The sequence below is a fragment of the Candidatus Thiodiazotropha sp. AKAK3 genome, from assembly GCF_058244645.1.
Window position 1 is genome coordinate 1 of record NZ_JBSYOQ010000067.1, and the last position, 57,671, is coordinate 57,671.

Annotated in this window: 51 protein-coding genes, 1 other RNA gene and 1 riboswitch (1 of these 53 running past the window's edge); of the genes, 11 read left to right on the forward strand and 41 right to left on the reverse strand. The window is 50.7% G+C overall.

The genetic code is table 11. The annotated features are described in order from the left end of the window. Positions 1–429: 429 nt before the first annotated feature. The 8 genes from AC4IE7_RS17235 to folB form a co-directional block, all read right to left on the reverse strand. Entirely contained in the window at positions 430–699 is a 270-nt protein-coding gene (locus tag AC4IE7_RS17235) for a hypothetical protein (protein ID WP_490778100.1), read from the reverse strand. Between the two features lie 253 nt (positions 700–952). Beyond that, complete coding sequence (locus AC4IE7_RS17240) at positions 953–1,972, reverse strand: RodZ domain-containing protein (RefSeq protein ID WP_490778101.1); 1,020 nt, start codon at positions 1,970–1,972, stop codon at positions 953–955. Beyond that, the gene (gene pilW, locus AC4IE7_RS17245; RefSeq protein WP_490778102.1) at positions 1,969–2,757 is read right to left on the reverse strand and encodes a type IV pilus biogenesis/stability protein PilW; all 789 of its coding nucleotides are present in this window, start codon (positions 2,755–2,757) and stop codon (positions 1,969–1,971) included. Before pilW ends, AC4IE7_RS17240 begins: the two co-directional genes overlap by 4 nt. Further along, positions 2,754–3,851, reverse strand: coding sequence for a dual-specificity RNA methyltransferase RlmN (gene rlmN / locus AC4IE7_RS17250; RefSeq protein WP_490778103.1), 1,098 nt, complete (start codon positions 3,849–3,851; stop codon positions 2,754–2,756). Before rlmN ends, pilW begins: the two co-directional genes overlap by 4 nt. A 129-nt stretch (positions 3,852–3,980) precedes the next feature. Further along, positions 3,981–6,188 carry a RelA/SpoT family protein gene (locus tag AC4IE7_RS17255; protein WP_490778104.1) on the reverse strand — a complete coding sequence of 736 codons (2,208 nt, stop codon included), beginning with the start codon at positions 6,186–6,188 and terminating at the stop codon, positions 3,981–3,983. Positions 6,189–6,457: 269 nt separating this feature from the next. Continuing rightward, a complete protein-coding gene (locus tag AC4IE7_RS17260; protein ID WP_490778105.1) occupies positions 6,458–7,699 on the reverse strand; it encodes a DUF1015 domain-containing protein in 1,242 nt (413 codons plus the stop codon). Between the two features lie 379 nt (positions 7,700–8,078). Then, positions 8,079–8,597 carry a 2-amino-4-hydroxy-6-hydroxymethyldihydropteridine diphosphokinase gene (gene folK, locus AC4IE7_RS17265; RefSeq protein WP_490778106.1) on the reverse strand — a complete coding sequence of 173 codons (519 nt, stop codon included), beginning with the start codon at positions 8,595–8,597 and terminating at the stop codon, positions 8,079–8,081. Next, positions 8,594–8,947: a dihydroneopterin aldolase gene (gene folB / locus AC4IE7_RS17270; protein ID WP_490778107.1), complete on the reverse strand. Its 354-nt coding sequence runs from the start codon at positions 8,945–8,947 to the stop codon at positions 8,594–8,596. Before folB ends, folK begins: the two co-directional genes overlap by 4 nt. Before the next feature lie 187 nt (positions 8,948–9,134). On the opposite strand from folB, the gene plsY reads away from it, so the two are divergent. Both plsY and AC4IE7_RS17280 read left to right on the forward strand, forming a co-directional pair. Further along, a complete protein-coding gene (gene plsY / locus AC4IE7_RS17275; RefSeq protein WP_490778108.1) occupies positions 9,135–9,719 on the forward strand; it encodes a glycerol-3-phosphate 1-O-acyltransferase PlsY in 585 nt (194 codons plus the stop codon). 10 nt (positions 9,720–9,729) lie between these two features. Continuing rightward, on the forward strand, positions 9,730–10,698 hold the full coding sequence (locus AC4IE7_RS17280; protein ID WP_490778109.1) for an MBL fold metallo-hydrolase: 969 nt from the start codon (positions 9,730–9,732) through the stop codon (positions 10,696–10,698). Positions 10,699–10,760: 62 nt separating this feature from the next. Here AC4IE7_RS17280 and AC4IE7_RS17285 read toward each other — a convergent pair whose 3' ends face one another. After that, positions 10,761–11,180, reverse strand: coding sequence for an antitoxin Xre/MbcA/ParS toxin-binding domain-containing protein (locus AC4IE7_RS17285; RefSeq protein WP_490778110.1), 420 nt, complete (start codon positions 11,178–11,180; stop codon positions 10,761–10,763). A gap of 123 nt (positions 11,181–11,303) precedes the next feature. Further along, a complete protein-coding gene (locus tag AC4IE7_RS17290; RefSeq protein ID WP_490778111.1) occupies positions 11,304–11,744 on the reverse strand; it encodes a hypothetical protein in 441 nt (146 codons plus the stop codon). Positions 11,745–11,900: 156 nt separating this feature from the next. Here AC4IE7_RS17290 and AC4IE7_RS17295 point away from each other — a divergent pair, with 156 nt between their 5' ends. Beyond that, entirely contained in the window at positions 11,901–12,794 is an 894-nt protein-coding gene (locus AC4IE7_RS17295; RefSeq protein WP_490778112.1) for a phosphoribosylaminoimidazolesuccinocarboxamide synthase, read from the forward strand. Positions 12,795–13,288: 494 nt separating this feature from the next. Further along, on the forward strand, positions 13,289–13,552 hold the full coding sequence (locus AC4IE7_RS17300) for a glutaredoxin family protein (protein ID WP_490778113.1): 264 nt from the start codon (positions 13,289–13,291) through the stop codon (positions 13,550–13,552). 96 nt (positions 13,553–13,648) lie between these two features. Here the strand turns inward: AC4IE7_RS17300 and fba are convergent, their stop codons facing one another. The 6 genes from fba to AC4IE7_RS17330 all read right to left on the reverse strand — a co-directional run bounded on the left by fba (position 13,649) and on the right by AC4IE7_RS17330 (position 21,561). Beyond that, positions 13,649–14,713, reverse strand: a complete 1,065-nt coding sequence (gene fba, locus AC4IE7_RS17305; RefSeq protein WP_490778114.1) for a class II fructose-bisphosphate aldolase — start codon at positions 14,711–14,713, stop codon at positions 13,649–13,651. A gap of 51 nt (positions 14,714–14,764) precedes the next feature. Beyond that, positions 14,765–16,231, reverse strand: a complete 1,467-nt coding sequence (pyk, locus tag AC4IE7_RS17310; protein WP_490778115.1) for a pyruvate kinase — start codon at positions 16,229–16,231, stop codon at positions 14,765–14,767. A 77-nt stretch (positions 16,232–16,308) separates the two neighbouring features. Beyond that, positions 16,309–17,490: a phosphoglycerate kinase gene (locus AC4IE7_RS17315; protein WP_490778116.1), complete on the reverse strand. Its 1,182-nt coding sequence runs from the start codon at positions 17,488–17,490 to the stop codon at positions 16,309–16,311. 152 nt (positions 17,491–17,642) lie between these two features. Beyond that, positions 17,643–18,644: a type I glyceraldehyde-3-phosphate dehydrogenase gene (gap, locus tag AC4IE7_RS17320; protein WP_490778117.1), complete on the reverse strand. Its 1,002-nt coding sequence runs from the start codon at positions 18,642–18,644 to the stop codon at positions 17,643–17,645. An 81-nt stretch (positions 18,645–18,725) separates the two neighbouring features. Then, positions 18,726–20,714 carry a transketolase gene (gene tkt / locus AC4IE7_RS17325; protein WP_490778118.1) on the reverse strand — a complete coding sequence of 663 codons (1,989 nt, stop codon included), beginning with the start codon at positions 20,712–20,714 and terminating at the stop codon, positions 18,726–18,728. A gap of 295 nt (positions 20,715–21,009) precedes the next feature. After that, positions 21,010–21,561, reverse strand: a complete 552-nt coding sequence (locus tag AC4IE7_RS17330; protein ID WP_490778119.1) for a thioredoxin family protein — start codon at positions 21,559–21,561, stop codon at positions 21,010–21,012. Positions 21,562–21,719: 158 nt separating this feature from the next. On the opposite strand from AC4IE7_RS17330, the gene metK reads away from it, so the two are divergent. The 3 genes from metK (at position 21,720) to metF (ending at position 25,377) form a co-directional block, all read left to right on the forward strand. Beyond that, entirely contained in the window at positions 21,720–22,904 is a 1,185-nt protein-coding gene (gene metK, locus AC4IE7_RS17335) for a methionine adenosyltransferase (protein ID WP_490778120.1), read from the forward strand. 21 nt (positions 22,905–22,925) lie between these two features. Then, positions 22,926–23,008, forward strand: a riboswitch (S-adenosyl-L-homocysteine riboswitch). 20 nt (positions 23,009–23,028) lie between these two features. Further along, entirely contained in the window at positions 23,029–24,435 is a 1,407-nt protein-coding gene (ahcY, locus tag AC4IE7_RS17340) for an adenosylhomocysteinase (RefSeq protein WP_490778121.1), read from the forward strand. Between the two features lie 93 nt (positions 24,436–24,528). Further along, positions 24,529–25,377: a methylenetetrahydrofolate reductase [NAD(P)H] gene (gene metF / locus AC4IE7_RS17345; RefSeq protein WP_490778122.1), complete on the forward strand. Its 849-nt coding sequence runs from the start codon at positions 24,529–24,531 to the stop codon at positions 25,375–25,377. A 101-nt stretch (positions 25,378–25,478) separates the two neighbouring features. On the opposite strand, the gene AC4IE7_RS17350 is transcribed toward metF, so the two are convergent. Then, positions 25,479–27,593 carry a response regulator gene (locus tag AC4IE7_RS17350; protein WP_490778123.1) on the reverse strand — a complete coding sequence of 705 codons (2,115 nt, stop codon included), beginning with the start codon at positions 27,591–27,593 and terminating at the stop codon, positions 25,479–25,481. Between the two features lie 512 nt (positions 27,594–28,105). Here AC4IE7_RS17350 and AC4IE7_RS17355 point away from each other — a divergent pair. After that, the gene (locus AC4IE7_RS17355) at positions 28,106–28,498 is read left to right on the forward strand and encodes a PilZ domain-containing protein (RefSeq protein ID WP_490778124.1); all 393 of its coding nucleotides are present in this window, start codon (positions 28,106–28,108) and stop codon (positions 28,496–28,498) included. On the opposite strand, the gene AC4IE7_RS17360 is transcribed toward AC4IE7_RS17355, so the two are convergent. The 4 genes from AC4IE7_RS17360 to AC4IE7_RS17375 form a co-directional block, all read right to left on the reverse strand. After that, positions 28,480–29,430, reverse strand: a complete 951-nt coding sequence (locus AC4IE7_RS17360; RefSeq protein WP_490778125.1) for a Nudix family hydrolase — start codon at positions 29,428–29,430, stop codon at positions 28,480–28,482. The two genes, AC4IE7_RS17355 and AC4IE7_RS17360, sit on opposite strands and share 19 nt — an antisense overlap. A 608-nt stretch (positions 29,431–30,038) precedes the next feature. After that, on the reverse strand, positions 30,039–31,241 hold the full coding sequence (argJ, locus tag AC4IE7_RS17365; protein ID WP_490778126.1) for a bifunctional glutamate N-acetyltransferase/amino-acid acetyltransferase ArgJ: 1,203 nt from the start codon (positions 31,239–31,241) through the stop codon (positions 30,039–30,041). Between the two features lies 1 nt (position 31,242). Beyond that, entirely contained in the window at positions 31,243–34,056 is a 2,814-nt protein-coding gene (gene secA, locus AC4IE7_RS17370) for a preprotein translocase subunit SecA (protein ID WP_490778127.1), read from the reverse strand. 220 nt (positions 34,057–34,276) lie between these two features. Beyond that, positions 34,277–35,209, reverse strand: a complete 933-nt coding sequence (locus AC4IE7_RS17375; protein WP_490778128.1) for a M23 family metallopeptidase — start codon at positions 35,207–35,209, stop codon at positions 34,277–34,279. A 122-nt stretch (positions 35,210–35,331) separates the two neighbouring features. Here AC4IE7_RS17375 and AC4IE7_RS17380 point away from each other — a divergent pair, with 122 nt between their 5' ends. Further along, positions 35,332–35,757, forward strand: coding sequence for a DciA family protein (locus tag AC4IE7_RS17380; RefSeq protein ID WP_490778129.1), 426 nt, complete (start codon positions 35,332–35,334; stop codon positions 35,755–35,757). Positions 35,758–35,825: 68 nt separating this feature from the next. Here AC4IE7_RS17380 and lpxC read toward each other — a convergent pair whose 3' ends face one another. The 20 genes from lpxC to AC4IE7_RS17480 form a co-directional block, all read right to left on the reverse strand. Further along, complete coding sequence (lpxC, locus tag AC4IE7_RS17385) at positions 35,826–36,743, reverse strand: UDP-3-O-acyl-N-acetylglucosamine deacetylase (protein ID WP_490778130.1); 918 nt, start codon at positions 36,741–36,743, stop codon at positions 35,826–35,828. A 156-nt stretch (positions 36,744–36,899) separates the two neighbouring features. Next, positions 36,900–38,084, reverse strand: coding sequence for a cell division protein FtsZ (ftsZ, locus tag AC4IE7_RS17390; RefSeq protein WP_490778131.1), 1,185 nt, complete (start codon positions 38,082–38,084; stop codon positions 36,900–36,902). A 47-nt stretch (positions 38,085–38,131) separates the two neighbouring features. Beyond that, entirely contained in the window at positions 38,132–39,367 is a 1,236-nt protein-coding gene (gene ftsA, locus AC4IE7_RS17395; protein WP_490778132.1) for a cell division protein FtsA, read from the reverse strand. 5 nt (positions 39,368–39,372) lie between these two features. After that, positions 39,373–40,221, reverse strand: coding sequence for a cell division protein FtsQ/DivIB (locus AC4IE7_RS17400; RefSeq protein WP_490778133.1), 849 nt, complete (start codon positions 40,219–40,221; stop codon positions 39,373–39,375). A 2-nt stretch (positions 40,222–40,223) separates the two neighbouring features. Then, on the reverse strand, positions 40,224–41,150 hold the full coding sequence (locus AC4IE7_RS17405; RefSeq protein WP_490778134.1) for a D-alanine--D-alanine ligase: 927 nt from the start codon (positions 41,148–41,150) through the stop codon (positions 40,224–40,226). Next, entirely contained in the window at positions 41,151–42,047 is an 897-nt protein-coding gene (gene murB, locus AC4IE7_RS17410) for a UDP-N-acetylmuramate dehydrogenase (RefSeq protein WP_490778156.1), read from the reverse strand. Next, entirely contained in the window at positions 42,047–42,232 is a 186-nt protein-coding gene (locus AC4IE7_RS17415; RefSeq protein WP_490778135.1) for a hypothetical protein, read from the reverse strand. Before AC4IE7_RS17415 ends, murB begins: the two co-directional genes overlap by 1 nt. Beyond that, complete coding sequence (gene murC, locus AC4IE7_RS17420) at positions 42,232–43,668, reverse strand: UDP-N-acetylmuramate--L-alanine ligase (protein ID WP_490778136.1); 1,437 nt, start codon at positions 43,666–43,668, stop codon at positions 42,232–42,234. The genes AC4IE7_RS17415 and murC overlap by 1 nt, the downstream gene beginning before the upstream one ends. Further along, positions 43,665–44,744 carry an undecaprenyldiphospho-muramoylpentapeptide beta-N-acetylglucosaminyltransferase gene (gene murG, locus AC4IE7_RS17425; RefSeq protein ID WP_490778137.1) on the reverse strand — a complete coding sequence of 360 codons (1,080 nt, stop codon included), beginning with the start codon at positions 44,742–44,744 and terminating at the stop codon, positions 43,665–43,667. The genes murC and murG overlap by 4 nt, the downstream gene beginning before the upstream one ends. Further along, positions 44,729–45,922, reverse strand: coding sequence for a putative lipid II flippase FtsW (ftsW, locus tag AC4IE7_RS17430; protein ID WP_490778138.1), 1,194 nt, complete (start codon positions 45,920–45,922; stop codon positions 44,729–44,731). The genes murG and ftsW overlap by 16 nt, the downstream gene beginning before the upstream one ends. Next, complete coding sequence (gene murD / locus AC4IE7_RS17435; RefSeq protein ID WP_490778139.1) at positions 45,919–47,274, reverse strand: UDP-N-acetylmuramoyl-L-alanine--D-glutamate ligase; 1,356 nt, start codon at positions 47,272–47,274, stop codon at positions 45,919–45,921. Before murD ends, ftsW begins: the two co-directional genes overlap by 4 nt. Continuing rightward, positions 47,274–48,356, reverse strand: coding sequence for a phospho-N-acetylmuramoyl-pentapeptide-transferase (gene mraY / locus AC4IE7_RS17440; protein ID WP_490778140.1), 1,083 nt, complete (start codon positions 48,354–48,356; stop codon positions 47,274–47,276). Before mraY ends, murD begins: the two co-directional genes overlap by 1 nt. A 2-nt stretch (positions 48,357–48,358) precedes the next feature. Beyond that, positions 48,359–49,726: a UDP-N-acetylmuramoyl-tripeptide--D-alanyl-D-alanine ligase gene (locus tag AC4IE7_RS17445; RefSeq protein WP_490778141.1), complete on the reverse strand. Its 1,368-nt coding sequence runs from the start codon at positions 49,724–49,726 to the stop codon at positions 48,359–48,361. After that, a complete protein-coding gene (locus AC4IE7_RS17450) occupies positions 49,719–51,263 on the reverse strand; it encodes a UDP-N-acetylmuramoyl-L-alanyl-D-glutamate--2,6-diaminopimelate ligase (RefSeq protein WP_490778142.1) in 1,545 nt (514 codons plus the stop codon). Before AC4IE7_RS17450 ends, AC4IE7_RS17445 begins: the two co-directional genes overlap by 8 nt. Then, positions 51,260–52,999 carry a peptidoglycan D,D-transpeptidase FtsI family protein gene (locus AC4IE7_RS17455; RefSeq protein ID WP_490778143.1) on the reverse strand — a complete coding sequence of 580 codons (1,740 nt, stop codon included), beginning with the start codon at positions 52,997–52,999 and terminating at the stop codon, positions 51,260–51,262. Before AC4IE7_RS17455 ends, AC4IE7_RS17450 begins: the two co-directional genes overlap by 4 nt. Positions 53,000–53,001: 2 nt before the next feature. Next, positions 53,002–53,274, reverse strand: a complete 273-nt coding sequence (gene ftsL / locus AC4IE7_RS17460; protein ID WP_490778144.1) for a cell division protein FtsL — start codon at positions 53,272–53,274, stop codon at positions 53,002–53,004. Then, complete coding sequence (gene rsmH, locus AC4IE7_RS17465) at positions 53,271–54,200, reverse strand: 16S rRNA (cytosine(1402)-N(4))-methyltransferase RsmH (protein ID WP_490778145.1); 930 nt, start codon at positions 54,198–54,200, stop codon at positions 53,271–53,273. The genes ftsL and rsmH overlap by 4 nt, the downstream gene beginning before the upstream one ends. Further along, positions 54,200–54,655 carry a division/cell wall cluster transcriptional repressor MraZ gene (mraZ, locus tag AC4IE7_RS17470; protein ID WP_490778146.1) on the reverse strand — a complete coding sequence of 152 codons (456 nt, stop codon included), beginning with the start codon at positions 54,653–54,655 and terminating at the stop codon, positions 54,200–54,202. Before mraZ ends, rsmH begins: the two co-directional genes overlap by 1 nt. A 253-nt stretch (positions 54,656–54,908) precedes the next feature. After that, an RNA gene (rnpB, locus tag AC4IE7_RS17475) (RNase P RNA component class A) lies at positions 54,909–55,282 on the reverse strand. A 698-nt stretch (positions 55,283–55,980) separates the two neighbouring features. After that, positions 55,981–56,565: a TetR/AcrR family transcriptional regulator gene (locus AC4IE7_RS17480; protein WP_490778147.1), complete on the reverse strand. Its 585-nt coding sequence runs from the start codon at positions 56,563–56,565 to the stop codon at positions 55,981–55,983. A 172-nt stretch (positions 56,566–56,737) separates the two neighbouring features. On the opposite strand from AC4IE7_RS17480, the gene AC4IE7_RS17485 reads away from it, so the two are divergent. After that, the gene (locus AC4IE7_RS17485) at positions 56,738–57,154 is read left to right on the forward strand and encodes a hypothetical protein (RefSeq protein ID WP_490778148.1); all 417 of its coding nucleotides are present in this window, start codon (positions 56,738–56,740) and stop codon (positions 57,152–57,154) included. Positions 57,155–57,200: 46 nt separating this feature from the next. Beyond that, positions 57,201–57,671 carry the 5' portion of a carboxymuconolactone decarboxylase family protein gene (locus AC4IE7_RS17490; protein ID WP_490778149.1) on the forward strand. The gene runs 102 nt beyond the window's last position, so the window shows 471 of its 573 coding nt (coding positions 1–471); it begins with the start codon at positions 57,201–57,203; its stop codon lies off the right edge, out of view.

Here is a 57,671-nt window from a genome sequence, read left to right on the forward strand (position 1 = left end):
GACACAGAATTTCGAAAGTCGCTTCAAGGGACTGGTGGGTATGAGTTACTCACTCAAAGCCGTTTGCCGAAAACTGGGTTATCGGCGAACGCCGAATCTTGGGGCAGTGCAGTCGCTGCTTACCTAAGAAAAGACGTTCATAAGTCATGAAGCATAGGATCAGCAAATGCTGAGAGTCCTATGTGTCAAATGATGAGAATTTAACGTAGTTCTGCCTCCATTCTGTCCATAATTCAATCATATCTCCTTTGAAATTCTCCCATTTGTGCAACAGGTGGTGATGCTTTCACCTTGAATCTGGAGGTTAATGAGAAAGCTTCTTTGGAGGTCGCCGTAGAGCCCCGTCGCACCAATCCTATTGATCAGTACGACAGGCCCCCGGCACAGATCCGTACGTGCGCTACTAACGCATACGGCTCCTACATCGAGTCAAACGCCGAAGCGCTCTGACGGATATGGGTGGCGTACGCGGGTGCTGGGTATGAATCGTTTGATCAGCTTTTTGGCTTTCTCCCAACTCATCACCTCACCCTTTTGACTACGCCGACGTAGTGCCTTCATCCAAGCCCGACAGACTTCTCGTCGAAAGGCACTCAACCTCTTGTGATTGTCCGGCACCGCAAAGTAGTTATAGTAGCCCTGTACGACTCGTTTTAACCACGCTCCGACTTTGTAAGGATGCCGATGTCGAGTTCGCATCAGCGTCTCTTTGATTTGTCGGAGTTTGCTTCTCTGGCGTTTGGCATTGCTCTGCCTTAGCAGTTTATAACCGCCGTCGCTGCGACGCTTTGAACACAGGTGTGTGAAACCGAATAATTCATGGACACCCAATATACAGACTTAACTCAAGTCATCGATTTACTTCCTCTCTGTATCACACAGCCTTATGACGCGACAGAGCCGCGCCCTACTCGCTGAAGGGGGTGGGTGTTACGTTTAACCCTGCTGTGCGTTATAGCTTTTCAGGATCTAGGGTAAATCTAGCTACCTTGCCTCGGGTAAAAGGTTTTAAATCGAAGGGTTCACCATCAATACTCAGGCTTACGGATGAGGCATTACCCAAAACCACAGTGAAAGGCCCATATTGACTGCTCAATCGTCTTTGAGCGCCACTTTTCATCTCACCAATAATTCTCGCTTTGCCATTCTGATCTCTGACTTCTGTCCAGCAGGAGCCACTGAATGCGAAAAGCAGGCTCTTTGTGTCAGTTTGAGTAGCTGGTTCGGCTGAGGCCACCGGGAGACTCTCCACCTGTGGTGCTGCGATCTCTTGCTGCAACTCCGTCTCAACTTGAGTCTCTACCTCTTCAACTAGCTGAGTATCTGATTGCGTACTCTCATCTGTGTTGTTGGTTTGATCTATTAGTGCCGACTCTTCGAAGTTTGAAGTGGCTGGAATCTCTTCAACAGGTTCTATCTCTATCGTCGTCGGTGCGATCTCCTGCGCTTCGAAGACTGGACTGCTATCAGATGGAGGGATCTGGAACTCTGCCTGACTCTCTTGCTGCATCATTTCAGTTGTCGGAAATGGCTCTGGCTCTTCCAGTTCCACCCGGTTCAACCACCAGAAAAAGAGCAGCGCTGACAACAACAGCACAATACTCCAAGTCATCAGCTTCATTACACCGTGACTGCTATGCATGGGTTTTGTCTGTTTCTCGTCCTGTCTTGGGAGTGTTGTTTGCTCCTCAGTTTTCGGCAGCAGACGTTGATAGGAGGCGACGATGGCATCCTCACTCAACCCCAGAAGTCGGGCGTAGTTTCGCAGGTATCCCTGAATAAAGACGGGGCTGGGCAGCTTTTCGTAGTCGTCCGCTTCCAGTGATTCAACTATCGAGGCTTGCAGGTGCAGCTGGGCAGCAACAGCTGATGCATCCAGCCCCTGACGCTCGCGTGCGCTTCTTAGTTGTAAACCCGGGCCCAGTGAGGCAGACGCCCGGTTTTCCTCATCAGCATTTGTTGGTACTTTCATTGCGCTTTTTCGACTTCGTAGAGCATCTGTATTTCGGGTGCATCCGGGAACTCTTTAAACAATCTGCTTCTATACTCGTCCGCTTTTGCCAAATCCTTGAGCTTCTTCTCGATCTTGATGCCAAGTAGTAGCGATGCAGCTGATGGACGGGACTGAGCGTGATAGCGTTCCAGATAGGCGCGCGCTGAAAAATCCTTTTTCTGATCAAGTGAGACTTTTGCCATCTGGTAGAGGGCAGTAGCGTATTTCGGGTTTGCTGTTAAAGCGCGTCGGTAGTAGGTTTCAGCGGTGGATATTTCATCTGCACGCTCACGACACATGCCAGCATTGGTCAGTGCCACCCAGGGAGTGGGATAGAGCGGATTGGCCAAGGCTTTTTGAAAATCAACTTGGGCTTCATCCAGCCTCTCTTGCTTGCAGTAGTAACTGCCCCGGGCATTGCGTATGTAAGGGTCTTGATTATCCAGCTTAACTGCCTCTTCATAATGCTTGCCTGCGAGTTCGTTGTTTCCCAACCGCTCGTAGAGAATTGCGATCACATTATGAGCTTGCGCATAGTCGTCATCAACTTCAATCGCTTTTTTGAGTTTTTTCAGGGCTATGGCAGATCGGCCCTCACGCAAATAGGCCATACCCATCTCAACATAGATCTTGGCCGGGCTGTTCTTTTTCTCTTGCCCTAAGTTACCAGTGGTATCACTATTTTTTCCCTGCGTTGCGCAACCAGCTGAAATGAGTAGTAGCAACGGTAATGCTATTTGTCGCCATCTGAAAATTGATTTCATGAAACACCTTGTTTGAGACTATCCAACCGCTCAAGCCGCAACTGCCGACTGCTGCGATCCCTGACTTTTCCAACCAACTGCCCACAGGCCGCATCGATATCATCACCACGGGTCTTTCGAGTCGTTGCAATAATGCCTGAGCGCTTCAAACGCATGCGGAATGCTTCAACCTGCTCCGGTGAAGAGGCCTGGTAGTCGGTACCGGGAAAAGGGTTGAAAGGGATCAGGTTGACTTTGGAGGGGGTTCCCTCCAGCAGTCGAATCAGTGCCTTTGCATGGGCCAGGGAGTCATTAATGCCATCCAGCATCACATATTCCCAGGTCACCTTGCGCCGTTTATCTCCGTGCACGAACTCCCGGCAAGCGGGTATCAGCTCTTCCAGAGGGTATTTTTGATTGATCGGTACCAACTGGTCGCGTAGTGCATTATCCGGAGCATGCAGTGAAACCGCCAGACTGACATCACAGACCTCACTCAAACGCTTGAGTGCGGGAACAATGCCTGAAGTGCTGATGGTTACACGATATTTTGAGACCATATAGGCCAGATCGTCCTGCATGATACTCATTGCTGTAATCACCGCTTCGAGATTGGCCAGGGGTTCTCCCATGCCCATCATCACGATATTACTCGGGGGCTCTCCAAGTTGACGACTTGCCACCCAGACCTGCCCGATAATCTCCGCGACTGTGAGATTACGATTGAAACCCTGCTTGGCTGTAGAGCAGAAGGAGCAATCCAAGGCACAGCCAACCTGAGAAGAGACACAGATGGTGCTGCGCCCGTTGTCGGGTATATAGACCGTCTCGATGCGCTGACCATCTTCGAGTTCCAGCAACCATTTTCGAGTGCCGTCCAGTGCCGGCTGCTCCATCGCTAAATTTGGAATTTTGACCTCAGCCGACTGATGCAACTGCTCTCGCAGTCGTTTCGAGATGTCTGTCATGGCATCGAAGTCGGTGATGCCATGCTTGTGAATCCATTTGAATACATTGCGCCCATGAAAGGCCTTGGAGCCGAACTCCAAAAAGAGGGCCTCCATCTCTTTCAAGTCAAGATTCAGGAGGTTGATTTTAGTCGATTCTTTTGTCAAAACGGGTGATTCGCGATGGTGGTTGACAGAGCTGATTGTGCAGAAAACACAAAAAATTACAATGTGTTAGTTTAGACCTGCTGGAGCTGACTGGCAATTGCGCTGCATAAGCCTGTGAAACTGGTTCGCTCATAGGAGCCGCCTCACAAGATTAATCTCCTGTAACTGCTCAATCTTCGACAATACCCGACTCAACTGATTCATATCTTTGACTTCAATGGTGAAGCGCATGGTTGCTGTATCGGTTTTTCGATCACTGTTGGTATTGACCCCGATCACATCGATATTCTCATTGGTGAGAATGGCTGAGATATCTCTTAGCAATCCTTTGCGATCGGCTGCCACGACCATAAAATCTACTGCGTATTGAGTCTCCTGCTGCTCATCACTCCAGTGTACCGGAATCAGTCGATCCTGCTCCTCATCCGACATCGCCCGGAGATTGGGGCAATCACGACGATGTACGGTAACCCCGCGCCCTCGGGTTACGTAGCCAATGATGGAGTCATAGGGAACCGGTTTACAACAGCGGGCTATGCTGGTCATCAGATCATCGACGCCGGCAACCACCACCTCCCCTTTTACCTGACCCTGGTGGATATGCTTTGATTCTGAAATCGGCTTGGAGCGTGGCGCCGGTTTCTCCCGACCACCAAAACCGGCAACCTGGATGGGAGAGAGATCCCCTCGGCCGATGGCTGCGTAGACATCTTCGCCATGCTGCAGATTGTGTTTGTCTGCAACCTTCTCCAGATCTGGTTTTTCACTGATCGAAAGCCGGGTCATCTCCCGTTCCAGTGCTGAACGCCCCAGCTCTACATGGTGTTCGTAGTCGAGCTGCTTAAACCACTGTTTGACCCGGTTTCTTGCCTTGGTGCTATGCAGGTAACCCAGATGGGGGTTGATCCAATCACGACTGGGGGTGCCGTTTTTGGCAGTCAAAACCTCTATGGTTTCGCCACTACGCAGGGGTCTGTTCAACTGCACGATGTGCCCGTCAACTCTTGCACCCCGGCACTGATGCCCAATATCGGTATGGATCGCATAGGCAAAATCGAGGGGGGTCGAGCCTTTTGGCAGTTCGACCACTTTTCCCATCGGGGTCAGCACATAGATCCGGGTAGACTCCATCTCCTGATCGAATGCATCCTGCAGTTCGCCGGTCTCTCCACCAACATCCTTTCTCTCCAGCCACTGCCGCATCCATACGATACGTCGCTCAAAATCGGTATCCTCTTTTGCGTCCTCTTTATATCGCCAATGGGCAGCCACACCCAGTTCCGCATGGTGGTGCATACCTCGGGTACGGATCTGCACCTCGAGGGTCTTCTCTTCCGGCCCGATGACTGCAGTATGAATCGATTGGTAGAGGTTAGCCTTAGGGGTGGCGATATAGTCATCAAATTCACCCGGAATATGTTTCCAAAGACCGTGTACGACACCCAGGGCTGCGTAGCACTGGGCAATATCATCCACCAGCACCCTCACCGCACGTAGATCGAAAATCTGCTCGATGTCCACCGCCTTACGCTGCATTTTGCGATAGATACTGTAGATATGTTTGGGTCGCCCGGTGATTTCAGCATCGACCCCGACTGCAAGAAATTTTTCTCGCAAAAGATCCATCACCTCTTGGATAAACTGCTCCCGATCCGCCCGGCGACCATCAAGCAGACTGGCAATTCGCTTGTACTCTTGAGGATGCAGAAAACGTAGAGAGAGATCCTCAAGCTCCCACTTGATCTGCCAGATGCCCAAACGGTTGGCCAGGGGTGCATAGATATCCTGTGTCTCTTTTGCCAACCGGCGGCTCATCTCCGGTTCGAGACTGCGAGCAGTTCGCATCAGATGGAGCTGTTCTGCAACTACCACCAGCACCACACGAACATCCTCCGCGATGCCCAGCAACAGACGACGAAGATTTTCAGCATGCTGCTCTTCATCTTCTACAGCGACCTCAGTGGAGAGGTCGGTCAAAGCACCAATGCGCCCCAGGTCATCAACCATGCGCGCGGCATTCACACCGAGTTCTCTCTGCAGCTTCTCCTCAGTGATATCTGGATCCTTCAGAGCGCCCAGCAGCATTGCTGAAGCGACCGTCTCCCGATCCATATGCAGATGCCCGAGTATCTCTGCCACACTCAGGGCATGGCGAAGCTGGCTCTCCCCGTTGAGGACATGTCGTTGCGGGTGGGCACTCAGCGCTATCTCTGCGGCAATACGCAGGTAACCCCTGTCATCATCACTGAACTCATCCGGCAACATCTCCAGCCAATGTTCGACAGCTGGCTTTTCGATGAGATCGCCTTCAGGGAGACTGCTATTGGTAGTAACCATCTAGAACCTAGAATCCGTAGCTGATCATGGATTTGCGGGAAATCATCGTCGACCCGGTTAGCATCTGCATGGTTCTCCATTAGTAATCAGTGCCATACCGGCTGCGCTAATGCTGCTGGGTATGCAGTTTTTTTTCACATATCCCTGTTGCGCTTCAGACCTCAGCCAACAGCTGAGGAGAAGCGTCTCTAATTGATTCTGCATACCATTCCTTGCTTCAAATTGTTGCGATCTTATGTGGAACCCAGGTTTTGGCGTTGCACAAAAAATCAGTCGAGTACGTGACTGACCAGACCATCCGCCAGCTTCGGCTCAAACCAGGTCGATTTGGGTGGCATCACCTCATCAGCGTCAGCCACTGCCATTAAATCTTCCATCCCGGTCGGATATAGGGAGAAGGCAACTGCCATCTCACCGGAGTCGACTCGTTTCTCAAGGCCGGATAAGCCCCGAATACCTCCGACAAAATCGATCCGGGAATCCCGTCGTGGATCACTGATCCCCAATATGGGTTCAATCAGATGGTCTGCCAGTAGACTGACATCCAACCGAGCCACAGGATCATCTGCAGGTATCTTTGCAGGGTCGAGGCGCAGTCTGTACCACTGTTGATCCAGATACATACCGAATTCAGCCGGCTCTGCAGGCTTCACTGACTCCTGCCTCTGTTCCACTTCAAATGACGCCTCTATCCTGGCGAGAAAATCTTCCTTACTGAGACCATTCAGATCCTTGACTACCCGGTTATAGTCGAGAATCTGCATCTGATTGTGAGGAAAGATGACGGTCAGAAAATAGTTGTATGACTCTTCACCTGTATGATCTGGATTAGCCGATTTACGTGAAGCCCCTACCCGAGAGCCTGCCGCAGAACGGTGGTGACCATCGGCAACGTAGAGCGCCCCCATGGCATCGAACAAGTCAGTCAGTCGGGTAACCGTCTCTTCATCATCCATAACCCAAACTTCATGCCGTACCCCGTCAGCCGCTGTGACATCCATATCGGCAGCTCCTTCTGAAACCTGACTTAAAATCTGATCGACTTCCGGTGCACTTGGGTAGACCAGGAATACCGGGCCGGTCTGGGCATTCAGCGCATCAACCTGACGTACCCGGTCATCTTCCTTGGCTGGACGAGTAAACTCGTGTTTCTTAATACGATTTGAATCATATGCCTCAACCGATGCCGCTGCAGCGAGTCCGGTCTGTACATGGCTGCCCATGGTCAGACGGTAGACGTAGTAGCAGGGCTTGGTATCACGAATCAAGACGCCCTGCTGCTGCATCCTGGCCAGGTTCTCTGCCGCTTTTTTGTAGACCTCAGGCGCATAGGGATCGGTTCCCTGGGGTAGATCTATTTCCGGCCTGGAGATGTGGAGAAAACTCCACTCCCGTCCTTTAGACATCTCCCGCGCTTCGGCCTCATTCATGACATCATATGGCGGTGCAGCAACATCGGCGGCACGGCCCTCGGCAGGACGGAGTCCAGGAAAAGCTCTGATCAGCGACATGGGGTTTTCCTCATGGTCAGGGTGTAGCCAAAATGGCCGGAATGATTTGCGAGGTGGGATTGTTTCAAAAGAGTCACAGGTGAATCAAGGGAGTCATTCAATCGATGTCAGAAAAATCCTACTTTAAAATGAGAACAAACCTGCATCTTAAATAAGGTTATTCACTTAGACTTTACACCGTCGCAGAGACGGAAGCCAAGGAAGACCCCCAGGTACATGGAGGTATAGGACTGATACCAATTGCCAACCAATCAGTGCGACACAAGATCCTGGTGCCCAAGGAGCGGGTGCCGGGGTTTTTTTATTCCGGGGTCTGAAAAGGCCTACAGCACCCCTTCCAGTAGCTATCCCATCACCAAATCAGAATAGCGCTAAAGCTCTACAGACTGCTTTGCAGCGGCATATCCACTTGCCAGAGTGGCTGCGCTGACTGATCGAAGGCCTGCCACAACTGCCGATAAGTTTTTCCTACCCGAGGGTGAAACTCTTCTCCTGCCACCTCAGACAGGGGGAGCAATACGAAGGCATAGCGCAAAATTTCATCTCTTGGAAGCTGCATTTCACCCTTATCGACAACCTCTGCTCCATAGGTCAGCAGATCGATATCAATGGTTCTGGCATCAAATTTATCCCCGCCTCGTTGTCTGCCATGTCTCTCTTCTATCCCTTTCAGCCGTTCGTTCAGAGTGACAGGCGACAACCGGGTATGAATACCCACTACCAGATTTATAAAATTATCACCCTTGAATCCCACTGCTTCACTCTCATATACCGGAGATATGCAGAGATCCCCGAACATCGCCCGCAAATCATCAATCGCCTTCGGAAGATGGCGCATGGGTGCCTGGTTACTTCCCAGGCTCAACCAGGCACGGACCAACTGACTGGATTGAGTCAATGCCTGGTTCTCTCAATAATCACCCCCACATCACGGGCAGCACTGACAGCCCCAATCTTGTTTAAGGTCAATCTTACCCAGGGAACCTGAAACTCATTAAGCACTATCTCAGCACATCGTTCAGCCAGCGTCTCTACCAGTTGGAATTTGCTCCCGCGCACAAAGGAGACCAGACGTTTGCTTACAGCTTTGTAATCCAGTGCATCCTCAATTGCGTCCGACTTCGCCCCCTTGGCAATATCGGCTCCCATCTCCAAATCGATTACCACCGTCTGTGTAATCTCTCTTTCCCAGTCGTAAATACCGATCACAGTTTCGATGCGCAGATCACGAATGAAGACGATATCCATAATTTCAGAACCATAGCTTGTAAAAAATGCCAATGGTAGTTGAGTATTGATGAAGAACAAACCCCTAATCAGATGGGGAGTTGATGAGTTGCCGTCCCTTTGCTTCTATCCGCTCAACTCAAATGGAGGTCGAGCGCCTATAAAACCCAGCTTGACCTGAAGCGGTGACAAAGGTTCAAATTAGGCCATGATCATCAATTCAATATTAATTTTCAGTGCCTATCTACTCGGTTCAATCTCCAGTGCGATCATCGTCTGTCGTCTGATGGGCCTACCTGACCCACGAAGCCAAGGCTCAAATAACCCAGGCGCAACCAATGTGCTTCGAATCGGCGGTAAGAAAGCCGCTGCGATCACCCTTTTCGGGGATATGGTTAAAGGGTTGATCCCGATGTTGATTGCCCATCTGCTGGAGGCACCACCTCTAATACTCGCACTCACAGGTTTCGCTGCTTTTCTCGGCCACCTCTACCCACTGTTTTTTAACTTTGCAGGGGGCAAAGGGGTCGCGACTGCGTTGGGTGTACAATTTGGCCTGCACTGGGGAGTGGGTCTCTCAGTAGCCCTGGTCTGGCTATTTACAGCCAAAGTCATCAATATCTCTTCTCTCTCAGCCCTGATCTCCATGGCGCTGGCCCCACTCTTTGTTTGGCTGATATGGCCTGAACCTGAACTGATTATTATGCAAATCCTGGTAAGCTGCCTACTCTTCTGGCGCCACCGATCCAACATAACCAATCTTATCTCCGGCGCCGAAAATAAGATCAGCTAGCGAGTCTACGATGAGCAACACCCAAACCCTGGAATACGCACACCAAATCACCTGTATCGACACGTTTTATCAGCGTCCAGGCCTGGCGGCCTGCTACCTGTTGGAAGCGGAAGGTGAAGCGGTCTTTATCGATACCGGAACCAGCAACAGCGTGCCCCATTTGATGGCGGTCTTGGAAGCAAAAGGGCTCTCACCTTCACAAGTCCGTTATGTGATACCCACCCATGTACACCTTGATCATGCCGGTGGTTCAGGCAAGTTAATGAGTCTACTGCCGCGTGCCTCATTGGTGATCCACCCTTACGGGGCAAAGCACCTAATCGATCCATCAAAACTGATTGCAGGGGCTACAGCAGTCTATGGAGAAGTGGCATTCGAGGAGCAATTCGGCCAGCTTGAGCCCATTCCGCAAGAGCGGGTGATCGAAGCACCAGACGGTTTTCGTTTGACCTTTGGCAATCGGGAACTGCTCTGTCTAGACACGCCCGGTCATGCCCGTCACCATATCTGTATCTTTGATGAGCAGAGCCGGGGCCTCTTTACGGGGGATACCTTTGGTCTCTCCTATGCAGAACTTAATGGCTCTCAGGGTTCGTTTATGATTCCCGCCACCACACCCATCCAGCTCGACCCGGATGCCTGGTACGAAACCCTTGATCGACTGATGGACTTAAAGCCGGAAAAAATATACCTGACCCATTTCGGCGAAGTCACTCAACCCGATCTCCTGGTCAAGCAATTACGCAAACATTTAGAGGAGTTCACCCAAATTGCACTTGCCTGCGAGGCAGAGCCAGGTAAAGCAAGAAAAGCCCAGATCCAGGCTCAACTACAATCCTGGTTACTGCAGAAACTTCAGCAAAATGGCTCTACCCTGCCCCCAGAAAAGATCGTCGAGTTGATGGAGATGGATCTTGATCTGGATGCCCAGGGCATGGAAGTCTGGTTGGCCCGTCGAGAAGAGGCCGCAGCAAGCTGACGGTCAGCAACAGAGGCATCTATTCGTGTTTAACGAATAGATGCCAGTTATCCGGAAACCCTTCAGATAGGTGTGGATCCGCTCTGCTCCCAAGCAAACGTGCAATCGAGGCGAGAGAGTACGTAGACCATACCCTGCTCTCCATCACCCATCATCATCGACAAAGGGCTTCGCTTATTGAAGAGGTGGTTGCGTTGCCGAAGCCAGCGTTTACCCATGCTTGAATTGGTAGGGTAAGTTGTACGCAGGGCATCGTTGATACGTACCAGATACTCGATACGCCTCATCACTTCAGGACTATCAGGGAGCGCCTTGTTATGGCGATATCGGGTTATGTGGCGTGGCTTGCCATTAATCTGGAGCAGCGACATCATCTCCTCGCTGTGTAACCCCCAACTGTCTAATAGATCCATTACTCCCCGGGTGATTGCCATTTGCTCACCCGCAGAACGAACTGTAGTTTCTGGTATGGTTTCGGTCATATCTGCAAATCCCTAGTGTTTAACTTGGTTTTTTCAGAGTCTAGCACGATTCGCGGCACCAAAACCCAATATAAATCGTGGTAATTAGCCCGGTACCTCAACAACTATATTCAGCCTCCAAAGTCACCCCTGCCCCTTCCACAGGGAGTGCCACCAACGCTTACGGTTATTAGGCATCGCAATGGCTGGCAGATCAACGGGCTTTAGCTTACTCAGTATCCATCCCGGCAGTGGCGGATTATCGCTATAGCCACAAGAGACCCCGAGATTGTTAGGATCGTAAATCTTGATAAATGCGGGTTGTTTCAAATCATCCGCATAGACGATACCGCAATACTCTTCGTCATGCTCACTCCGCAATAACTCATCAATCCGATCTACAAAGATCAGCAACTCTGCATCGTCAGTTGATGTTTCTGGCGGAGATTCTCCAACAGCATAGATATACCATCCCCCTGTGGCATCCTCTTTCAATGCCTGCCAAAGATCATCCAGCTGAGGCCATCTAAGTGCTGAAGTGAAGCTGCCTTTGAAGGCCAGCATAAATTCGCTTTCTCTATTCATCACCACACCTGAAACGGAGTTAACCGTATAGGGAACCTCACAACGGGTCATGCAACAACATTTCAGAGGTTCATAAATCTATTCGATTGAGGATCGACATGAGTTTCATACCCGATCATGGGTATAATGACCCTTTACCTCAGCTGGTTACAACCCATGACGAACGACAGCCAAACTCTTTTCGAATCGAATCTGGACCTAAAGCTCCTCAATCGGGGAAAAGTACGTGACATCTATGAGATAGATGAGCAACACCTGTTGATCGTCACCAGTGACCGTCTTTCAGCCTTTGATGTGGTTCTGCCACAACCAATCCCAGGTAAAGGTGAGGTACTGACCAGAGTGGCTAACTTCTGGTTTGATCGCACACAAGCCCTGATACCAAATCACCTTGCCACGCTCTCCCTTGATAATATTGTGCCTGATTCCGAGCAACGCCGAAGCCTCGGTGAACGCGCTATGATTGTTCGCAAACTCAAGCCGCTCCCGGTTGAAGCGATCGTACGGGGCTATCTGATCGGTTCGGGATGGAAGGACTATCAGGCAAATGGTTCAGTTTGCGGTATCCAGCTGCCTGAGCATCTCAAACAAGCCGATCGTTTACCGAATGCCATCTTCACGCCATCCACCAAAGCCGAGGTTGGTGACCATGATGTGAATATCGATTTTTCTCAGGCCAGGGATCTGCTTGGCAGCGAAATGGCAGAACAGGTCAAACAGGTCAGCCTGCGTATCTATACCGAGGCAGCAGACTATGCCTTATCACGAGGTATTATCATTGCCGATACCAAATTTGAATTCGGTGTGGATGATGAGGGTCAACTACATTTGATTGATGAAGTTCTGACACCGGATTCATCGAGATTTTGGCCAGCAGATTCATATCGACCTGGCACTAGCCCTGTCAGTTTTGACAAACAGTTTGTCAGAGATTATCTGGAAACCCTTGATTGGGATAAAACCCCACCTGGTCCAGAGCTACCACAAGAGGTGATCGATAAAACTGCAGAAAAATACAGAGAGGCAGAAAAGCGTCTCACTAGTGGGTGATGATTTAATTTAAAGAACAACCAACTAAAGCACTGTATAAAACAAACTAATGTTGGGAGCCCATTCGCAAAGAGTTCAGTTCATGAATCCTGTTCGCTTTGTAAGACTATTATTGAGCTATGATACTCAGCTTTAGTGGATTTATATTACACTTAGGGCCTGTTAACACTAATCGAATCGGCCCTGTTGCCCCTGAAAAAGCACCAATCAAGGCGCGAGGAGAGAAGTTTGGTCATTCCAAATGAACGACGAGCAACGCCGAGTGGCGTTTTTTCAGGGGTAACCCGAAGGGCTGAGGCTATTATTAGTGTTAACAGGCCCTTGTATAATGGTTCTGATTACTCTAGCTAATATGACCCGACTCAAGGTTGATTTAATAGGCCACATGAAACTGATTTATTGTCAGCATCTCATCAGTCCCACAATAAAACTATGCTGGCCCTATCACTAGCATTGGCATTAATATGAGTTTAAGGTCACAAGCTGAAGTAGAAATGACTAACCTGAAAAATAAAGCTGCCAGAGTAGTTATCTACACTACGTTGCGATGCCCCCATTGTGTTCACTTAAAACGTTGGCTGAAAAGAAACGATGTGCCCTTTCTCGATTTTAATGTGGCAAAACCGGGAAAGATCCAGAAAAAGTTCTTTGAGATTGGCGGTCAGAGCGTGCCGCTGATTCTTGTTGGTGAGCAAAAATTCGAGGGATTCAATCCCAATCAACTGAAAAAGGCTTTAGAGTTGGAAGGATTACTGTAAAAAAGAGCATCCTCTTCATCCTGCAAACTTCGAATACCCAAAAATAACAAGGGGGCCAGAAGCCCCCTTGATCAAACCGAACTGAAGATTAACTTATCAGTTGACCTTCGGATCCAGCTCTCCACTATCATAACGTCCCTGCATGCCTTCAAGCGAGATCGGTGCAATCTTATCCGCCATACCTGCAGAACCGAAGGCCTCATAGCGTGCCTTACAGATATCAGACATTGCTTTGGTCGCCTCTTTCAGGAACTTACGAGGATCGAAGTTGGACTTGTTGTCGTGAAGGTGTTTACGAACGGAACCAGTAGATGCCATACGCAGATCGGTATCGATATTGACTTTACGAACACCGTGTTTGATACCTTCAACGATCTCTTCCACTGGAACACCGTAGGTCTCACCCATATCGCCGCCATACTCATTGATGATTGCCAGCCAATCCTGTGGCACAGAGGATGAACCATGCATTACCAAATGGGTATCAGGGATACGTGCATGAATCTCTTTTACACGATCGATAGCCAGGATATCTCCTGTTGGTGGACGGGTGAACTTATAAGCACCATGTGAGGTACCGATAGCAATAGCCAAGGCGTCCACAGCAGTCTTTTTCACGAAATCTGCTGCTTCGTCTGGATCAGTCAGCAGCTGACTGTGATCCAGAGTACCTTCAGCACCGATACCATCTTCTTCACCAGCCTGACCGGTTTCCAACGAACCCAGGCAACCAAGCTCGCCTTCAACAGAGACACCACCAGCATGAGCCATCTCGACAACCTTGGCAGTAGTATCCACATTGTACTCGTAAGAAGAAGGCGTTTTACCGTCACTCATCAGCGAGCCATCCATCATTACAGATGAAAAACCTGATTGGATGGAACGCAGACATACTGAAGGTGAGGTACCGTGATCCTGATGCATACAGACCGGAATATGTGGATACATCTCGGTTGCAGCAATAATCAGGTGACGCAGGAAGGGTTCACCTGCATATGAGCGTGCGCCGGCAGATCCTTGCAGGATAACCGGACTTTTTGCAGCATCCGCTGCCAGCATGATTGCATGCACTTGTTCCATGTTGTTGACATTGAACGCCGGCAGGCCATAGCCGTGTTCCGCGGCATGGTCGAGAAGTTGGCGCAGGGAAATCAGAGCCATGATAGCCTCCTTAGTTTTCTGTTTATATACTCGTTACAACTAATGACACTACTAACCAGCAGTGTCTTCAATCTGACTTTCAGTGAGTACATGTTCGCCGACACGCATCACTTTCATAATATTTGTTTGACCCTCTACACCGGAGCGATCACCTTTGGTGATGATCACCAAGTCATTTTCTCTAACCTCTCCACGGCGCAGCAGCTCATCGATGACCTCTTCATTGACCTGAGCAATGTTGGTACTGGAGACATCGAAACTAACAGGATAGACACCACGGTAGAGTGTCACTTTTCGGCGGGTGTGTACATGCCGGGTCAAGGCATAAATTGGGATATCCGAACTGATTCGAGACATCCATTTAACTGTGGAACCTGATTCAGTCAACGCTGCAATCGCTTTTACCCCGAGATGGTTAGCGGTATACATGGTGGACATGGCTATTGCTTCATCCACACGACCGAAGACACTATCGAGGCGATGATCAGAGCGTCTTGCGGTTTGATGTTTTTCAGCTTCGACACAGACACGGTCCATTGCCTTAACGACTTTGTGCGGATACTTTCCCACTGAGGTTTCAGCAGAAAGCATCACTGCATCGGTACCATCGAGTACTGCATTCGCAACGTCAAAGACCTCAGCACGGGTTGGAATCGGACTCTCGATCATCGACTGCATCATCTGCGTTGCAGTGATCACCACCGAGTTCAACTGGCGAGCCTTCTTGATCATCATTTTCTGCACTGCTGGAAGCTCAGCATCGCCGATCTCGACCCCCAGATCACCACGGGCGACCATGATGGCATCGGATTCCTGAATAATCTCCTCTATGTAGTCGAGCGCTTCCGCACGTTCAACCTTGGCAATGATGCCACCTTGTCCACCCGCCTCTCTCAGCAGGCGTCGTGCCTCTCTGCAATCTTCACCATTGCGAACAAACGAAACAGCCAGATAATCGACATCGATTTCCGCAGCAAACAGGATATCTTCACGATCCTTATCGGTCAGTGCAGGTGCAGATAAGCCCCCCCCTTTTTTATTAATCCCTTTGTTGTTGGAGAGCTTGCCACCGACAACCACTTTGCATCGGACTTCACTCCCTTCAACCTCAGAGATCCAGAGTTCAATGGCGCCATCATCGAGAATCAGAGTATCGCCCCGGGAGACATCTTTAATCAGCTCCGGGTAGGTCAGGCCAACCCGCTCGTCATCGCCCGCACTCAGTGCTAACGCAGCATCAAGAGTAAACAGGCCATTCTCTTCAAGAATGGTATAACCTGATTTGAATTTACCTATGCGAATTTTCGGCCCCTGAAGATCAGCCAGCACACCAATCTGGCGGCCACAGGCACGGGCACGGTTACGTATCCGGTCCGCACGTTGTCTTTGTGCGTCATGGACGTCATGTGAAAGGTTGAGGCGAACAATATCAACCCCGGCGTGAATGAGCTTATCGAGAACCTTAGGGTCATCTGTTGCCGGACCCAGGGTTGCTACTATTTTGGTTCTTCTTGGCATATCTATCCGCTTACATGCTTGCTGCACGTCTGATTGGGCCGGACCCCTGTCCGGCCTCTGGGTTGTGAACAGCCCCACTATTTGGCCGCACAAGCCTCCAACATCGCAACCGCAGGTAGTGTCTTGCCTTCCAGGTATTCCAGGAAGGCTCCACCAGCAGTAGAGATGTAGGTGACTTTGTCATAGATGTCATACTTCTGAATTGCAGCAATGGTGTCACCACCACCCGCCAGGGAAAATCCTGCAGAATTGGCAATCGCCATGGAGACAGTTTTAGTACCCTCTCCAAACTGATCGAATTCGAAGACACCAACTGGACCATTCCATACAATAGTGCCTGCCTTTTTGATGATTTCAGCCAACTCATTGGCACTGTCAGGACCAATGTCGAAAATCATTTCATCATCAGCCACCTCGCCAGCAGGTTTCAATACAGCGGGCTCTTCTTCTGCGAAATTCTTGCCTACCACAACATCAGTAGCGATAGGGATATTCGCGCCACGGGCCTTCATCTTTTCAACCAAAGCCTGAGCCGTGGGTACCAGATCATCTTCACAAAGGGATTTACCTACATTGTGTCCGGTCGCCTTTAGAAAAGTGTTTGCGATACCACCACCGACCACCAGTTGATCAACCTTTTCTGAGAGGGATTCCAGTACAGTGAGCTTGGTCGAAACTTTGGAACCACCCACGATCGCCACCATTGGGCGAGCAGGTTTGGCGAGCGCCTTGGCCAGATTATCCAACTCATCAGCAAGTAAAAGTCCTGCACAGGCGACTGGAGCAAACTTACCAGCACCATGGGTAGAGGCTTGAGCACGATGTGCAGTACCAAAAGCATCCATCACATAGACATCACAAAGTGCGGCATATTTTTTTGCCAGTGCTTCGTTGTCTTTTTTCTCACCTGCATTGAAGCGAACATTCTCAAGCAGAACGACCTCGCCCTCTGCCAGGTCAAAGCCACCATCAAGGTAGTCTTTAATCAGGCGTACCGTAGTACCAAGCTTGGCAGACATGTCATCTGCGATCGGCGCCATGGAGTTCTCATCCGAATAGACGCCCTCTTCAGGCCGTCCACGGTGGGACATTACCATCACCTTAGCACCGGCCTTGACACAATGTTCGACTGTCGGCATGGAAGCCGAAATACGTGCATCCGAAGTTACCTTGCCATCTTTAACTGGCACATTGAGGTCAGCGCGGATTAGTACGCGCTTGCCAGCAAGGTCAAGATCGGTCAACTTGATAAAAGACATAACAGACTCCTGCGTCGATTTTAATTTTGATTTATGAATTCTGAGTTATGGATTTTGTTGTTTCCGGTTACAACAACCTAAAAAATACATAACTCAAGATTCACTATTGCGAAATCACGGGACAGCGATACCTGTCCCGTGAATATCAGAGCTTACTTGGAGACGTGCTCAACCACACGCAGCATGTTGCAGGTGTAGCCGTACTCATTGTCATACCAAGAGACAACCTTGACGAAGGTGTCATCCAGAGCGATACCAGCGCCAGCATCGAAAATCGATGGGTTAGAACAACCACGGAAATCAGTGGAGACCACTTTTTCCTCGGTGTAAGCCAACACACCAGCCAGATCGCCTGACTCAGAAGCCGCTTTCATAGCCGCACATATTTCGTCGTAGCTGGCACCACTGTTCAGTTCAACAGTCAGGTCGACCACTGATACGTCAGAGGTTGGCACACGGAAAGCCATACCGGTCAGCTTGCCATTCAGTTCTGGCAATACCTTACCTACAGCTTTTGCAGCACCAGTTGATGAAGGGATGATGTTCTCCAGAATACCACGGCCACCACGCCAATCTTTCATGGAAGGTCCATCAACAGTCTTCTGGGTAGCAGTCGCAGCATGAACAGTAGACATCAGGCCACGCTTGATGCCCCACTTGTCATTCAGTACTTTGGCTACAGGCGCCAGACAGTTGGTGGTACAGGAAGCTGCTGAAACGATGGCCTGACCACTGTATTCATTGTGGTTTACGCCATAAACGAACATTGGGGTAGCATCCTTGGAAGGCGCACTCTGTACGACTTTTTTGGCGCCAGCGTCGATGTGCTTCTGACAAGTCTCTTCGGTGAGGAAGAAGCCAGTACACTCAATCACCAGATCAGCACCAATCTCGTCCCATTTCAGGTCAGCAGGATCGCGCTCTGCAGTCAGGCGGATCTTTTTGCCGTTGACCACCATGTTGCTGCCATCTACAGACACATCACCATTGAAATTGCCATGAACCGAATCGTACTTCAGCATGTAGGCGAGATAGTCAGGTTCCAGCAGATCGTTGATGCCAACGACTTCAATACCAGGGAAGTCTTTTGCGATAGCACGGAATGCCATACGGCCGATGCGGCCAAAACCGTTGATACCTACTTTGATAGTCATAGCGATTCTCCGTTAAACAGTTATAGAGTTTTCATTTATTAGGGTCGGATGGAGGCGCGTATAACGCGCCTCTCAATCATCTCAAGCGGTCACTTCATTGATCGCAGCAATCACATTTTCAGCAGTAAAACCGAACTCTTTGAAGAGTTCGCCAGCTGGAGCAGATTCACCAAAATGATCAATACCAATGACCTTGCCGTTGATACCAACATATTTGTACCAGCCGTCGGTGACTGCAGCTTCAACTGCCACACGGGCGGTTACAGCTGCTGGGAGTACAGACTCTTTGTAAGCCGCATCCTGTGCATCAAACAGTTTGGTGTTTGGCATCGAAACTACCCGCACCTTCTTGCCGGAATCTGCAGCCGCTTTGACTGCCAGATCAACTTCAGAGCCGGTAGCGATAACAATTGCCTCAGCAGTGCCGTCACAGTCTGCAACAACATAACCACCTTTGGCGATGTCTGCGATCTGGGCATCAGTACGATCCTGATGAGCCAGACCTTGACGAGAGAAGATCAGGCATGATGGGCCGTCACTCTTTTCGACAGCTGCCTTCCATGCGACTGCGGTCTCAACTGCATCACAAGGACGCCAGACATCCATATTCGGTACCATACGCAGGGTAGGAATCTGCTCGACAGGCTGATGGGTAGGTCCGTCCTCACCCAAGCCGACAGAGTCATGGGTATAGACAAAGATCGATTGAATCTTCATCAATGCCGCCATACGCAACGCATTACGGGCATACTCGGAAAACATCAGAAAGGTGCCGCCGTAGGGGATGAATCCGCCATGCAGCGCCACGCCATTCATAATCGCGGACATACCGAACTCTCTAACACCGTAAGAGATGTAGTTACCATCGGTATTGCCATCAGTGATCGACTTGGAACCAGACCATGCTGTGAGATTTGAAGGGGTCAGGTCAGCAGAACCACCCAGGAATTCCGGCAGTAGTGGCCCATAACCATTCAATGCATTCTGTGATGCCTTACGTGTCGCAGGTGATTCTGCTTTTGCATTGACCTCTGCGATAAACTTGCTTGCTTCGCTTTCCCAGTTATCCGGCAGATCACCGCTCATACGACGACTGAACTCTGCAGCCAACTCGGGAAATGCAGCCTGATAGGCAGCAAACTTCTCATTCCAGGCAGTTTCAGATTCGCTTCCGGAAGCTTTTGCATCCCAACCCTGGTAGATCTCATCGGGTATAACGAATGCATCGTGTTTCCATCCCAGCTGCTCACGGGTAGCAACGATCTCTTCAGCACCCAGAGGTGCGCCGTGACAGTCGTGACTGCCAGCCAGGTTGGGAGATCCAAAACCGATCGTGGTTTTGCAGCAGACCAGGCAAGGCTTGTCACTATCGGCCTTAGCTGCCTCGATTGCCTGATTGATGGCGTCGGCGTCGTGTCCGTCAACACCACGAATCACCTGCCAGCCATAGGACTCGAAACGTGCTGGGGTATCATCGGTAAACCATCCCTCGGTTTCACCATCGATACTGATACCGTTGTCATCCCAGAATGCTATCAGCTTACCCAGACCTAGGGTCCCGGCCAGAGAGCAGGATTCATGGGAGATACCTTCCATCATGCAGCCGTCACCCATGAAGACATAGGTATAGTGATCAACGACATCATGTCCGGGCTGGTTGAATTGAGCCGCCAGGGTCTTCTCTGCCAGGGCCATACCCACCGCATTGGTGATGCCCTGTCCAAGTGGACCAGTGGTAGTCTCAACACCAGGCGCATAACCATATTCCGGATGACCCGGTGTTTTGGAATGAAGCTGACGGAAATTCTTAAGATCATCGATGCTCAGCTCATAGCCAGTGAGGTGAAGCAAGGAATAGATCAACATTGAACCATGACCGTTAGAAAGCACGAAGCGATCGCGATCGGCCCAATCCGGGTTAGCTGGATTGTGTTTGAGGTGGCTGTTCCATAATACTTCAGCGATATCGGCCATGCCCATGGGCGCACCCGGATGACCTGAATTGGCTTTTTGCACAGCATCCATACTTAGGGCACGAATGGCGTTGGCAAGTTCTCTGCGTGAGGACATTGACCCCTCCTGATTTATTAATGATTTGGTTATTTGTTTCGAAACTCAGCGGTGTATTAACACTGCGGATTTCAGCTAAATTTCTAAATTCTTTGTTCTGTAACCCTTTGGCTGCCCCTCTGTCTGTCACTCCCCTTTACTGAATAGGACAAATTCAAACCGGCTCGGGCAAAGGATCGCTATTCTGACTCAAGCGATGAGCTTAGGGCAAAGCAGCTGGCTTTAATGGCCGATAAGCTGGCTTGATGCATAATAAAATACCTGCAATTAGTTAACAATTTCAATGGGTTGAATATTACCGCCACTTAATGGAACAGCCCATACTGGGTATCTGATCCTGTGGCCCCCTACCCGTCTCAGCCACCTGTTTCATCGCTTCGAAGAGGTCACGACGCACCTTGGGATCAGCTGCTTCCTTCTTACTTTCATCCAATCTGCCCCGGTATTGCAGCTTCAATTCAGCGTTGTACCCAAAGAAATCAGGAGTGCAAACCGCACCATAGGCCTTTGCCACATGCTGTGTTTCGTCAATCAAGTAAGGAAAAGGAAAGTTCAGATTCTCAGCGATGAGGCGCATATTTTCAAAGGAGTCTTCGGTGTAATCTGTAGGATCATTCGACATAATCGCAACACAGTTGACACCCAATTCTGCCAGATCCTTCGCATCCCGTATAATTCGGTCTATAACTGCCTTGACATAGGGGCAATGGTTGCAGATAAACATCACCATCAACCCTTTTTCTCCGGCGCATTGCTGCAGCGACCACTGCTTGCCATCGACGCCGGGAAGAACAAAATCCGGAGCCTCGGCATCAAAGTCACAAATCGGTGTCTGTAGGGAGACCATTATTAGTACGCTCAATACATTGAATTGAATCAGGGTGGGGCATTATGCAAAAAGCAGGCTGGTGTGTAAAATCCGGTTTCGCCTTGTGTTGGCCCGTTCATACATAGCTGTATCATATAGTCAGTGATACCAATGACATACAAAATATCAGGTAAACCATGAGTAAAGACTTCATTTTCACCTCAGAGTCGGTCTCTGAAGGACATCCGGACAAAGTTGCAGACCAGATCTCCGATGCCATGCTGGATGCAATTCTGCAACAGGACCCCCATCCGGACAGGGCTCGCGTAGCCTGCGAAACCCTGATTAAAACTGGCGCTGTCATGGTGGCCGGGGAAATTACTACAGAAGCGTGGATCGACCTGGACGAACTGGTTCGTGGTGTGGTTTGCGATATTGGCTACACCAGTTCCGATGTCGGCTTTGATGGTTCAACCTGTGCCGTGATGTCCCTGATTGGTAAACAGTCTGCCAATATTGCCCAGGGTGTCGACCGCTCAGCCCCTGAAGAACAGGGTGCAGGTGACCAGGGCATGATGTTTGGCTATGCAACCAACGAGACGGATGTGTTGATGCCAGCGCCGATCACCTACGCCCATCGGCTGGTGCATCGTCAATCAGAAATTCGTAAATCGGGCATTCTGCCCTGGTTGCGCCCCGACGCCAAAAGCCAGGTAACACTTGAATATGAAGATGGCCAGGTGACTGGCATCGGCGCTGTGGTGCTCTCCACCCAGCACGATCCTGACATAGATCACAAGCAGCTTCAGGAAGCGGTGATGGAGAACATCATCCAGCCCGTATTACCAAAAGCGTGGCTGGACAAATGCCCCGCTGACAAGATCCATATCAATCCCACAGGCAGCTTCGTGATTGGTGGCCCGGTAGGTGATTGCGGCCTCACCGGTCGAAAGATCATCGTTGATACCTATGGCGGTGCGGCAAGACATGGTGGTGGCGCTTTTTCTGGCAAGGACCCCTCCAAGGTTGACCGTTCTGCGGCTTACGCTGGTCGTTATGTCGCAAAAAACATCGTTGCTGCGGGATTGGCTGATCGTTGTGAAATCCAGGTCTCCTACGCAATAGGCGTGGCTGAACCCACTTCAATCATGGTCGAGACTTTTGGCACAGGCAAAATTCCCGATGAGGCCATTGTCGCACTGGTTCGCCAACATTTTGATCTACGGCCTTATGGCATCCTAAAGATGCTCGATCTATTGAACACAGATACAATTAAATACCGCAAGACTGCTGCCTATGGCCATTTTGGTCGTGAGGACGAAGGTTTCACCTGGGAGAACACAGACAAAGCGGATATCCTCAGAGAGGATGCAAAACTCTAACCGAGATTATTAACAAACTTCCATTCCGAGGAGCGCTGCAACGGATCCAGATCCGCCAGGCTCGGAGTTGAAGTGTGATGAAATTAAAACCGCGCTCACTCACGATATTCAGGAGATGACTACCATGAGTGAGTTCACCGATTATAAAGTTGCTGATATTTCCCTGGCCGATTTCGGCCGCCGCGAAATTGCCATTGCCGAGACAGAAATGCCCGGTCTGATGGCAATTCGTGAAAAGTACGCCCCCCAACAACCCCTCAAGGGAGCCCGTATCACCGGCTCTCTGCATATGACCATCCAGACGGCTGTGCTGATTGAAACCCTGGTTGCCCTGGGGGCTGAGGTTCGTTGGTGTTCCTGTAATATCTTCTCAACCCAGGACCATGCAGCTGCTGCCATCGCCGCTGAGGGCATTCCGGTCTATGCCTGGAAAGGGGAGTCACTGGAGGAGTATTGGTGGTGTACAGAGCAGGTTCTCAACTGGCCTAATGGCGAATCCCCCAATATGATTCTCGACGATGGTGGAGATGCCACCCTGCTGGTGCATAAAGGTGTGGAGTTTGCTGACGCCGGTGCCGTGCCTGAGCCAAAAGCCGATGATGCAGAAGAGTGGCAGGTAATCCTCGGTGTTCTCAAGCGCAGTCTTGAAGAGGATCCAAAGCGCTATCACCGTATGGCCGAGTCGATCAAAGGGGTAACTGAAGAGACAACCACGGGTGTACATCGCCTCTACCAGATGATGGAGCAGGGCACCCTGCTGTTCCCGGCAATGAACGTCAACGACTCGGTCACCAAATCCAAGTTCGACAACCTCTACGGCTGCCGCGAATCTCTGGTTGATGGTATCAAACGGGCGACTGATGTGATGATTGCCGGAAAAATCGCACTGGTGGCCGGTTATGGCGACGTAGGCAAGGGCTGCGCCCAATCCCTGCGTGGTCTGGGTGCAACGGTATGGGTGACAGAGATCGACCCCATATGCGCCTTACAGGCGGCGATGGAGGGTTACCGGGTGGTTACCATGGAGGAGGCTGCACCTCTGGCCGATATCTTCGTCACCACCACCGGCAACTTCAAGATTATCACCCACGATCACATGGCTGCGATGAAAAACCAGTCTATCGTCTGCAATATCGGCCACTTCGACAATGAAATCGATATTGCCGGCATCAAACAGTACCAGTGGGAAGAGATCAAACCACAGGTTCATCACGTCATCTTTCCAGACGGTAAACGGATCATCATGTTGGCAGAAGGCCGCTTGGTCAATCTAGGCTGCGCAACTGGTCATCCCAGCTTTGTAATGTCCAACTCATTCTCCAATCAGGTGTTGGCACAGATCGAGTTCTTCACCCGTACTGGTGATTACGAAAACAAGGTCTATGTATTACCCAAGAAGCTCGATGAAGAGGTTGCCAGACTGCATCTCGCCAAGATCGGTGCGAACCTGACCACCCTGTCGGATGAGCAGGCAGACTATATTGGCGTACCTGTGGAAGGCCCCTATAAGCCTGCGCACTATCGCTATTAAACAACCTGCCTCTGTCTGTTACAGCGAGATGGTTGACCGGCTTGAATCGGTCAACCATCTTCCAAACTACTCTTGTTGCGGTAGCCGCTTGTCATGAATGATCAATTAAAACAGCAAATCTTCAGCTTCGAACTCTTCCCTGCAAAAACGGAAAAGGGGTTTGAAAACCTAAAAACAAATGTAGAAAAGTTACAAACACTCAATCCAGCTTTCTTTTCTGTCACCTATGGCGCTGGCGGTTCCACCCAACAGCGTACCTTCGATACCGTAGACTGGTTGGTAGAGAAAAAGATCGACACTGCTCCCCATCTCTCCTGTATCGGTGCCGACAAGAGTGAAATCATCGAACTCTTGGAACGCTACCGGGATCAAGGCATTCGTCGATTGGTGGCACTGCGTGGCGATCTGCCTTCCGGGATAGGTCTTGGCGGCCTGGGTGAACTCAATCATGCCAATCAATTGGTGGAACTGATCCGTGAGACCTTTGGTGACTATTTTCATATTGAAGTGGCAGCCTATCCTGAATTCCACCCTCAGGCAGCCACTCCGGAACAGGATCTACAACATTTCAAAGGAAAGGTCGAAGCCGGTGCAAACAGCGCGATCACCCAATATTTTTACAATGCAGATGCCTATTTTCGCTTCCTCGATGAATGTCACAGACTACAGATAGAGATTCCCATCGTACCGGGCATTATGCCAATTACTAACTTCACCCAGCTGGCCAGATTCTCCGATGCATGTGGCACAGAGATTCCCCGTTGGCTTAGAAAGCGACTGGAAGGCTATGGCGATGATCTGGAATCGATCCGCAGTTATGGGGCTGAAGTGGTGACCGCGATGTGCGAACGCCTGCTTGCCGGGGGAGCGCCTGGATTACATTTTTACACCATGAACCAATCAGCACACTGTCTAAAGATCTGGCAAGCACTGCAGCTCTAGTTTGGAGCTTCATACTAGCGAGCCGCGTAGCCCACTAGAGCTGAGAGTGAATTTGGTAACACTCTGAGCCATACTACAGGCCGAATGCGGGTTAACCGCGTTCAGCCTGGGGCTGGCAACCAGTGCTTGGCATCGGTTCGGCCATTGAGGTGGCGCTCTATGATGCTGTCCAACACCTCAGGCTCGACCGGTTTTGTGAGAAAACCATCCATACCAACCCGAATACATAGCTCCATCATATCCTCGACACTATTCGCCGTCAGGGCATAGATAGTCATATATCGGCTTTGGGATTCCCGCTCCCTGTAGAGACGAGTGAACTCTATGCCATCCACATCAGGCATACACAAGTCGATAAACGCCAGCTCATACTCTTTCTCATTAAGTGCCTGTAAAGCCTCCTTGCCGTTTCTGGTCACTTTGACCTGATGCCCACGCTGCTTCAGTAGAGTTGCCAACACCTTTGAAGCAATAACATTGTCGTCTGCAAGTAATATGTTAATGGCGCGATCATTAATACCCTGATCACGATTCTCACTGATATCTGAACTCTGTTCATAATGAGGGACTAAAAGATCCATCACTGTCTGAGCCAGATCCATACTGAGAAAAGGCTTAATCAAGACTGGCGTACTGATCGAGGCATAACTGAGATTTTCAGTACGATAGCCCACCAAAATCATTGGAATCGAAGGTTCTTTTGTGTTGACGCAGCGGCTAACCTGCTTGATGGCGTTGTCATTGAACGAATCACAAACCAATAGAAAATCTGGATTCTTATCAAGCTGTCGGCAAAATCGGTTCAACTCATTTGCTGATAGTGCCTTCATACCAAGCTCATCAACAATCTGCAGGTGTATCTGCATGGCATTGGGATCCTGATCATAAATCAGTACTTTTTTATCTTTCAGCAGTGGGTATTTTTGTGCCATCGGCACTACTTCCTGATAGGCCTCGTTAGTAGTTTCATCTCCCAGCAAGGGCAAACGAACACTGAATTTAGTTCCTTCTCCCGGGCTACTGATGACATTAACCTGCCCCTTCATCAAACGTGTCAGATCCCGAATCACCGAGGTACCAAGACCCGCACCTTCAAAACGTTTCTGCTGATTGCTCTCATCCGCCTGCCAGTAGGCATTGAAAATCTCAGCTAATTTCTCCTCTGGGATACCTATCCCGCTGTCTTCAACCTCAAACAGGATATGGCGGGCTGGAACTTCAGCACTCCCTTCTGACAAATTGACCCGCAAACAGACATATCCTTGGTCAGTAAACTTTATTGCATTACCCACCATATTGAACAGAATCTGAGTGACTCTGAGTCGATCACCATACAATTGTTGAGGTAGTTCAGGATCGATCCAACAGTACATCTCCAGCTTCTTCCCTTGGGCTTCTGAGGCCAGACTTGAGGAGATATTCTTTACCAATTCGTAGATATCGAACCATTCGTTAGTCAACTCCAACTTGTTGGCATCTATTTTCGACAGATCAAGTACGTCGCTGATCATTGACCTGAGCAGTCTCACTGAGCCATTAATGGATTGCACATACTCCTTTTGTTCCGCATCCAGTGGTGTATTTTGCAGTAATCTGGCCATACCCATTACACCAACCAGTGGGGTACGCAGTTCATGTGTCATGGTCGCAAGGAAATTACCTCTCGCCTTCTTGGCCAACATAGCCTCGTGCTTAGCCTGGTGCAGTTGGCGCAACAGGGCGTACTGATAGGCTGGAATGACAAGTAGCAATAGTACAAAAACAAAGGCTTCCAGAATGTGTTGTTGCCATTGTTGCAGATAGATAAGAAGCATACTGTAGGAGATGAAACTCAGTACCGAAGCGATCAGCAGCTGCCTGGCACCATATCTGATGCCATATGAGATATAGATCCAGTGATAAATCAGATAGAAAGGGCTGAATGCATCTGATGTCAGGAATATCGCCAGACTGGTTGCACTGATATCAACTATAAGATCGACATCTACCCGGTAGGGCATTTTTGGCCAGATCACAATACTGATCAAGAGCAAAATAAAGTAGGTAAAATAGGTGGAATAGAGGGCAATAAGCAGTGGCAAATCAACTGAATAGTGATTCGTTTTAATTGCAAACCACATTGAGAAACAGCAAAAAAACCAGATACCCAGACGAACTAACGCCTGTTGATACTCCGAATTGGCTAGTAAGCTCTGTTCGAAGAATTTTTTAAACATGGCATGTCTTCCTTAAATGCAAGACAGAGCAGCTCCCTGACACTAACACCCTCTCTATAAACTCCGCTCTACATGCTTTGCAATATTTATTAATCCGGCACACATTAATCTGCTACCAAAACCAAGCACAATCTGTCTGCAATCAGCAGAACATCATATCCAGACACTTCTTGTGCTGCACTAAATTTAATATCTCGTTTAAGATTTAATTTCCACTTTTGGACTTAATGGAATCTTATTTGAGCTTATTAAACAGACGACCAAATAGTTAACTCTCAGCCGCAGTGAGCCGCGTCATGATCAAGAACATGCTTGAAGCTCTGAAAGTAATCTATTTGCTCACCGGGTTAATAGTAGGATATTCCGATTGTTTGATGAAGATCAATTATCCTTGATTGCAGAATCTCTATCAGCCACTATCATACAGTGAGAGTCGATCCAATCTGGTTGTCCTGTTCAATCAATTTCCGTCGACGATCCAGCCAAACCATATCACTGATCAGGTTTAAAAGATGTATATAAAAACGCCCACAGAGCACATCCATGCGAACGAGCTGAAGCCCGAAGACCGACGCACAGTTAAACGTCGCCACCTGATCTACTACCTGAGAGTTTGGAATTCAGAAAACAATACACCTTTGGGCCAAGTGGTTGATATCAACGCCCAAGGCATGATGTTGATTGGTGAAAAACCGATACCGACTGGCGAAAAACTTAGCCTCAAGATCAACCTCCCAGAGAGCGAAGATGAACTTAAATTTTTGAATTTCAAAGCAATATGCCGTTGGAGCTCAAAAGATATAAACACCGCATTTTATGACTCCGGACTCGAATTTATTGATCATTCAGAGGAGAAGATCGAGGCCTTAAAGCGTTTGATTGAAGACTATGGATTTAACGACTGAGACCAAAAAGTAGTGATACCGGCAATACCCTGAGCACCATTTGATAGCGCTTGAGGCAGGTCATCTGCTCTCATACCACCCAAAGCATAAACCGGCAGGTTAACCTGATCCACCCAGGCAGAAAAACTTGACCAGCCAAGGCTTGGAGCTGCCGGGTGTGAAGCGGTGACCTGAACAGGTGAAAGCAGTACATAGTCGAGCCCAAGGCTTTCTGCCTTTTTCAACTCATCCATCTGATGACAGGATGCACCAATCACCCCAGATCCTGATGGTCGCCGGGAAAGTGACATTAAATTCCTAGAGGTTAGATGAATACCATCCGCTTCCCCATGCCAATCCAAAACCCTTTCAGCGCGATTCAGTAGTAGCTTAACCTCTCTCGACCGACACATAGCAAGCGCTTCACTCATCAATTGCCGATAAGCCGCATCCGATAATTGATGGGCGCGCAGTTGTACAAGCTGAATACCTTGTGTTATCGCATCAGACAGACTTTGCAGAAAAGCCGTGGAATCACTTGGATCTGATCCAGTAATCAGATAGCGTTTTGGCAGTTGCAGTGCGGTGATGACTGGACGGTCTGCGGCAGGGAACTCTTCAGGCACCATCTCGTTAGGTAGCAGCCAACGCAGAGGCTGACCTTCCAACCCTGCTGCCTCACCCCGATAGGTCGCGACACGAAAAAAATCGAGTACTATCTCCCGCTCATCATAAGCATGTCTTATTCTGATCAGCGGCTCATATTCAGTGGGAATAATTCCGAGCTCTTCTTTGAGTTCTCTGGAAAGTGCAGCTTCAGTGCTCTCCCCTGGCTCTAATTTTCCGCCGGGAAACTCCCATAAACCACCCTGATGCGTATGCTCAGCCCGCTTACTGACCAATACCCTGCCACAGGTATCGAAAATTGCAGCAGCAGCGACTTGAATGACCATCGATGTTAACTCAGAGTGGAACCAGGTTGATAATTGTTAACGAAGCACAATACAGGCAAACGGAGATTTCCTGCTTCGGTATGCGTGCCATGCTGGTTACTTCCAAAAAACCTGTCAAGTCCTAATAAGAAAAAACTACGATGGTAATTTGGCGCTCCACATAAAACTTCTCATATTCTTGGAATATGGTGGAATATTTTTTTCGAGTGTCCCACATCTTTGCTTTATAAGGTAGCCTGGATGGAGTGCAACGGAATCCGGGACGTTCAACGTTCAAGCCCTCCCGGATTCCGTTGCACTCCATCCAGGCTACTTGTTCACGGGTATGGGTAGAGGACAGGCGCACCGGTCTCTTATATCTTTTTGCCGATAAAATTCGTAATTGCGGATGTGGTGAGCTGTGCGAACCGCATCAACAACAGAATACAGTGGCTCACGAACATCAATGATGCGGTTCGTACCTCACCACATCCTACGTAATATGCTTACCGCACGTTAGGAGTTATGAAACAGAGTGTCTTCAGGCTGAATGGGCTTTAAAAATGGGGCATTTGGACCGGCTGAGGGTTTCCAAACTTACCGCGCGGCAACTAGTGCGGTGCGTCATACTAGGTACGATATTCTGCATTAATTTTCACATAATCGTAGGATAGGTCGCAGGTCAGTACCTTTGTTGAGGCATCACCCCGAGCCAGCTCGACACGAATGGTAATGTTAGAACGCTGCATCACAGCTTGACCCGCCTCTTCTGTATAATCGGATGCCCGTCCACCCTGACGAACGATACAGAGATCATCCAGCCAGATCCTCACGTCATCAATCACCAGATTCTCGACACCGGCACGGCCTACCGCCGCCAGAATTCTTCCCCAATTCGGATCAGAGGCGAACAGCGCAGTCTTTACCAGAGGAGAGTGGGCTATGGTATAGGCCACATCCTCGGCCTCTTTCACGCTGCTTGCACCAACAACCTCCACTTCAACAAGTTTGGTAGCACCTTCGCCATCAGCAACGATCTCTCTGGCGAGTTCCATGCAGATTTCAAGCACCATCTGCGCCAGTTGTTGATAGACAGGTGACTGCTCATCTGTCACTGGAGGCAGAGAACTTGCGCCACTGGCAATCAGCACGCAGGCATCATTGGTTGAAGTATCGCCATCGACAGTAATGCTGTTGAATGAGGGGGCTACTGCCAGATTAAGGCAGTTTTGCAATAGATCCGGGGAGACCTTCAAATCGGTAGCCACATAGGCCAACATGGTGGCCATATCCGGACGAATCATGCCAGATCCTTTAGCCATACCGGTTACCTGGACCTTGACACCATCCACCTCAAAACTACGGCAGGCCAGCTTTGGCCGGGTATCCGTAGTCATGATGGTTTGAGATGCCGACTCCCAACCCTCTTTGGTCAATCCCTCCAGAGCATTTGGAAAAGCTTGCAGCATCCGCTCAACAGGTAGAAGTTCGCCAATTACTCCGGTTGAAAATGGCACTACTTGGTGAGTTTCACAACCAGCTAGATCAGCCAGCTCCTGGCAGCAGCGTACAGCGTCATCAACGCCCTGTTGGCCAGTTCCTGCATTGGCGTTTCCAGAGTTGATCAATAGCAGCCTGGGGGCGCCCCGCTGTAGATGATCCTTTGCCAGCTGCACAGGTGCAGCACAAAATGCATTACGCGTGAATACTGCTGCACACTCCGCGCCATCCGCCAGCTCAATGACTAACAGGTCATTTCGACCTTGATAGCGAATCTCTGCAGCGGTTACTCCAAGTCTTACACCCGGAACTGAAAACCCTGAATCAACCATCTCAACTCAATCTGCCATGACACTGCTTATATTTTTTGCCTGAACCGCAGGGACAGGGCTCATTGCGGCCAATCTTACGCCCATCACGGACAAAGGGCTGCTGGGATGGGTCGTGCTCCTGCTCCGCCTCTCCAGACTCAGGTCCACCAGAGAGCCCTTCAAAAGTCTCATGTTTGAACTCAAACTCATCCGCTCTGGATTGCTGCTCCTGCAAGGCCAACTCTTCAGGCATCTGTACCTGAACCTTGGAGAGCAAGGTTGTCACCTCCAGCTTGATGCTATCCAGCATGCTGGAAAACATGGCAAAGGCTTCACGTTTGTACTCTTGTTTGGGATTTTTCTGAGCATAGCCCCGCAGGTGAATGCCCTGACGCAGATAGTCCATCGCCGCAAGATGCTCTTTCCAGTGGCCATCCACGGTTTGCAGCATCATCGCCTTTTCAAACTGGCGCATATTTTCTTCGCCAACCAGTGCCTGCTTCTCCTCATACCCTGAGATCAGAGTCTGCATGATCTTCTGCTTGAGGGTCTCTTCATGCAGATCACTATCTTCATCAAGCCAACTCTGTATCGGCCATTCGCCACTGAATGCCTCAGCCAGAGCCTCACTCAACCCAGGTACATCCCACTGCTCTTCAATACTGTCACGGGGAATATGGGCATGGAACACTTGATCCAGCACATCTTCACGCAGAGCTGTAACGGAATCGGAGATATCCGAGGTATCCATCAACTCATTGCGCTGCTCATAGACCACTTTGCGCTGGTCATTGGCGACATCGTCATACTCAAGCAACTGCTTTCGAATATCGAAGTTGCGTCCTTCCACTTTGCGTTGAGCATTCTCAATTGCTCGGGAGACCCACGGGTGTTCGATCGCCTCGCCTTTTTCCATCCCCAGCTTCTGCATCAGACCACCCACTTTATCGGATGCAAAGATCCGCATCAGGTTATCCTGCAAAGAGAGATAGAAGCGGCTTGATCCGGGATCTCCCTGACGTCCGGAACGGCCACGAAGCTGGTTATCGATACGTCGGGACTCATGACGCTCAGTACCAATAACGTGCAGCCCACCCGATTCCAGCACTTGTTTGTGAATCTTACCCCACGACTCGGTATGCGCTTTCACTGCATCACTGCCTGGCTCTTCACCCAAGTCTTCGAGTTCGGTCTCCAGGTTACCGCCGAGCACGATATCGGTACCACGGCCCGCCATGTTGGTGGCGATGGTCACAGCACCTGGACGCCCGGCCTGGGCGACAATTGCAGCTTCCTGCTCATGATGTTTGGCGTTCAGTACCTTATGCGGTACTTTCGCTTTCTCAAGCAGCTCTGAAACCAGCTCAGAAGACTCAATCGATGCCGTACCAACCAGAACCGGCTGCCCCCGCTTCACACAATCCTGAACATCCTCCAGAATCGCCTGATACTTCTCCTCGGGGGTGAGATAGACCAGGTCGCCCATATCCTTACGGATCATCGGTTGGTTGGTTGGAATAACCACCACTTCCAGACCGTAGATCTGCTGAAATTCAAAGGCTTCAGTATCTGCAGTACCGGTCATGCCGGAGAGTTTTTTATAGAGACGGAAGTAGTTCTGAAAAGTAATCGATGCCAGGGTCTGATTTTCATTCTGAATCTCAACCCCTTCCTTTGCCTCAACAGCCTGATGCTGACCATCCGACCAACGGCGACCGGGCATGGTACGGCCGGTAAACTCGTCGACGATGATTATCTGACCATCTTTGACGATATAGTCCACATTGCGCTGAAACAAGGCGTGTGAGCGCAGCGCCGCGTTGGCGTGGTGCATGAGAATGATGTTGCCACTATCGTAGAGACTCGCGCCCTCTTCCAGAAGACCCGCTTCGGTGAGCATCTCTTCTACATGCTGGTGGCCCTCTTCACTGAAATAGACCTGACGGGCCTTCTCATCCACTGAAAAATCACCAGGGCCAAAATCGGGTTTACCCTCTTCATTGGTGATCGGGTCCTGACGAGTCAGGCGAGGAATTATATGGTTGACTGCCTTGTAGAGCTCTGAGGAATCATCTGTAGGCCCAGAGATAATCAGTGGCGTACGCGCCTCATCGATGAGTATCGAATCAACCTCGTCGACAATCGCGAAAAAAGGTGGGCGCTGCACCCGCTGATCGGCACTGAAGGCCATATTATCTCGCAGATAATCAAAGCCATACTCATTATTCGTACCGTAGGTGATATCTGCTCCGTATGCCTCACGGCGGGTCGCTGGACGCAGATGCAGGTAACCACCATTTGAACCATCGTATTCAGGGTCGTAGATAAAGGATGAGCTATCCGGCCCCATGCCACCGGACGAGTTGATTACCCCAGTGCTCAATCCCAAATGGTGGTAGATTCTGCCCATCCAGGCTGCGTCTCTACGCGCCAGGTAGTCGTTCACCGTCACCACATGGACACCCTTGCCGGGCAAGGCATTAAGGTAAGCTGCCAGGGTTGCCACCAGGGTTTTACCCTCACCGGTACGCATCTCTGCGATCTTGCCCTGATGCAGCACCATGCCACCGATCATCTGTACATCGAAGTGACGCATCTGCATCACTCGCCGCCCAACTTCTCGGACGACGGCAAACGCCTCCTGCATCAGGCTGTCCAGTGAATCCCCCGCTTCCAGCCTGGCACGGAAATCCGATGTTTTCTGTTGCAGCGCCTCTTCCGAGAGCTTTTCAATTTCGGACTCCAGAGAATTGATCTGGGAGACCGTTTTAGTCATTCGTTTTACCAGTCGATCATTACGACTGCCGAAGATCTTTGTAAAGATTTTACTAACCATTAATCGGGGCTTCCGTCAGAATGCGAAATGTTTGCGATCATACAGCATGCAGTGGTGATGAAGAAGGACACGCTTTGTATTATTAGATCCATAAGTGGGGGTCAACGGCTGGCAATTCAACCGCTGGTCTGGGTTAACCTGTCAAAGAGTGCCAAATGAGTGGCCTATTACAGCCATCACAGCTTCAGGGAGTCGTAAAACCAGAGAGAAACCCTGAGAATCAACTTTTATTTCGTTTCGATAGAATATATTTTGTGGGATCGACAATTTTGCCCTTACGCACCACTTCAAAATGGACATGAGGCCCTGTTGAACGACCGGTGGAGCCCATTCTGGCAATCACCTGCCCCTGCTTGACCCGATCACCAATCTCTACCACCACCTCAGAATTGTGTCCATACCTGGTGATATAACCCTTACCATGATTGACTTCGACCAATTTGCCGTAGCCATAGCGATCATCGGCCCAGGTGACAACACCCGCAGCCACAGCGACCACATCTGATCCATCCTTGCCAGCGAAGTCCATGCCTTTGTGCATTGCCCGCTTACCGGTAAAAGGATCATTACGCATGCCAAAGTAGGATGAGATCCAGCCTTTTTTCACTGGACGACCTGCAGGATGAAGCGAATCCTCAAGATTCGAATTCATAATCAGATCCTCGACCAGATTAAGCTGTTGATATCGATGGTCGATCATCTCTTCCAGCTGTGCCATCTCCAGCAAAAGATCCGGGAGTGCCGAAGCCTGACTGAGTGAGGATTTTGCGTCAGGTCCACCAAGTGCGGGCGCAATTTCAAAACTGAACTCACCCTTATCCAACCCACCAATAGTCACTAAACGTTCGCCGAGCGCATCTAGACGCAGCAACTGGGATTGAATCTGGCCAACCCGGATCGCCAATGCATCTATACCACTCTGGGTATCCCGTTTAGCATCCTCCAGAAGCAGACGCTCCCGGTCGAAACTGTTCTTCAGACTGGTAACAAGCTGATGTTCAGGGAATTCAGTATCACTGACCCCCATTTGATAACCAGCCCACAACATTGCCATGCCAAACAGGAGAGCAAGTCCCAGAAAAACAGCAGGCAGGAGCCACCTGGAGGCCACCCCATAATCTTGTCCAGCACCACGTAAATATATGATTTTCATTACTAAATAATCATCAAAGTCAGACTGTTCTACTACACTTCTTCGGTCAAAAACCTTCGAACTTTACCACTTTCCAAAGAAAATGTGATGTTTTTTCTTTAAATCTGCTCTAAGCTCGCGCTATGAAATCGCTGAGAAACATCGTTGATCGCAGCTCGACCCCTGCGAAGTTAGGTCGGAAACTGGCTGATTACGACGCACTCTGCAAGCGAGTCAGGTCGAACCTGCCTGCACCTTTGGATCAACAGTTAAAGGCTACCGTGCTACAGGCAGGCACCCTCAGTCTATTCGTATCTTCCCCTGTCTGGGCGAGCCGGTTACGCTATGCCACACCACAACTGATTGCTCAGCTGAAGAGAGAGGGCTTGACGATTGAAAGGGTACGCACACGCATACTACCCAACCAATCTGCCGCTCCGTCGAGGCCAAAACAGAGGATGCGCTGCTTGAGTAGTGAAAACAGTGAAATGCTGCGCCATACAGCGGCTTCGATCAGTGACCCCAAATTGAGCGAGGCTCTGCTGAAGCTGAGCAGACATGGGGAGTAGCGTGACGGGAGGCTGATGCTATCAAGCCACCCAGGTTAAACACCGGGGAGGCTTGATAGCCTGGTTATTTAAGTCGCGGTCAAATGTGCAGGCTGCATGTAAGAGATCGGTGCATTTTCAGGCTCATCAAAGGTGATCTCCTCCCAGGCATCTTCCTGCAGAATCAACTCACGCAGCAGGCGGTTGTTCAAGGCATGTCCGGATTTGTGCCCGCTAAAGGCACCAACCAGGCTGTGTCCCAGCAGATAGAGGTCACCAATTGCATCCAGGATCTTATGCTTTACGAATTCATCTTCGTAACGCAGACCATCTGTGTTCATTACCCGGTAGTCATCAACCACTACCGCATTGTCCAGGCTGCCGCCCAAGGCCAACTCCTTCTGCCGCAACATCTCGATATCACGTAAAAAGCCGAAGGTTCTCGCCCGACTGACCTCTCTGACAAAAGAGGTAGATGAGAAATCAATCGTGGCAAATTGAGAACGTTCCTTGAATGCAGGATGGTCAAAGTCGATGGAAAAAGAGACTTTGAAGCCATCAAAAGGTTCGAAACAGGCGCGCTTGTCGCCTTCCTGCACTTCCACTTTACGTTTAATACGGATGAACCGCTTGGCCTTGTTTTGCTCTTCGACGCCCGCAGACTGCAGCAGAAAAACAAAAGGTCCGGCACTTCCGTCCATGATCGGCACTTCTGCAGCGCTGACATCCACATAGGCATTATCGATACCCAGTCCAGCCAAGGCTGAGAGCAGATGTTCTACAGTGGAGACTCTCACCCCATTCTGAACCAGGGTACTGGAGAGACGCGTATCTCCGACATTTTCAGCACATGCACGAATCTCAACCGGCGGATCGAGATCTACCCTCCTGAAAATAATCCCTGTATCAGGAGCAGCAGGTCGCAGGGTAAGGTATACCTTCTCCCCGGTATGCAGCCCTACACCTGTAGCGCGTATCACATTCTTCAACGTACGTTGCCAAATCATCGACTCGCAGCTCCCATTAACGAAACCGGGTATTTGCCCCAGAAAAAAGCGCGAATGCTACCACAGGTGGGAGAACTGTAAAAACAGTTATATTCCCAACCTATTGAAACACGCGACCAAAACCTGTCATCTCACTGTAACCAGGAAGATTCTACACTAATCTGCCTGGCGACGTAAAAAGGCAGGAATATCCAGGTAGTCCAGGTTGCCATCTGCAGTTGCCACCGCAGCACTGCGGCCGCTGTTGCCATTTCGCAACACTGTGGGTCGATCAAGCTCCCGATAGTCATCCGGAACCTGCTGTGGATCTTCGCTATCGATTAGTTTGACTGGTGCCAGATCCTCTACCTTTGCAGGTTTTGGTAACTCCGTTGTGGCTCGTTCACCCATGCCCAGCCCGGTTGCCACAACGGTCACGCGCATATCATTCTGCATATCCGGATCGATTACCGTTCCGACCACCACAGTGGCATCGTCATCTGCAAATTCACGTACAGTTGTGCCGACTTCATCAAATTCGCCAATTGCCAGATTGAGTCCTGCAGTGATGTTGACCAGTATGCCTTTCGCACCGGCCAGATTGACATCTTCCAGCAGCGGACTTCGGATGGCTCGTTCTGCGGCTTCCCGTGCCCGATTGTCACCATTGGCTTCACCGGAGCCCATCATGGCAGCCCCCATTTCGGACATAACCGTTTTCACGTCGGCAAAATCCACATTGATCAGGCCAGGGCGGGTAATCAGCTCCGCGATACCCTGAACAGCGTGCAGGAGCACATCGTTGGCAGATTTGAAGGCATTCAGCAGACTCATCTCCTTGCCCAGAACCGCTAGAAGCTTCTCGTTGGGAATGGTGATCAGAGAGTCGACATGTTTTCCCAGGTCTTCCATACCCTGTTCTGCAATCCTCATCCGTTTGCCCCCTTCAAAGCCGAAGGGCTTGGTCACCACGGCCACTGTCAGGATGCCCAGATCCTTTGCCACCTGAGCTACCACAGGTGCAGCACCAGTACCTGTTCCACCCCCCATGCCGGCAGTGATAAAGACCATATCGGCACCATCAAGTGCCTCCTCGATCCGGTCTCTATCCTCCAGAGCAGCCTGTCGTCCAATCTCCGGGTTAGCTCCGGCACCCAATCCCTTGGTGATATCTGAACCCAACTGCAGCAAGGTACGTACTTCACTATTGCGAAGTGCCTGGGCATCTGTGTTAGCACAGATGAAATCGACACCCTCAATCTCTCCCGTCAGCATATGGTTTATAGCGTTTCCGCCACCGCCGCCAACACCAATTACTTTAATCACAGCATTTTGACTGTGTGTATCCATCAATTCGAACATGGTCTACCTCCGCGTCTGTCGCGCCTAACAGATGTCAATAAAAAATCTTAAAAATTGCCTTGAAACCAATGTTTCATTCTTTCCCAAATTGCTTTCAGGCTTCCCTCATTTGCCAACTCCCGTCCCCCTTGGGCCCGGTTTCGTTGACCGAACAATAACAATCCCACACCAGTCGAATAGATAGGATTCCGCACTACATCAGCCAATCCACTGACATATTGCGGCACACCCAATCGCACCGGCATGTGAAAGACCTCTTCCGCAAGATCAATCACCCCCTCCATTTTTGAACTGCCGCCAGTCAGCACTACACCGCCAGCAATAACATCTTCAAAGCCACTACGTCGCAGTTCGGCCTGGATCAGGGTCATCAATTCTTCGTATCTTGGTTCAACCACCTCCGCCAGAGTCTGACGGGATAACCTGCGCGGTGGTCTCTCTCCAATACTGGGCACCTCGATGGTCTCATCGCTGGTTGCCAGCTGGGTTAATGCGCAGGCGTATTTAATCTTGATATCTTCTGCATGCTGTGTCGGTGTACGCAGGGCCACAGCAATGTCATTTGTCACTTGGTCTCCCGCGATGGGGATCACTGCGGTGTGACGTATGGAGCCGCCAGTGAAAACAGCAATATCGGTTGTTCCACCACCAATATCGACCAGGCAGACACCCAGCTCTTTCTCATCATCACTCAGTACCGAGTAGCTGGAGGCCAGCTGCTCTAAAATCAGATCATCAACTTCAAGTCCACATCGCCGTACACATTTAACAATATTCTGTGCCGCACTCACTGCACCGGTAACCATATGAACCCTGGCCTCCAGGCGTACCCCGGACATACCGACAGGATCCCGGATACCCTCTTGCTCATCGATGATGAACTCCTGGGGAAGGATGTGCAGAATCTTTTGGTCCGCCGGGATCGCAACTGCGCGAGCTGCGTCAATCACCCGCTCCACATCGCTCTGACTCACCTCTTTGTCTTTGATGGCGACAATCCCGTGAGAATTGAGACTGCGGATATGGCTACCGGCAATGCCTGCATAGACCGAGTGAATCTCACAACCCGCCATCAACTCTGCCTCTTCTACGGCACGCTGAATTGATTGCACTGTGGATTCGATATTCACCACCACACCTTTTTTCAAGCCACGGGAGGGGTGGGAGCCGATTCCAATGATTTCGATTCCATTGTCCGCTTTAATCTCGCCAACAATTGCCACCACCTTTGAGGTGCCGATGTCGAGCCCGATAATCAGGTTTTTCTCACTTCGTTTTGTCATTACATCTACCCGTGACTTTCGCCCGTTGTCCTCAATTTGTAATGGGAATCTGTACTGCTCGATATCGCACCATTCCCAATAGATCCCATGCTATGCGCGGTCTGCTCTTCATCTGGCACCCAATGCACAGAAAAGCCGTTCGTATACCTCAAATCGACTTCACCTGGCTGACGACCCCGCTGGGCTATAAGATCCGGATAGAGACGCACAAAACGCGTCAGTCTCGGTATTACATCCCGCCGCCCCAATTGCAGAGTTACTTCATTGTCTGTTTTGATACGCCATGCCTGTCGTGCATCCACCCAGACATGGGTCAATTTCAATCCGATGGTTTCAAGCAGGGTGTGCATGCGTTGAAACTCCCGGGTTATGGTTTTGGCATGCTGGGCTTCACCCACCAGCTTCACCAAACCTTTCAATTCAGGCAGTAGTTCTGGTGTGAAGACCACCCCCAACTGGCTGACCATCGCCTCTTTTCCCCAATAGGCCAGTGGCGTATGCTCGGTGACCTGAACTCTCAGGGTATCGGGCCAGACCCGACGTACACTGGCACGTTTGACCCAAGGCATACGTTCGATATGTTCCTGCATGCGTTTTAAATCGACACTGAAAAAACTGCCATTCACTGCCTGCGCCACGACCTGCTCCAAACGCTCTCTTTTGATAAAGCGCATCTCTCCGTCTACACCCACTGTCCGCACAGGCATCACGCCAGGATCATTGAGTTGTTTGCCTCCCCACACAAGTAGCGAGAACACGATCAAAGTCATCAATGCAGGTTTCAGCCAAACCATGCTCTTCTCAGTGAGAGTGACCGTTTTCTGCTCTTTTGCTCTACGGCGCTTTGTATTCATCTCTATCGCTTCGCCTCAAGCGTGGTTTCAAGAATATGCAGCACCAACTCATTGAATGAGTATCCAGCTACTTTTGCAGACATCGGCACCAGACTATGGTCGGTCATACCGGGTATGGTGTTGACTTCAATCAGCCAGGGTTGCTGATCTTGATCAAGCATCAGATCCACCCTGCCCCAACCGCTGGCATCCACAGCATCAAAGGCCTGCCTGCAAAGTGCCTGAAGCTTTTTCTCCTCTGCTTCAGGCAGACCACAAGGACAGTGATAACTGGTGGTATCCGCAGCATATTTGGCTTGATAGTCATAAAACTGATGTGGCGTTTCCAAACGGATCAAAGGCAACATCTCATCTTTCAAAACCGCGGCAGTATATTCAGCACCTTCCACCCAGCGCTCAGCCAGCACCCGTGTGTCGTACTCCCGTGCTCTCTCCCAGGCCTGCTGAAGTTGATTCCTGTTTTCTACCTTGCTCATACCAATACTCGAGCCCTCTGCGCTGGGCTTTACCATCAACGGGTATCCCAGTGCATCGGCTCGTTCCAGGTCTTCACTCTGTTGCATCAGCACTGCATCCGGGGTTGGTAGGGCCATACCCTGCCATAGTGCTTTGGTGCGATGTTTCTCCATTGCAAGGGCTGACCCAAGCACCCCTGTTCCTGTATAGGGCAGTCCAAGGATCTCCAGAGCACCTTGCATCAAACCATCCTCTCCACCCCGTCCGTGAAGCATGATGAAGACCCGCTCATATCCCTCATTTTCGAGTCTCTTAAGAATGTCTTTGTCTACATCAATGCCGTGGGCATCCACTCCACTGGATTGCAAGGCTGACAAAACGGCATTACCACTTTTCAGGGAGATCTCCCGCTCAGCGGAACCACCTCCCATAAGCACTGCCACTTTGCCGAACTTTTCAATCATGCTGACCATCTATTCTGGCACCCCAATCCTGTGGACTTCAGTCACCAAATCAACACCAGCATGGACTGCGACTTCGCGCTGAACCAGTGCTATCAAGTTCTCAATATCGGCGGCTGTAGCCTGGCCGGTATTGATAATAAAGTTGGCGTGTTTCTCTGAAACCTGGGCACCCCCAAGTGTTCTCCCTTTCAGACCTGCTGTTTCGATCAGACGCGCTGCATGATCGCCAGGCGGATTACGAAAAACCGAACCGCAGCTGGGCAGGCTTGTTGGCTGAGTTGCAGAGCGTCGCTCCAGCAGGCCTTTGATCTTCTGCTGGGCAGCCTCTACATTCCCCTCTTGCAGAGAGAGTTCTGCGGCAAGAAACCATTCACCAGCTGGCCCCTTGACCTGGCGATAGCCAACCTCGAAGTCAGAGATTTGCCGTTGATGCACTTCACCGAAACGATCCACTGTCTCGACTTTAAACACACGCTGCCATGTCTCACCCCCAAAAGCGCCGGCATTCATCGCCAGCGCACCACCCAGGGTTCCGGGTATACCCGCTAGAAATTCGACACCACAGCGACCCGCTCGCGCTGCCATCCGGGCGATCTTCGCGCAGGAGACACCGGCCTCGCTATAGATCCGCTTATCATCCAACAGTTCGCACACCCCCAACGATCCCTGAGTGGCGATTACAGTGCCATTAAAGCCACCATCCCTGACCAGTAAATTGCTGCCCAATCCCAACCAGAAGAGCGGCTCATCACGATCCAGCTGACTCAGAAAAGAGATCAGGTCTTCTCTATCCGCTGGCCGGTAGAAGCGTTTTGCGGGACCACCAACACGCCAAGTGGTATGCCGCGAAAGGGGTTCATCCTTTCGCAGTTCACCACGCAGCTGTTGTGGCTCCATAATTGGCATCATCCCCAGAACCTCATGGGCTTTTGATCCACTCTGTTCAGTTTCTGCTTCTGGCTGCCGTTTCGTTGCTCTTGCAGACTTTCCTGGCTGCCGGTTTTGTTCATAATCAGCAGATCAAGCAGGTTGCACTGCAAAGACTCACCGCACCCATGGTGCAATCGTTTCATGTCAAAGATCTGTGCCATCAGTTGGCCTCCTCACAAAGTTGCGTGGGCAATTCGGCTGCTACTGCACCGATACTGCCTGCCCCTATGGTCAGAACGATATCCCCATCCTTGATTAATCCCTGCAACAGTTCCGGCAACTCTGTAACCGGTTCCATAAAGATTGGATCAACCTGGCCTCGCACTCTCACTGCACGACTCAAGTCACGCCCGGTTGCACCTTGAATGGGCTCTTCACCCGCCGCATATACCTCGGTCAAAACCAGAAGATCAGCTTTCGAAAGAACCTGCACAAAATCCTCGAACTGCTCCTGAGTTCTGGTGTAACGATGGGGTTGAAAAACTAACACCAGACGCCTCTCAGGCCAGCCTTCACGCACCGCTTCCAGGGTTGCCTGAATCTCTCTGGGATGGTGCGCGTAATCGTCCACAAGCATTACATTCTTGCCATTCACCCGGCAGTCGCCACGTGTCTGAAAACGACGGCCAATACCTGCGAATTTATCCAGGGCAACCTGAATATCCTCTCCCTCAATGTTGAGTTCCAGCGCCACACTGGCTGCTGCCAGGGCATTCAAAACATTATGTCGACCGGGAAGATTGAGGGTCATCTCTAAAGGCTTTTCTAAACCATTTGCGTGCAGGTTAAAGTGGGTTTTCAGACCTTCACTGCGAACATCGCTTGCCATTACATCAGCATCATCACTGAAGCCGTAGGTGGTGATTGGACGGGTCACCTCGGGCAACAACTCTCTGACCACAGGATCATCAACACACATCACCGCCTGGCCATAGAATGGCAGGTGGTGAAGAAACTCCAGGAAAGTACCCCGCAGGCGGTTGAAATCGCCACCATAGGTCGACATATGGTCGGCATCGATATTTGTCACCACCGCCAGCATCGGTTGCAGATAGAGAAAAGAGGCATCACTCTCATCAGCTTCTGCCACCAGGTATTCACCCTCACCCAGCCGGGCATTGGCTCCGGCACTGTTGAGTCGCCCACCGATAACAAAGGTTGGATCGAGACCGGCTTGTGCCAATACACTGGTCACCAGACTGGTGGTGGTTGTCTTTCCATGAGTACCCGCTACAGCGATACCAAATTGAAAGCGCATGATCTCTGCAAGCATCTCAGCTCTTGGAACCACAGGAATTCGACCTTTCCTGGCCTCCACCACCTCGGGGTTATCCTCTTTCACTGCGCTGGAAGTCACGACAGCATCAACGCCTTGAATATTCGCTGCCTGATGCCCCAGATAGACATGAGCCCCGAGGGATGAGAGCCGACGGGTTACACCACTCTCTTTCTGATCTGAACCTGATACCTGATACCCCAGGTTGATCATCACCTCAGCAATACCGCTCATTCCTGCGCCACCGATACCCACAAAGTGGATATGGCGCATGCGCCCCATGCTGTTCGGGTTGTGGCGACGTCGCAGCTGTTCACTCATGACTCAATGGTCTCCAGGCAAAAACGTCCCAGATTGGCAGCAGCATCCGGACGGGATTGTTGTCGCGCAGCCTGAGCCATCTGCAGCAGTGTGTTTCGGTCAGCGCCCAGATCAGCAATCTGTGCAGCAAGATCACGTGGATTCAGACTCGGTTGCGGCAGCAGTTGCGCCGCCCCAGCCTGAACCAGAAACTGTGCATTGTGGGTCTGGTGGTCATCCACTGCATGAGGGTAAGGCACAAGAATCGCCCCCAATCCGGCTGTCGCCAACTCGGTAACCGTCAGCGCCCCTGCTCGACATAGCACCAGATCAGCCCAGGCGTAAGCCTCGGCCATATCCTTTTCGAAGGCCTTGATCTCCGCTTCGACACCTTGGCTTCGATAGCATTCGATCGTCTCCTGTAACAGCTTCTCACCAGTCTGATGACGAACCACTGGACGACTCTCTTGCGGCATCAGCGCCAAAGCCTTGGGGAGTGTTTGATTCAGTGCGCGGGCACCCAGAGAACCGCCCAGCACAAACAGTCTGATCGGGCCACTTCGCCCTTTGAAACGAACTTCTGGCGGCTCAAGATCAACAATCTCCTGACGTACGGGATTCCCCACAGTCTCAGCCTGGGCCTCAGCGCCAAAGCTGCCAGGAAAGGCCTCGAAAACCTTGTTGGCAAAGCGGGCCAGAATACGATTCGTCAATCCCGGAATAGCATTCTGTTCCTGAATCACCAAAGGAATCTTCATCACCCGCGCTGCAACACCCCCTGGACCGGTGACAAATCCCCCCATCCCCAACACCAGCTGCGGCTCAACCTGTCGCAACAGGCGATAAGCCTGGATGAACGACCGACCAACCACCCATGGCGCCATGAGCCGACGTTTGAAGCCACTACCACGAATACCTTTCACTTCCAGAGTCTGGAGGGGATAGCCATATTCAGGAATCAGCCTGTTCTCCATGCCGCCACTGCTTCCCAGCCAGGTAATCCTGCAACCGTGATCCTGCAACCATTTAGCAACAGCCAATGCCGGAAAAAGATGCCCTCCGGTACCACCTGCCATGACCATCACATGAGGCTCCATGATCGCCTCCCATTGGTGTTGCGTCCCACTGTGCGTCGGGACTCATAATCGATGCGTAACAATAGAGCGATCATCAAGCAGACAACAATAATGCTGTTACCGCCATAACTCATGAACGGGAGCGTCAAGCCCTTGGTTGGCAACATGCCGACATTCACGCCGATATTGATGAATGCCTGCATACCCAGCCACAAACCCAGGCCATAGGCTGTATAGGTTGAAAATCTTTGACCTGCAGCTTCCGCTCTGACACCAATCTGAAAGGCTCTCCAGGTAATGAAAGCGAACAGAGCAATAATCCCCAATGTGCCGAGCAGGCCGAACTCCTCACCCACCACTGCCATGATAAAGTCGGTATGAGCCTCTGGCAGGTAGAACTGTTTCTGGATACCGTTGCCAAGACCCACGCCGGACAACTCCCCTCGACCAAAAGCAATCAACGCCTGGGAGAGTTGAAAGTCGGTATTGAAAGGATCATCCCAGGGATTCAGGAAGGTGGTCATTCGCTGCCAGCGATAGGGTGAAAAAAAGATCAGTGCAAACCCGGATGCCAATGAGAACAGGATCAGAGTAACAAACTGATAGAGCACCACTCCGCCCAGAAAAAGCATACCCAGCGCTGTTGCGAACAGCACCACTGTGGTACCGAAATCAGGCTGCAGAAGAATCATCGCGCTGGTTACAATCAACAGCAGCATAGGCTTGGCAAAACCCCAGAAGGAACGAGCCACCTCATCCTGCCGACGCACAAGATAACCTGCGATATAGAGCACCATAAAGAGCTTCATAAATTCGGAGCTTTGTAGATTGAAGACACCCAAAGGCACCCACCGGGTGGCGCCATTGACTGTCTTACCCACCCCGGGGATAAGCACAATGATGAGTAGAATAATTCCGAGAAAAACCAACATCGGACCCGCTTTTCGCCACTGCTCCATGGGAACCCCAAAAAACAGTCCCGCACCGATCAGACCAAGCAGCATCGCAAACAGGTGACGGTAGACATAAAAGAACGGGGAGCCAGCCAGACGCTCTCCCACCGTCATCGAAGACGAGGCTACCATCACCAAACCAAATCCCAACAATAGTGCAGAGGCACCAAGCAGCCACCAGTCGAGGCTTGGTTCCGGGGATCTGCTGGCACGGGCATCCTGGGCCTGGGGACGCTTATCTGTCATTGGACAAACGCCTCCACCGCTTCTATGAATGCCTCACCCCGAGCTTCAAAACCGGTGAACATATCGAAACTGGCACAAGCCGGAGAGAGCAGCACCCGGTCACCAGGCAGAGCCAGTTTAGAGGCCTCAGCCACAGCCTCCGACATACTGCCTGCATTCACCAACTCAACCTGCCCTTGCAACACAGCCGCAAGCTCAGGCGCATCCCGGCCAATCAGCACTACACCCCTCGCAGTCTGCTTCACAACCGGAATCAGATCTGCAAACTCGGCGCCTTTGCAGTCACCGCCGGCAATCAACACAGTGCGACTATCTCCCTGCTCAGGATGAAGCCCGAGCAGAGCTGAGATGGTCGCACCTACATTCGTGCCTTTAGAGTCGTTGAACCAACGAAGTCCCTGTTTATCTGCAACCCACTGGGTCCGATGGGGTAAGCCTTTAAAAATACGCAGTGCTGCCAGCATATCGTTTTGTGGAAATCCTGCAGCACTGCCCAGGGCCAAAGCCGCGAGGGCATTGGCAGTGTTATGACGACCAGGAATCCGTAACTCACTGACAGGCATCAACGGACTATGTCCTTCACACAACCAGTTCACACCATCCAACTCATGCAGACCAAAGTCACTACCAGTCGGTGTGTTCAGCGTAAAACCGAGCAGCAAACTGTACTCTTCGGCCATGGCCATAACTCTTGGATCATCTCGATTGACGACCCGTATCTCGGCCTGTTGGTAGATCTTTGCTTTGGTTTCAGCGTAGTCATCCAGATCCCGATAGCGATCCATATGATCAGCTGAAACATTCAACACAACCGCAGCTCTGGGTTTCAGTGAAAAGGTACTCTCCAGTTGAAAACTTGAGAGTTCAAGAATGTAGAGCGCCACATCATCATCCAGTAGATCTAGCGCTGGCTCTCCCAGATTACCGCCCACGGCAACTTTGATACCGGCAGTGCGGGCCATTTCACCTAGCAGGGAGGTGACTGTACTCTTACCATTTGAACCCGTGATCGCCACAACTGGTGCCTTCACAGCCCGGGCAAATAACTCCACATCACCGATCACTTCCACACCACGCTGCTTGGCAGCCTGAATAAGTGGATGATCCAGTGCCAGCCCCGGACTCACTACCAGACGACTTGCAGCCTCAAAAACTTCTGCCTGGAAGCCGCCAAGAAACAGGGCCATGTCGGGTAGCTCCTGACGCAATGCCTCCAAACCGGGAGGCGACTCACGACTATCTGTCATCGCCAGTGAGACCCCATGCGCAGCAAGATAGCGGGCACAGGAGAGCCCGGTCTTGCCCAGACCGACAATCAAAGTCTTTCCCTGCACTGTCGTTTGCTCTGACATCAACGTATCTTCAGACTCGCTAATCCGACCAACACCAGAATCACAGTGATGATCCAGAAACGAACAATGACCCGAGGTTCGGGCCAACCCTTAAGTTCAAAATGGTGATGCAGTGGCGCCATACGAAAAATCCGCTTACCGGTTAATCGAAAAGAGGCCACCTGTAACATCACAGAAACTGTCTCAATAACGAATACTCCACCCATGATGAACAGCACGATCTCTTGCCGTACTGCAACGGCCACCACACCCAATGCCGCACCCAGCGCCAATGCACCCACATCACCCATAAACACCTGAGCGGGATAGGTGTTGAACCAGAGAAAGCCCAAGCCTGCCCCGACCAACGCAGCACAAAACACCATCAGTTCACCAACACCCGGCAGGTGAGGAATCTTCAGATAGGTGGCAAAATCTGCATGGCCGGTGACATAAGCGATCACCCCTAGCGCACCACCCACCATCACAGTTGGAAGAATCGCCAGACCATCAAGTCCATCAGTCAGATTGACTGCATTTGATGAACCGACAATGACCAGATAACTGAAGAGAATGAACAACGGCCCCATGTCCAGGGAGACATCTTTCACATAGGGGATCAGCAGCGCTGTCTCTGTTGGTGAAGTCGCTGTGGTGAAGAAGACAATTGAAGCCCCCAGACCAGCCACCGACTGCCAGAAATATTTCCATCGGGCAGCCAACCCTTTCGGGTCGTTTAAAACCAATTTTTTATAGTCATCCACCAGACCGATCAGACCAAAGATCAGGGTCACTATCAGCACAATCCAGACATAACGGTTATCCAGGTCTGCCCAAAGCAGAGTCGCAATTGCGATCGCCACAAGGATCAGTGCGCCCCCCATGGTCGGTGTGCCTGCTTTGGAGAAATGGGTTTCGGGGCCATCATTCCTGACCGTCTGCCCAATCTGATGAAAACTCAATCTGCGAATCATTACCGGTCCCAGAGCCAGTGAGATCAGCAGTGCTGTCAGTACACCGAGAATGGTTCTCAGAGTGAGATACTGGAAGACACGAAAACCACCATCGAACTGAACCAGCCACTCGGTCAGATATAACAACACAATCAACCCCTCCCCATGTGCATTAAACGCTCTACCACCCGGTCCATACCCGCGCTACGCGATCCTTTGACCAGCACGGCATCACCACTACGGGTTTCAGCATCCAGTGCATCCACTAACTCACCCAAACTGGAGAAGGCAACACCCCCGTCACCGAAGCGCGCCACAGCGCTACGACTCAATTCACCAAGGGTGTAAAGGTGCTCCAGGCCAGCCTCTCTTGCCCGTTCACCAATCTCTGCATGAAGTACCACGGCATCGGCACCCAGTTCAGCCAGATCACCCAGTACCAGATAGCGCTCACCTGGTGCACTGCGAAGCACCTCAATCGCTGCGTCAACTGAGTCTGGATTGGCGTTGTAACTATCATCGATAAGGCGGTAGCCCGCTGAAGTGTCCAACAGACGCAAACGCCCTTCAACAGCTTGAACCGATGCGAGTCCCAGCTGAATATCCTCCACGCTACACCCCATCCCCAATGCCGCAGCAATTGCCGCAAGGGCATTCATCAGGTTGTGTCGACCAGCCAGTGAAATCTGCACCTCGAACTGCTGATCCAGATAGCGAACCTGCATATGATTCTGAAAGCCCTGATCTGTCCAGCGCATTTCAGCCTGGTTGAGATCGCTCTGAACATCGGCTTTGGATGAGGTGCCAAATGAGATTATCCGACGTTCACCGGTATAGCCTCGCCATAGCGCGAAAAATTCGTCATCAGCATTTAAAACTGCAACCCCTGATGGTTTCAGTCCACTGAGGATTTCACCTTTCGCCTGAGCTACGCCAGAAAGATCACCGAACCCCTCAAGGTGTGCTGCCCCGGCGTTATTGATTAATGCAACATCAGGATGGGCAATCTGACTCAGGTAACCGATCTCTCCCGGATGGTTTGCACCCATCTCGACAACGGCGCACTGTTCATCCTGAAGCCGAAGAAGCGTCAGTGGCAGACCAATGTCATTGTTCAGGTTGCCTTTGGTGGCAAGAACCGTTCCTCTGATATTTAAAATTGCAGCCAGAAACTCTTTAACTGTAGTTTTGCCATTGCTGCCGGTAATAGCCACTAAAGGCACTTCAAAGCGGTCACGCCAATATCCGGCCAGACGACCCAGACCAAGACGAGTATCTGCCACCTGCAGCTGAGCAATTTCAGAGTTCTGTGGAGTAGAGACCATTATCGCCACTGCACCTTTCTGAATCGCCGTTTCAACGAAACGGTGACCATCGAAATTCGGACCTGTCAGAGCCACGAAGAGATCACCCGGCTGGATGGTGCGGCTATCGGTACTGACCGATTGAAAGCTGACATCCTTACCCTGATGCACAGCATTCAACTCATTCGCCACTTCTGAGAGGGAGAGTCTATTCATTGATCCCCCCAGGCCAGGAATCGAGGGCTGCAACAACCGCCTCCCGATCATCGAAATGTAAAACCTGATCTCCTATGAGTTGATAATCCTCATGACCTTTACCAGCAACCAGAACCAGATCATCAGCACTCGCGGATAAGACAGAGGTACGAATGGCACTTCCCCTGTCAGGGATCACCTTCGCCAAATCAGGTTTTGTCATGCCCGCTAGAATTTGTTCAAGAATCTGTTCACTTGACTCACTGCGTGGATTGTCATCGGTGAGATAACAGAGATCTGCCAATCGCTCTGCCACCTCAGCCATCATTGGCCGCTTACCGTGATCACGATCCCCACCACAGCCGAATACCACGAACAAGCGACCAGGGCAGTGCAATCTGAGGGCTTGAAGCGCCTTCTCCAACGCATCCGGGGTATGGGCGTAGTCAACCACAACCGAAGGTTTGCCTGCACCACCGAAGAGTTCCATTCTACCCGGCACTGTCGAAAGCCTTGATAGCACATCAATCGCTTTGGATAAGGGCCAGTTTTTATGCTGCAACACACTCAAAACCGCTAACAGATTGGCCGCATTGAAACGTCCCAACAAAGCACTCACTAACAACCCTGCGCCTTCATCTGTCTCAATTGAAATAGACAAACCCCGTTGTGAAGGCTCAACCTGCTTTGCAACAACCCAACCCTGCAATCCGTCAGGAACTACGGTCTCTGATTCGACGGCATAGCCGAACACTGCCAACTTGTCGGATAGAGTTTCAGCCAGCTCCCTACCAAACGGATCATCCAGATTGATAACAGCAGCGCTCACTCCAGCCATTTCAAATAGCCGACGCTTTGCCTCGGCATAATTTTCCAAACTACCATGGTAGTCAAAATGATCACGACTGAGATTTGTAAAAATGGCACAATCAAAGGTCAGCGCCTCTACCCGATACTGATCCAGGGCATGGGATGAGACCTCCATGGCCACCGAGCTGGCACCCTGTTCAAGCAAGTCAGCCAATAATTTCTGAACAGTTATCGCATCCGGTGTTGTCATCCCGGTAGTGGTCAATTGCCCTGGCAGACCAGCGCCGAGGGTTCCCACGATACCGCAGCATTCAACCGTCCCCAGCGCTTGAGCCAAAAGCTGACATATACTGGTCTTGCCATTGGTACCGGTAATGCCATACAGGGTCATTTCATGACTGGGATCAGCATACAGACGCCCGGCAATCTGACTCAAACATTTTGACAATTCGGCCACAGCGATCATTGGCACTGAAGCTTCAGCCAATTCAGCAGCAAACTGAGCGGCATTATCACTACCCGACTCCCAGGCGATAGCAGCAGCACCTCCAGCAATCGCCTGCTCAGCGAAAACCAGACCATGCTGCTGAGTACCGGCACAGGCCAGAAACAGATCACCAACAACCAGCTTGCGGCTATCCAGGCAGAGTCCGTTGATATCCCGATCGAGATGCGGTGCAACATCTGCCATACCTGACAGCAATGTCGATAGACGATGTGTCTCTGGAATCTCTGTGGCCGTCATCATTCCTTCTCTCCAAGACGGGCCATCAACTTGTCATCATGCCAGGGCTTGTCAGGTGCAATATTCAGCAACCGCAAAGCACCACTCATCACTTTTGAAAATACGGGCCCGGCAACCTGACCACCGTAGTACTCTTCACCTTTAGGTTCATCAACAAAAACAGCCATTACCAGACGCGGGTGGCTGGCAGGTGCCACGCCGACAAACAGGGACAAATATTTATCCTCTGCATAACCACCGGCAACCGATTTTTTAGCTGTACCTGTTTTACCTGCAACCCGGTATCCAGGAACCGCAGCCATTGGGGCGGAGCCTTCGCGACTGACCACAGCCTCCAGCATGGTTACTACATTTCTTGCCGTGCTCTGGCGCAAAACACGTTCACCAGGAGGAGGAGACGCTTCCAATTTCAGAAGAGAAACCGGTAAGCGCTTGCCATCATTAGCCAATACCGCATAGGCCTGAGCCAGCTGCAGCGGGGTGACTGAAAGTCCATATCCAAAAGAGAGCGTTGCCTGCTCAAACGAGGACCAATCGGAAAAATGGGGCAGTCGTCCACTGGACTCTCCGGGAAACAGGCTCTCCGGGCTGGTACCAAAGCCTAATTTCGAATAGACACCCCACAAGGTCTCAGGAGACATTGAAAGTGCAATTTTACTGGCGCCGACATTACTCGATTTACGTAGCACTGTTGCCACGTCGATCATGCCGTAGTTGCGATGGTCACGTACAAGATAGCGACCGACCTTCATATAACCGGGAGAGACATCTATGGGTGTTGTCGGGTTGAAACCACCCTGCTCCATGGCCGCCGCCACAGCAAAGGGTTTAATGGTAGAACCGGGCTCAAAAACATCGGTCACTGAACGATTGCGCAACCGGCTTGAGCGGCGATCCTGCAAGTCGTTTGGATTGTAGGAGGGGCTGTTCACCATCGCCAGAATTTCGCCATTGCGGGCATCCAGAATCACCACCGAGCCGGAGCGGGCTCGATGTTTGGTCACAGCAGCTTTAAGTTCACGATAAGCCAGAAACTGCAGCCTGCGATCTATACTCAGAACCAGATCCTTGCCTGGAGCTGGACTCTGGATATTCTCGACCTGGTTAACCACACGGCCACTGCCATCCTTGATAACCCGCTTTGCACCAGCTGTACCACTGAGCCACTGATCATAGGCCAGCTCCATCCCCTCCTGCCCCTGATCGTCGATATTGGTAAAACCGACAATCTGCGACATCACTTCACTGCTGGGGTAGAAACGACGGTACTCGGAAAGCAGATCAATACCTTTCATCTGCAGCGCACTGACCTGTTCAGCCTGATCGGGATTAATACGACGTTTCAGATAGACAAAACTGCGATCACTCGAGAGCTGACGGCGCAGGCGATCAGGATCCAAATCGAGAATTGAAGCCAATGCACCAATGGTCTGACTGTCACTCTTCAGCACCCGCGGATTAGCCACCACACTTTTAACCGGTGTACTGATCGCGAGGGGTTCACCATTACGGTCGGTAATCATGCCTCGGCTGGCACTGACTTTCATAGTACGCAGATAACGGCGCTCACCCTGTTCCTGAAGAAAAGCAGTTTCAAACACCTGCCGATCCACTGATTGCCAAATCAGTGTGGCGTAGGCAAAAGCCAACATACCAAGCACAAAATATCGCCGTGCGCGATAGCTCGGTTGCCGGATAACCTCCGCTTGCTGTGCTTTTCTCTTTTTCCTGACAGCCATGTTCAGTGCTTAATGACTACGATTTCAGTAAAATCGGGTAGATGCATCTTCAATCTATCCCGCGCCTCTTGCTCAACCACGGAGTAGGTAGCCAAGGTGCTCTCTTCCAACTGCAACCTGCCCCACTCAACGCCAATGCGTTCCTCCTCCGCCTGTAACTCCTGCAACTCAACAAAATATTTGCGACTTAAATATTTGCTATAGACAACCGCTACCGCAGAGGTGATAACCGCCAGTATCAACATCGCAAACATGACCTTTCCAGTGCGGCTCATGAACATCTCTCCGCAACACGTAAAACTGCACTACGAGCCCTTGGATTAGCACCGGTCTCAGTCTCATCCGGGGTGATTGCCTTGCCCACCAAGCGCAACCTGGGCCGCAACTGGTCTTCAGTTACAGGCAATCCAGGCGGAAAATTGTCGCCCTTCGCCTGATCACGCATAAAGCGCTTCACAATACGATCTTCCAATGAATGAAAACTAATAACGGCTAACCTGCCCCCCAGGGCCAAAACATCAATCACACCATCCAATGTCTCTTTCAACGCATCCAGCTCGCCATTCACAAATATGCGAATCGCTTGAAAACTCCTGGTTGCCGGATGCTTGCCCTTCTCCCATGAAGGGTTTGCTCGACTCACCAGCTCTGCCAACTGTCCTGTGGTATCGATACGCTGCTCAGCCCTCGCTTCAACAATTGCCCGCGCAATCCGTTTTGCGTGCCGCTCTTCACCATAGGTCTTCAACACCTGGGCAATCTCTCTGGCTTCTGCCTGAGCCAACCACTCTGCCGCCGAAATGCCATGGGTTGGATCCATGCGCATATCCAGAGGGCCGTTCTGGCTAAAGCTAAAGCCCCGCTGCGCTTGGTCCAACTGAGGCGAGGAGACACCAAGATCCAACAAGATCCCATTCACCTGCCCCATCACACCCTGCTGTTCCGCGACCTGCGCAAGCATGGCAAAGTTCTCCTGTACCATTCGAAAGCGGCCATCTTCGCTAAACAACTGCTCACCATGAGCTACAGCCTGAGGATCCCTGTCGATAGCAATCAGCCGTCCCGCTGCGCCCAATCTTTCAAGGATCATGCGGCTGTGGCCACCCCGACCGAATGTGGCATCTATATAGATCCCCAGCGGATCAATCTTCAGCGCCTCAACAGAGGGCTGCAACAGTACAGAAAGATGTCTCTGTTCCATCAGATCGAAAGGGATTTAAACTCTGACGGTAAATCGAGATCTGTCAGATCCACCTTTTGCAGCCAGGTCTCCTGCTTAGACTTGTATGTCTCTTCATCCCATAACTCGAACTTATTGATCTGACCAACCAGGGCGACTTTTTTGTCGAGCCCGGCAAACCCGCGTAACTCCTGGGGCAACAAAATCCTGCCCTGACCATCCATGTCTATTTCAGTAGCGCTACCTATATAGAGACGTTGCAGATTCCGCGCCGCATCATCGAATGTGGGCATAGTCATCAGCTTCTTCTCTATTTCCAGCCAAGTGGGCTTGGGATAGATCAACAGGCAGTGATCCTTATCCGCGGTTATCACTAATTCGGAGGCGCAGACATCCACGAGCTGCTCGCGATACCGGGTCGGTATTGCAAGACGCCCTTTCGCATCCAAATTCAGTGATGAAATCCCTCGAAACAAATCAGTGCCCCTCTTTCGGCGATATTTTCCCTATTTCCCCACTTTATTCCACCTCTCCCCATATTAGGACTCACCTCAGCCTTCTGTCAAGGTAGATAATGTAAAAACTCGTTTTGGCTCAGTAGCTTACACACACCAAGCAAAGTGGTTTGAAGGGCGCAAATATCCACTGGAAATACAAAAGCATGACCAGTAAACCTAAAGTAGATTATGAAGATTAAAGGGGCCCAGAAAGGGCATTGTGGGGCAAAGTGGAGGGAGTCGGCCTGTAAGCCGGGTTCTGTCAAGGACAGTCATTCATCTGGGATGTGTGTCACCACACACCTCAAGCAACCTACCCAGGAACAGTGGGGGCGCACTTGGCACAGTTAAAAAACCGGCCTGTTCCTCTATTTGGTCTTGCTCCGGGTGGGGTTTACCCTGCCATCACTGTTGCCAGAGACGCGGTGCGCTCTTACCGCACCATTTCACCCTTACCAATGACAAAGCCACTGGCGGTATATTTTCTGTGGCACTTTCCGTAGGCTTTCGCCTCCCAGGCGTTACCTGGCACCCTGCCCGCCGGAGCCCGGACTTTCCTCTGCATATCCTGAATCATCAAGCTGCAGCGACTGTCTGGCCAACTCCCAGCGCCCACTTTAAAAGGTTATCAGCAGTGTGACAAGCCCCACAGTAAACAACTTTGAGCAATAGTCAAAGAGGATTATCCCACTCGAACAATTGATATTTTTCAATGCAGGAGATCAACTTATTCTATAACTTGCCGAAATAGTGGGCAGGGCCATTCATAATCACTAACCCGATAATGAACCCCAGGCTCCCATGGAGGGCATGATAAGAGTTATTGATTCAAGGAACATATAGAGTTGATTTCACCCTAGACTTTCTCAGGGTTCTGGCACATAGAAGTACCGGTATACCGATAGCAGTAATTAAGAGGTAACACCATGAAGACGCCATTTCGCGAATTCCTTTCAATCGATACACTGATTCTTGCCCTTGCAGGCATTTGGATGGTTTCTGTTCTGATCAATCTGGTCACCTGAGCAGGATCAATTATTGAGCACCCTATCGGACCTGGGAACAGCGTCTGGTAAGTAACAAAACTTTTTTATGGCACCCAAGAGCAGGGATGCAGCGGATCTCACTCCGCCTCACGAATTTGATAGATGAAAATATCAGCTTCGCAACGAGTGGATCTCAGCATAGTCTGAAGCGACACCCCCAACTTTTTTACGCCTAACCACTCTATTCAGCCTGTCACTGACATCAGCGGCTATGGTTATCTATCATCTCATTAATAGTGGTGTTGGCACCCTTCGACATCACCCTGACTCATCTGAGCCAGGGTGAATGGCGCTGAGTACAGCATCAGTAATTTCATTGGCCAGGTCTTGATCCTGAACCGCTCGTGCCAATGTCACACCACCAATCAATAATGCAATATCGGCCCAGGCTTCACTCGATCGATTCCGCTCAATCTCTATAGAAAGACCTGAAGAAAAAGCCTGCTTCACCTTGAGTAGCCCCTGCTGATATGCCTCACGAGTCGTCTCATCTGCACGGGCAACTTCAGGTGTCAGGCTCTGTAATGCACAACTGTTACCAAGTTCATCACAGCGCTTTTCACCAAGATAGAATCGTGCGAAGCGTTCTAGCCAGTCGTCACCATACTTTTCCTGGTACAACTCGACAGCCGATTGAAACTCACCAACACCCAGCACCACCGCTTCACGAAATGCATCAGCCTTCGAACCGAAGTGTTTATAGAATGCTCCCGAGGTGACTCCAGCCTCCTTCGCAAGACCATCTACGCCAGCACCATCGTACCCCTGACGTCGAAATTCACGGTGGGCAGCCTCTAACATCTTAGTTTTTGTGGCTTGTTTCTGTTCAGGATCGTGTCGCATCTGCACCTCGTATTCTCAATTCTACAACTATTATAGTTGACAAGATAACGATCGTAATCTAACTTATGGATAACGATCGTTATCTGCACAGACGGACTGGCCGTCTTTTTTTTGGCCCTTAAAGATAACGGTCGTTATCGATAGATTAAACACCCAAAACAGGAGAGTTCAAATGCCACTATCCCTGACCCTGACCGAAGGCGTACTAGCAGATGGCACTGAGACAATTGCTATACAGCGCATTACTGACGCAATGCTGAAATGGCACAGTCTGACCGGTAACAGCGTTATGACCCCAAATATCACTGCGATCCTTAATATCCAACCAAAGGGCACAACCTACTCTGGTGGAAATAAGTTTGATGGCGCCTGGGTGGAGTGGAAAGTACCTTCATTTGCCTTTATTGACCGCGAGGCACAGAAGGGCTTTTTCCAGGAAGCCACCGACATCATCCACGAGCTTTCCGGTGGAAAACAACCCAGAGATCACATCTATGTCAACGTGGTTCACACCGTCGATGGTGCCTGGAATCTTGATGGTAAGGCCATGACAAACGAGGAGCTTGGACAAGCCATTGCCCAGGGTTAACCAAGAATCCAGTCAATTCAGATTCGAAACTTGAGGAGAAACTTCCATGAATACAACAGCACTGATTGATCCAACCCCACCCAATGAAGAGCAAGAGTCTGTAAATGCTATTTTCAAAGCCATTGAAAACACCTTGGGCCTGATTCCGGACGGCCTGGCTCTATACGGTATAAGCCCGCCGCTGCTGAAGGCATTCGTTGATAGCTTCAGCTACTTTGTCCAGCATCAACAACTCAGTCCGGAGTTACTAGGACTGATCCGCTATCTGAATTCTAATTCAGTAGATTGTCCCTACTGCATCGATTTCAACGCTGGCTTTCTAATAAACCTGGGTATGACACCGGAGCAACTTCAGGCCACAGTTGAGAACATCAGCAATGCTCCCTTGAGCGATCAGGAGAAGGCACTGCTAAGCCTCACGATGAGGTCTCTTGAAGATCCAGAGGGCATCACTCAAGCAGACATCGAGGAAATTCGTAAACTGGGCTTTACCGACAGGGATATTTTCGACGCTATC

Bases quoted from the DNA above. Each gene is read 5' to 3' on its own strand.
- ftsA (WP_490778132.1), bottom strand. From the start codon at position 39,367: ATGACAAAACGAAGTGAGAAAAACCTGATTATCGGGCTCGACATCGGC.
- ahcY (WP_490778121.1), top strand. From the start codon at position 23,029: ATGAGTGAGTTCACCGATTATAAAGTTGCTGATATTTCCCTGGCCGAT.
- AC4IE7_RS17295 (WP_490778112.1), top strand. From the start codon at position 11,901: ATGACGAACGACAGCCAAACTCTTTTCGAATCGAATCTGGACCTAAAG.
- AC4IE7_RS17360 (WP_490778125.1), bottom strand. From the start codon at position 29,430: ATGGTCATTCAAGTCGCTGCTGCTGCAATTTTCGATACCTGTGGCAGG.
- AC4IE7_RS17405 (WP_490778134.1), bottom strand. From the start codon at position 41,150: ATGGTCAGCATGATTGAAAAGTTCGGCAAAGTGGCAGTGCTTATGGGA.
- murB (WP_490778156.1), bottom strand. From the start codon at position 42,047: ATGCCAATTATGGAGCCACAACAGCTGCGTGGTGAACTGCGAAAGGAT.
- ftsL (WP_490778144.1), bottom strand. From the start codon at position 53,274: ATGAGCCGCACTGGAAAGGTCATGTTTGCGATGTTGATACTGGCGGTT.
- AC4IE7_RS17330 (WP_490778119.1), bottom strand. From the start codon at position 21,561: ATGGTCTCCCTACAGACACCGATTTGTGACTTTGATGCCGAGGCTCCG.
- AC4IE7_RS17315 (WP_490778116.1), bottom strand. From the start codon at position 17,490: ATGTCTTTTATCAAGTTGACCGATCTTGACCTTGCTGGCAAGCGCGTA.
- AC4IE7_RS17255 (WP_490778104.1), bottom strand. From the start codon at position 6,188: ATGGTTACTACCAATAGCAGTCTCCCTGAAGGCGATCTCATCGAAAAG.
- gap (WP_490778117.1), bottom strand. From the start codon at position 18,644: ATGACTATCAAAGTAGGTATCAACGGTTTTGGCCGCATCGGCCGTATG.
- fba (WP_490778114.1), bottom strand. From the start codon at position 14,713: ATGGCTCTGATTTCCCTGCGCCAACTTCTCGACCATGCCGCGGAACAC.
- AC4IE7_RS17485 (WP_490778148.1), top strand. From the start codon at position 56,738: ATGCCACTATCCCTGACCCTGACCGAAGGCGTACTAGCAGATGGCACT.
- ftsW (WP_490778138.1), bottom strand. From the start codon at position 45,922: ATGACAGATAAGCGTCCCCAGGCCCAGGATGCCCGTGCCAGCAGATCC.
- AC4IE7_RS17260 (WP_490778105.1), bottom strand. From the start codon at position 7,699: ATGTCGCTGATCAGAGCTTTTCCTGGACTCCGTCCTGCCGAGGGCCGT.
- metF (WP_490778122.1), top strand. From the start codon at position 24,529: ATGAATGATCAATTAAAACAGCAAATCTTCAGCTTCGAACTCTTCCCT.
- AC4IE7_RS17450 (WP_490778142.1), bottom strand. From the start codon at position 51,263: ATGATGACGGCCACAGAGATTCCAGAGACACATCGTCTATCGACATTG.
- murG (WP_490778137.1), bottom strand. From the start codon at position 44,744: ATGGAGCCTCATGTGATGGTCATGGCAGGTGGTACCGGAGGGCATCTT.
- pilW (WP_490778102.1), bottom strand. From the start codon at position 2,757: ATGAAATCAATTTTCAGATGGCGACAAATAGCATTACCGTTGCTACTA.
- AC4IE7_RS17280 (WP_490778109.1), top strand. From the start codon at position 9,730: ATGAGCAACACCCAAACCCTGGAATACGCACACCAAATCACCTGTATC.
- plsY (WP_490778108.1), top strand. From the start codon at position 9,135: ATGATCATCAATTCAATATTAATTTTCAGTGCCTATCTACTCGGTTCA.
- secA (WP_490778127.1), bottom strand. From the start codon at position 34,056: ATGGTTAGTAAAATCTTTACAAAGATCTTCGGCAGTCGTAATGATCGA.
- AC4IE7_RS17350 (WP_490778123.1), bottom strand. From the start codon at position 27,593: ATGTTTAAAAAATTCTTCGAACAGAGCTTACTAGCCAATTCGGAGTAT.
- AC4IE7_RS17455 (WP_490778143.1), bottom strand. From the start codon at position 52,999: ATGGCTGTCAGGAAAAAGAGAAAAGCACAGCAAGCGGAGGTTATCCGG.
- tkt (WP_490778118.1), bottom strand. From the start codon at position 20,714: ATGTCCTCACGCAGAGAACTTGCCAACGCCATTCGTGCCCTAAGTATG.
- AC4IE7_RS17375 (WP_490778128.1), bottom strand. From the start codon at position 35,209: ATGAAAATCATATATTTACGTGGTGCTGGACAAGATTATGGGGTGGCC.
- metK (WP_490778120.1), top strand. From the start codon at position 21,720: ATGAGTAAAGACTTCATTTTCACCTCAGAGTCGGTCTCTGAAGGACAT.
- argJ (WP_490778126.1), bottom strand. From the start codon at position 31,241: ATGGTTGATTCAGGGTTTTCAGTTCCGGGTGTAAGACTTGGAGTAACC.
- murD (WP_490778139.1), bottom strand. From the start codon at position 47,274: ATGTCAGAGCAAACGACAGTGCAGGGAAAGACTTTGATTGTCGGTCTG.
- AC4IE7_RS17400 (WP_490778133.1), bottom strand. From the start codon at position 40,221: ATGAATACAAAGCGCCGTAGAGCAAAAGAGCAGAAAACGGTCACTCTC.
- AC4IE7_RS17380 (WP_490778129.1), top strand. From the start codon at position 35,332: ATGAAATCGCTGAGAAACATCGTTGATCGCAGCTCGACCCCTGCGAAG.
- rsmH (WP_490778145.1), bottom strand. From the start codon at position 54,200: ATGGAACAGAGACATCTTTCTGTACTGTTGCAGCCCTCTGTTGAGGCG.
- AC4IE7_RS17290 (WP_490778111.1), bottom strand. From the start codon at position 11,744: ATGAATAGAGAAAGCGAATTTATGCTGGCCTTCAAAGGCAGCTTCACT.
- lpxC (WP_490778130.1), bottom strand. From the start codon at position 36,743: ATGATTTGGCAACGTACGTTGAAGAATGTGATACGCGCTACAGGTGTA.
- AC4IE7_RS17300 (WP_490778113.1), top strand. From the start codon at position 13,289: ATGACTAACCTGAAAAATAAAGCTGCCAGAGTAGTTATCTACACTACG.
- AC4IE7_RS17235 (WP_490778100.1), bottom strand. From the start codon at position 699: ATGCGAACTCGACATCGGCATCCTTACAAAGTCGGAGCGTGGTTAAAA.
- AC4IE7_RS17285 (WP_490778110.1), bottom strand. From the start codon at position 11,180: ATGACCGAAACCATACCAGAAACTACAGTTCGTTCTGCGGGTGAGCAA.
- AC4IE7_RS17480 (WP_490778147.1), bottom strand. From the start codon at position 56,565: ATGCGACACGATCCTGAACAGAAACAAGCCACAAAAACTAAGATGTTA.
- ftsZ (WP_490778131.1), bottom strand. From the start codon at position 38,084: ATGTTCGAATTGATGGATACACACAGTCAAAATGCTGTGATTAAAGTA.
- pyk (WP_490778115.1), bottom strand. From the start codon at position 16,231: ATGCCAAGAAGAACCAAAATAGTAGCAACCCTGGGTCCGGCAACAGAT.
- AC4IE7_RS17355 (WP_490778124.1), top strand. From the start codon at position 28,106: ATGTATATAAAAACGCCCACAGAGCACATCCATGCGAACGAGCTGAAG.
- murC (WP_490778136.1), bottom strand. From the start codon at position 43,668: ATGAGTGAACAGCTGCGACGTCGCCACAACCCGAACAGCATGGGGCGC.
- AC4IE7_RS17415 (WP_490778135.1), bottom strand. From the start codon at position 42,232: ATGGCACAGATCTTTGACATGAAACGATTGCACCATGGGTGCGGTGAG.
- AC4IE7_RS17445 (WP_490778141.1), bottom strand. From the start codon at position 49,726: ATGAATAGACTCTCCCTCTCAGAAGTGGCGAATGAGTTGAATGCTGTG.
- folB (WP_490778107.1), bottom strand. From the start codon at position 8,947: ATGGATATCGTCTTCATTCGTGATCTGCGCATCGAAACTGTGATCGGT.
- AC4IE7_RS17240 (WP_490778101.1), bottom strand. From the start codon at position 1,972: ATGAAAGTACCAACAAATGCTGATGAGGAAAACCGGGCGTCTGCCTCA.